Raw genomic sequence first — 55,868 nt, 5'->3', positions numbered from 1 at the left:
CCAGACGAGCGAAGCCGCGGCTTCCTTGTTGGCGCAGTTCTCGGTGACGGAGAAGCCGTGGAAGCCCGACCAGCCGGTGCGCTTGCCGGAGGAGCCCTTGGGCGCGACCTTGACGCCGACATTGCCGGCGACCTTCGAGGACTTCGGATCGTTGAAGAAACCGGCCCAGCCCGGCCAGTCGAGGTTGATCGCCACGGTGCCGGAGGCAAAGCCCTGCCCGAGATCGTCCCAGAGATAGTTGGTGGTGCCGGCCGGCACGGCCTTGGCCTTGTAGAGGTTGACGAACCAGTCGAGCGCGCGGATGCCGGCCTCGGAGTTGAACACGGGCTTGCCGTCCTTGTCGAGATATTCGCCGCCCTCGGCGACCACCATCTCGTAGAAGCGGCCGTTGATCGCCTCTTCCTTGCCGGCGAACTGCGTGCCGTAGAAATTCGGCGGGTTGGCGAAGAACTCGGCCTGGTCGGTCACTTCCTTCCAGGTGTCCGGCGGCGCAAGGTCATAGCCGTATTTGGCCTTGAACTTGGTCTTGTTGTCGGCGTTCTCGTAGAGGCTCTTCTGGTAGTAGAGCGCCGAGACGTCGAACTGCGCGCGCGGCAGCATCTCGAGCTTGCCGTCGATGGTCGCGGCCTTGATCGTCGAGGGCACGAAGGCGTCGATCTCTTCCTTCGGCAAGAGCTTGCCGAGGTCGGTGTAAAGGCTCGTATATTGCGGGGCGAAGGACGAATGGTTCCAGCCGACGCACCAGTTGGTGCTGCCCGAGGCGATGTCGGACTTCAGTTCCTTGTCGATGTCGAAGCCGTTCTTCTTGGTCAGGATGTTGACCTTGGCGCCGGTCGCCTTCTCCCATTCGGGGATGCGCTCGTAGAGCTTTTCATATTGCTGGCCGCCGATCAGCTTCACGTCGATCGTCACGCCCGGAAATTTGCCGGGCAGATCGGCCGAAAAAGCCGTGCCGCCGAGCAGCAGGCCAGCCAGGCCGGCGGAAATGCCTAGAACCAGTCTCGTCATGTTCTCCTCCCATGGGCTCGCGGCGACGATCCGCCGGGTGCGCGACCGATCGCTTAAGCTTCATTCATATGCAAATAGTATTTTCATTCCCGGGTCAAGGCGATTATGCTTCCAGCCGAATGAAGTTCATGCATATATGCAGATCGAAATTCACTGGAGGGGCAGGTGGCAGAGGAAGAAGACGGGGACCGCTACCGCGCGCCGGCGCTGGACAAGGGGCTGGACATTCTCGAATTGCTGTCCAGCGTGGATGGCGGGCTGACGCAGGCGGAGATCGCCAAGCGGCTCGACCGCAGCCCGAACGAATTCTACCGCATGCTCGACCGCCTGGTGCGGCGCGGCTATGTCACCAAGATCGACGGCGACCGCTATTCGCTGACGCTCAAGCTATTCGGGCTGGCGCAATTGCATGCGCCGGTGCGGCGGCTGGTGTCCTACGCGACGCCGATCATGCGCGAGCTCGCCGAGACCTCATGGCAAGCCAATCAATTGGTCGTGTTCGATCGCGGCGCCGCCGTGGTCATCGCCCAGCAGGAAGCGCCGCGCTACTGGGGCATCTCCATCCGTGTCGGCTCGCATATCAGCCTGTTCGACACCGGCTCCGGCCATGTGCTGCTCGCCTTCCGCTCCCCGGAAGAGCGCAAGATGATGATCGCCGAGCACCTGCAGAGCACCGAACAGTTCAATTTGACGCCGGAGTTCTTCGCCCGCCTCGACCAGGTGCGCGACCGTGGCTACGAGATGATGGCGTCGCTGCAGACCGCCGGCGTCTACAATCTTTCGACGCCGGTGCTCGGGCCGGACGGCAGGGCCATCGCAGCGCTGACCATCCCCTATATCACGCTGGTCAACGCCCCAAAGGCACCGGACATCACGCTGACGATCCGGCATCTGCAAGGAGCCGCCGCCAGGCTGTCGCAGCTCGCCGGATCCGATGTGCCGCAATCGTCGTAATTTCTTATTTGAATAATGGATTTCTCGGCGAGATAGCTGCCGAACCCAGGGAGGATACGCCGCATGATCATCGACACACATCTGCATCTCGTCGACCAGAGCACGCTTCGCTATCCGTGGCTGGCCGGCGCGCCGGCGCTGAACCGCGATTTCCCCTATGAGGAATACGCCGCCGACGCGCGGCGCTCAGGCATCGAAGGCGTCCTGCATATGGAGGTGGACGTCGACCCGGCCGATATCGCCGCCGAGACCGCTTACGTGAAGTCGGTTGCCGGCCGAGCCGGGAGCCTGCTCCGCGGAGCGATCGCCGCCTGCCGGCCGGAACAGGCCGGCTTCGAGGCCTATCTGGAAACGGTCAAGGCAGACCCGTTCGTCAAGGGTTTCCGCCGCGTGCTGCATGTCGTGCCCGACGATGTCTCGGAAGGGGCGCTGTTTCGTCAGAACATCAAGCGGCTGGCCGGCACCGGCCTGACCTTCGACCTGGTGGTGCTGCCGCATCAGATCCCGAAGGCGATGGCGCTTGCCGACCTCGCGCCCGATGTACAGTTCGTCCTCGACCATTGCGGCGTGCCCGACATCAAGGGCAATGCCGAGCATCCGTGGCGCGAGCATATGGAGGCCATCGCCAAACGGCCGAATGTCGTCGGCAAGATTTCCGGCGTTGTCGCCTATGCAGACCCGGCGACCTGGACGGTCGACACGCTGCGGCCCTATGTCGAGCACACGATCGGCAGCTTCGGCTGGGACCGCGTGATCTGGGGCAGCGATTGGCCGGTCTGCACGTTGGGCGGCGGACTGACGACCTGGATCGCAGCAACGCACGCGCTGCTGGCTGGCACGAGCGACTCGGAGCGGACGCGGCTCCTTTCGGGCAATGCGCGCAGGCTGTGGCGACTTGGCTAATCGCTTGAGTCAGATCGTCGTACGGACGTGGCGCTCGCGGCCGTAGAGCGAAACCAGGAGCAGGATGACCACGCCGAGCGCGGCCTGCACCGTCGACGGGCGGAAGCCGAGGCCGATCAGCAGCGTGTTGATTTCGGTGAGCACCAGGACGCCGGCGATGGTGCCGAGATAGCTGCCGCGCCCCCCGACCAGCGCCGCGCCGCCCACCACGACGGCGGCGATCGTCTGGAAGAGATAGGGCTGGCCGACATCGCCATAGGCCGAGCCGGTGAAGCCAAGCAAAAGCACGCCGGCAACCGCCGCGAAGAAGGCGCTCGCCGCATAGGTGACGATCCACATGCGTAGCGGATCGATCAGCGCCAGCGGTGCCGCCTCCGGGTTGCTGCCGACCGCATAGAGGCGACGCCCATAGGGCGTGCGGGCCAGCACCAGCACGATCAGCGTCGTCAGTGCCACGAGGCATGGCACCAGCAAGGGCACGGGCAAGGGGCCGACCGAGCCGCCGATCGAGACGAAGCTGGACACGGCTTGCGGCGCCGAGCCGGAGGGGAAGCCCCCGGTCCACAACAGCACGGCGCCCTGGACGACCATGCCGATGCCGAGCGTGACGATCAGCGGATGGATGTTCAGCCCGCGCGAGATCAGCCCGTTGAGCGCGCCGATCGCGACGGCAAGGACGCCGACGAGGCCGCAGACCAGCGCGAAGTTCCAACCCTGGCCATAAAGCTGCGCCGCCACGACATTGGCGAAGCCGATGACGAAGGGAATGGAAAGATCGATGCCGCCGAGGATGACGACCAGCGTCTGGCCGATCGAAGCCACCGCCAGCAGCGAGGCGATGACCAGAAGCGCGCGGATGGCGAAGGGCGCCGAATAGCCGGGAATGAGCAGCGTGCCGACGATCTGCAACAGCAGCGCCATCAGGAAGGCGCCGGCGATGCGGGCGTTGGTGGACTGGAACCAGTTGCTTGTCATCCGGTCAGCCTTTCCGCTTCGACAGCCGTTCCTGCACTGCCGTCAGCACCACGGCGATAACGAGGATCAGGCCATAGGCGATCTGCAGCACATAGGTTGAAACGTTGAAGGTGGTGAGCAGGCTCTGCAGCAGGAAGATGTCGATGGCGCCGATCGCTGCACCGCCAGGCCCGCCGCGCCCGCCGGCGAGGCTGACGCCGCCGAGGGCCACTGCGGCAATCGCAATCAGCGTGTAGGTCGGGCCGATATTGGGGTCGGCCGAGCCGATCAGCGAGGTGAGCATCAGCCCGGCGGCGGCGGCGAAGATCCCGGTGAGCACATAGGCGATGAGCCGCACCCTGGTCACCGGCACGCCGGCCGTGTAGGCGGCGCGGTCGTCACTGCCGACGGCCATCAGCAGGTCGTAATAGGGGGTGCGGCGCACCAAGAACCAGCACAGGCCGATGAGCGCCAGCGGCACGATCGAGAGCGGCCCGGCCATGGCCTTCAGCCAGTCCGGCGCCGGACCGATCGGCGCCGGCAGGATGGTGAGCGTGATGCCGGTGAGGATCAGATAGGTGCCGAGCGTCGCCACGATCGGCTGGATGCGCACGATGGTGGCAAGCACGCCGTTCGCCATGCCTACCGCGGCGCCGACCAGCAGCGCGGCCGGAACGATGACCAGCGGCGACGAGATGCCGAGGTTGAGAAACAGAAGCTGGATGACCAGGGCGTTGACGAAGCCCATAAGCGGACCGACCGAGATATCGATGCCGCCGCGTCCCGCCAGGATGACGGGTGCCGAGGCGACGGCCGCGCCGATCAGGGGTGCGGCGAGCCCCAGCAACGTGCCCCAGGACGATGGCTGGAAGCGCGCCGGATTGAGCGCGACGTTGAGCACAAGCAGCACGACGAGCATCACCACGGCAAAGCCGACACCACGCAGCTTGCGGAGGACCGGGCTCATGCGGCACGTCCGAACATGGCGGCGATCACCGCGTCGGTGGTCATTTCCGCGCCCGAGAACTCGGCCGACACGCGCTGCTCGCGAAACACCAGCACGCGGTGACAAAGAAGCAATATCTCCTCGATCTCGCTGGACAGGATCACCAGCGCCATGCCCTCGACGGCAAGGCCGCGGAAGACGTCGTAGAGCACGTGCCGGGTCGCCACATCGACGCCGCGCGTCGGATCGTTGAGCAGAAGGAAGTTCGGCTCCAGCGCAAGGGCGCGGGCGAGCAGCACCTTCTGCTGGTTGCCGCCGGACAGCGTGGTGATCGCAGCGTCGGGACGTGGGGCGACGATGCTGAGCCTTTGCCTGTAAGCCTCGTAGCGCAGGCGCCGTGCCGCGAAGGAGAGAAGGCCGAAGCGACGGTCGTTCGACACGGTGGAGATGGCGAAATTGTCGAGCACCGACTGGGTCGGGAAAATGCCGGTCGAGCGCCGGTCGCGCGGCAGATAGGCGATGCCCCCGGCGACAGCCTTGCGGAAGCTGGTGATCGATCCTGATTGGCCGTCGACGGCGATCTCGCCGGCGACCGGCCGATCGAGCCCGGCAAGCGCGCGCAAAAAACGTTCCTGGCCGTGGCCGTCGAGGCCGGCAAGACCGACGATCTCGCCCGGCGCGATGGTCTGGCTGATCGGATCGACGCCAGGCGCGATGACAAGCCCGCGCACATGAAGAGCCTTCGTCTCAGCCATGTGCCAGCTCTGCTGCGGTTTGCGGCGCCATCGCCGCCAGAAGCTCGGCCGGTGTGGAGGCACCGCGTTCCTCGGTCTTCACCACGCGGCCGGCGCGCAGGATGGATATACGGTCGGACAAAGCCATCACCTCGTCCATGCGGTGGGTGATGAACAGGATCAGCGTGCCGGCGCCGGCCATTGCGCGCATCAGCGCGAAGACCGACTCGCGGTCGGCGAAATCGAGCGCCGCCGTCACCTCGTCGAGGATCAGGACACGCGGGTTGCGGACGACCGCGCGGGCGAGCACGACAAGCTGGCGGGCGGCAAGCGGCAGCTCGCCGCATGGCCGGTCGAGATCGATCGGCGTCACCGCGAAGCGGCCGAGCGCGGCCTGCGCCCAGGCGCGGCGCTCGCCGCGCGGCACGCCTCGTCGCCACAGGCCGTCGAGGCCGAGAAGGATGTTGTCGGTCACCGAACGATCCGGCGCGACCAGCACTTCCTGGAAGACGGTGGCTAAGCCGGCTGCCTGGAAGGCAGCGGGCTGCGTGCCGGAAAACGCCTTGCCGTCGAGCAGGATCGCCCCGTTATCCGGCAGCACGATGCCGGACAGCAGCTTCACCAGCGTGCTCTTGCCCGAGCCGTTCTCGCCCAGGATCGTATGGATCGTGCCGGGACGGAAGGCGATCGACGCATCGGCCAGCGCGACGGTTTCGCCATAGCGTTTGGAGACGCCTTGGACTTCGAGCATTTTTCTTCCCGGAATGGAGAAGCCGGCCCCTCAGTGGGAACCGGCTTCGCAAAACATCACTTGGCGCAGGCGTCCGGCACCTTAGAGTAGTCCCAGCCCTTCGTGGGCGCGGGATTGCTGAAATAGGCGTCGAGCACGTCCTCGGGCATCGGGTCCGTCGGCGGCACCGGGAAGACCGAGACGGCGTCCGGCGTCATGCAGTCCTTGTACCATTTGTCGAGCTCGGCGGCATGCACCGGCGGAATCGGGATCAGCAGCGTGTTGAGCTTCGGCTTCTGGCCGTCGAGCATGCGCTCGCCGACGCGGAACAGCGTCTGCGCCGTCCAACCCGGCAGAACGGCATGGCCCTCGAAGCGGTATTTGTCGGGGTTGGCCTTCCAATAACCCAGCGCATCGCCGGTGATCGAGCCGGTGATCAGCGGCGCCGGGCGGCCGGCTTCGGCGAAGGCCTCGGCGACGACACGGCTTTCGCTGCCGGTCGTCCACACCGCATCGATCGGCGCCGGATTGGTGGCGATCGCCTGCAGCACCACCGTCTTGGTGACATTGGCCGTCCAATTGCCGTTGACGGTGCGCGCGACTTTGAGGCCCTTGTTCTCGGCCAGCGCCTTGTCGGCGCCCTGCTTTTCCTGGACCACGATCGGATGTCCTGCGATGCCTTCGACCACCAGCACGCTGGCGTCGGGCTTCGCCTTGCCGATCGCCGTCATCATGTCATAGCCCCAGCGGGCATAGTTGGAATCGACATTGATGGCGTTGGGGCTGGTGACCGAGCCGGCCGCGGTGACGAAGGGAATGCCCGCCTTGGCCGCAGCGTCCACGGCGTCGTCGAGCGCTGTCGCCGAGCCCGGGATCGAGGTGATGATCGAGCATTTCTTGTCGATGAAGGCGCGGATCTGGTTGATCTGCTGGCTCGGGTCGTTGTTCGAATCCGACACCTCGAAGCTCGACACCGTGCCGTCGGCGATGAGCCCGTCGACCAGCCGCTTCAGCTCCTTGGTGACCGAGACGCGCCACGGATTGCCCTGGTAGCTCTCCGAATGGCACCACTTCCAGGGCTTCGCCGGCGGCGTGAAATTGTCCCAGGCCGAGGGCAGCACCTTCTGCGGCGCGCCGTCATATTGCGCCTTGAGATCGGCAGGCAGGCCGTCGATCACCGACTTCACGTCGGCGGCATGGGCGGCGAAGGGCATCGAGACTAAGGTGGTTGCGGCGAGCAGGCCGCGTATCAGGCTGGTCATTTTTTCCTCCCTTGGTGCAGTGGAACTAGCCGGCGGCGGCCGGCGCGAAACTCTCCCGGAACAGGCGATTGATATCGGCGACGACATGGGCGGCGTCCTGCCTGCCGGCGAGGCCTTCGTTGATGCGGTCGGAGGCCCGCTGCTGGAAGGCCATGTAGCCGTCATGGCGCGGACGGACCCAGGCGCCTTCAAGCGTCGCGCGCGTGGCGCGATAGAAGTCTCCGGTCGCGACGTTGACGGCATCATCCTCCCAGGCCGCGGCATGGCCAGGCTGGCCGCCGGCGGCGGCGTAGGGTCCGCGCTGCACGTCGCCGCTGGCGACCCAGTAGGCGAAGTCGATCGCCGCCTCGCGCGCGGCGGAAAAGGCTGAGACGGCAATGCCGGTGCCGCCAAGCGCCGAGCCCATCGGGCCGTTGCCGCCAACGACCGGCATGTCGGCAAAAGCGAGGCGATGCGGCCTGAAGCCCGCCACCGCATAGGGAACGTAGCCATAGATCAGCGGCGCGCAGGCGATGCGCGAGCCGGATTCAGCCATCTTCTCGACCACCGCGATCGGATCCATCGTCAGGCATGCGGGATCGACGAGCGCCGCGATCTCGCGCAGCATCTCGAAAGCGGTTTCGCCGGTCTCGGCGTCAACAAGGTCGGCCGAACCATCGACGACGCATGGCCGGCCGAGATCGGCGGCCAAAGTGTAGAAGCACATCAGCGAATGCGGCGGCCTGAGCGGCAAGAGCACCCGGCCCTGCTCGGCAAGCGCCAGCACTTCGGTCCAGATAGAAGGCGCGGCGCCGATCAGATCCGGCCGCCAGGCCTGCACCTGGGTCGCGGCGTCGATCGGGAACGCCCATTGCCGCCCCTGCCAGGTGTAGCTCGGATAGGACTTGCCGACGCTTCCCCTGGCCAGCGCCTCGCGCTCCGCCTCGCGGCCGGGGACATCGAGCGGCGCCAGGCACTTCTCGGCGGTGATCTGGCCGACATGCGGATGATCGATGACGATCAGATCATAGGCGCGGGCGAGCTCTTCCACCGGGAAGGACTCGAAATCCTGCAGCGAGCGCTTTTCCCATTCGATCGAGACGCCGGTCTTTTCCCGCCAAATCGCCGAGCACGCCACCATCGGATCGTAGCCGCGCGGATGGCTCCAGGTCATGCCTTTCAAGGAAACACCGCTCACAGGCCGAACTCCGCGCGGATCTTCTCACTGTGCTCGCCGATGCGCGGGGCGGCGCGGTCGACTTTGGCGCGCGCGCCGTCGACGCGCAGCGGCGAACGCGTGGTGAGGATCGATACGTTGTCCTCGCGCGTCACGGTCTGCAGCATGTCGAGCGTCTTGAAGCCGTCATTTTCCATCAGCTCCGGCCAGGTCAGCACCTTGGCGCACCAGATGTCGGCGGGCTCGAGGATGGCCAGCCACTCGTCAATGGTCTTTTCGGCAATGCGCCTGGCGATGATCGCCTTGATCTCGTCGCGGGCAGTGAACCAGGTCGTCGGCTTGTCGCGGAACGGGCCGAGCTCGGGCAATTCGAGCAGATCGGCAATCTTTGGGATCGGAGTCATGGCGATCGCCAGGTAGCCGTCCTTGGCCGGATAGACGCCGTAAGGCGCCGAGAGATAGGCATGGGCGCTGCGGAAGGATGAGCGCTTAGGCAGGCGGCGACCGTCATTGAGATGCGTGGTCAGCACTTCGAACTGGAAATCGACCAGCGCCTCGAGCAGGCTGGTCTCGACATGGCCGCCCTCGCCCGTGATGCCGCGCCGCACCAGCTTGGCGAGGATGCCTTGCGCGCAGGCAGCGCCCGCCAGCATGTCGGCGATCGCCAGGCCGAACGGCACCGGCCCCTGCTCCTCGTCGCCGTTGAGCCACATCACGCCGGAACGCGCCTGGGCGAGCAGATCCTGCCCCGGGCGCTTGACCCAGGGGCCGTCCTCGCCATAGCCGCTGATCGAGGCGTAGACGAGCCGCGGGTTGATCGTCCTCACATGCTCATAGTCAAGGCCGAGCCGTTCGATGACGCCTGGCCGGAAGTTCTGGATCAGCACGTCGGCCTTGGCGATCAGGCCGCGCAGCGCGGCGAGGTCGGCGTCGTTCTTGAGGTCGATGGCCAGGCTCTCCTTGCCGCGATTGATGGCGTGGAAAATGGTGGAATCGCCCCCGATCTCGGTGTCGCTGAGATAGAGCCGGCGCGAGAGATCCCCGCCGTCCGGCCGCTCGATCTTGATGACGCGCGCGCCGAGGTCGAGCAGGCGCAGAGAACAATAGGGCCCCGACAAGAACTGGCTCATATCGACGACGACGAGGCCGGTCAGCGGAAGTTCGTTTTCAGCGGCCACGGTTCACTTCTCTGTCTTGCCGACGAAATCGGCCGGGTTCTTGTATTTCACCGTCTGCAGATGCTCGCAGTAGAGCACCAGCTCTCCTTCACCCTTGAAGACTTCATAGCTGGCGCGGATCAGGCCCATATCCTGGTAGCGCGGCTTTTTGTCGAGGTTGGTGCGGATCGAATAGATGGTGTCGCCGATGAAGACCGGCTTGATGAAGCGGAGCTTGTCATAACCATAGGAAAAGGCGTTGAGGCAGTTGGTGGCGACGAGGCCGAGCCCGGCCGAGAAGACGAATGCGCCGGCCACCAACCGCTTGCCGAAGATGCCTTCCTTCTCGGCGAACATCCGGTCCTGGACATAAGGGTGGATATCCAGCACCAGCGTATTGAACATATGGCTTTCGCCCTCGGAGATGGTGCGACGGAGCGAACGGATTTTGTGGCCGACCTGCCAGTCCTCGTAGAACCAGTTTTCCGAATTCCAGACAGGGATCTCCGCATGTACCTCAGGCATGTCGGCAGGATGCGTCGAGGCGACGCCGACGGTCGGCGAGAACGCGCTCATGATCCTCTCCGGGAGGTTCCGTCGCGGCCTGCAAGGCAGTTCCGGGCACGATGCCGGATGGCGAGACGCATGATCGCTTTCCTCCCGTCAATTTTCTTTTGTGAATAATATTTTCACATATGGGATTGCCTTGCAAGCGATGATCGGCGAAATTTTTGGAAGGCCGGCACAGGCGGAGGAGCCGCCGGTCCGGAGCAGGCATTCGCGGGCAAGCCCACGAATACCTGCTTAGGGATTGTTGTTTTCGCAGGTTCTCTTCGCAAACCGCGGGAACACTTTGCGGAACCTGCTTAGGAGGAAGATCGATGCAAAGCGCCTGTCTTGTCTTTGTCGGCAGCCTCAACCGCGAAGCGCCCTATTTCCAGGGCGCGCGCGGCGTCGGCCTTGGCGTGTATGCCTTCGACGAGGCGACGCTTGCCGTGCAGAAGCTGGCCGAGACCAATGAGGTCGACAATCCGACCTTCCTGTCGGTGACGCCGGATGGCTCCCGCATCTATGCCAATTCGGAAGTCTTCGCCTGGCGCGAGGGAACGGTCACCGCCTATCGCTTCGAGCGCGCCACGAATTCACTCGCCTACATCAACAAGCAGCCATCGCTCGGCAGCATCACCGCGCACAACACGATCACCCGCGACGGCAGCAAGCTGCTGGTGGCGAACTACGGCATGGGCAGCGGCGGCCCCGACAAGGCGGTCGCCGTGTTCGGTTTTGCGGCCGACGGGGGCCTGACGGCGCCGCTGGCGAGCGTGGCGCATTCGGGTACCGGCCCCAACGCCGAGCGGCAGGAGCGGTCGCATGCGCACAGCGTCACCGAAACCATCCAGGGCGGCGTCGCCATCGTCGCCGATCTCGGCATCGACCAATTGGTCTCCTACCGGATCGGGCCCGACGGCGCGCTGGTGAAGCTCGCTTCCTCTGCGCTCACGCCCGGCGCCGGGCCGCGTCACGTCGCGCTGCATCCGAACGGCCGCTTTGTCTTCGTCATGAACGAGCTGGACTCGACGGTGGTGTCGCTGGCGCTCGACCAATCCTCGGGTCGGCTCGAGATAATCGACGCCAAGCCGGCAGTGCCCGGAGAGGCACGCGCGCATAATCACTGCGCCGACATCCAGATTTCGCCCGACGGCCGCTTCCTCTACGGCTCCAACAGAGGCCATGACAGCGTCGCCATCTTCGCTGTCGATCAGCAATCGGGAAAGCTCGATCCAGTCGGCTTCGCACCCTGCGGCGGCGCGACGCCGCGCAACCTGGCGCTGACGCCGTCCGGCAAGCATCTGTTTTCAGCCAACCAGAATGCCGACCGTATCTCGATCTTCGCCCGCGACGAGCAGAGCGGCCGGCTGACCGATACCGGCCAAGCCATCGAGATCGGAACGCCGATGTGCGTGCGGATCATCGAGGACCCGCTCCAATTCTAGCAGCTCGCGTTGCTTACTGGCCGACCCGCGCAAACGAGCCGGTATAGGTCTGGCCGGCAAGCGCGTAGGTGACGTTGAGCGTTCCAGGCGACGGCATCGTGGCGGTGATGTCCGCGCCGTTCGGCAGGCGCCCGAGCTTCAACGTGTTGCCGGAAATCCTGCCGGAGCCGTCGGCAACGCCCGGCTTGTTGTCGGCCAGATCGCCCCATGCGTAGCTGGCCGTCACCTGTCCGCCCGAGGACACTGTCAGCACCGCGAGCTTGCCATCATACATGCCGTTGAGCTGCCCCGCCCAGATGCCGGAGAAGGCGGCGTATCTCGCCGGGACGCCCTTGCCGGGCGGGACGACCGCGACCGTCTGATCGAGCACAGCCGAATTCGGCGAGGCCGGAGCGGGAGCGGCGACCGGAGCAGGTTGCGGGTCGGCAACAGGCTGCGTCTCCGGGGTCGATTGGCAAGCGGCAAGCGCGAGCGCAATGCCAAGCATCGCAAGGAGATTGTCTGGTCGCGCAAGCAATCCGGATTGAACCCGTACCTGCGCCAGTTTCCCACCCAAAACCGAAATCCTCATAAGCATCGCTCTGACAGAAGCCCTTAGCCTAGTTGCCGCCGCCGGCATAGGGATTTCCTTGGGCGCTTTCCCTTGTGCTCAGGGCGAACAAACGAGCGAGCAAATCGTCGCCGCCAAATCCGCCGGATTTCGAGACGATCGCGGTTCCGTTCCACGCGCCCGCGACCATCCGGCTCATCGCAACACCCGGCTCGTACAAACCCTGGCAGAGAAGACGGGAGGCAGCGCAAACGCGGACCAGCAACCGCAAGGTCCATCCGCCCGTCACGAGCACGGCCCGCGGGCGCGGCGCGGTGGCGACGAGCCGCTCGAGCGACCGCTCGATCATGGCGCGCGCCTCCGGAACCGAGACGGCATTCGAGGGAGCCACCAACGCCACCGGCGGCGTGGGCTGCATGGCGCTGCCGCCGTCCATCGCCAAGGTCCGCAGTCCGGGAACCGCCGCGATCTGGCGCAGCGTCGCCGGATGGTTGGTCCCGCAGATCGCCAGATCGATCGCCGGCGGCTGCAAGTGGGGAGACGCCCGCCCGGCGAGCACCGAGGCCAGTCCGCCGGTGCCGATATAGAGATCGTCTTCGCCCGCCCCGAACGCAGCGACCGCATCCGCAAGCTCGGCGTCGCTGGAGGCATCGGCGACAACAAATCCGCCCGGCGCAGCGCCTTTGCCCAGCATCGCGGCAGGGATGCCTTGGCTCGACAATGCATCGGCCAGGGCCGGCCCAACCTGCTGCGCCTTGCCTTCCGGCGAGAGCACAAGCTGGCGTCCGTCGACCGTGACCCTGCCCATTGCCGGGAATGCAGGAGCAAGAAGGGCCCGTCGGAACCGCCCGGCGCGGAAGGCGGCGGCGGCCTCCGCGATCGGATGGCCGCGCATGACGCTATCGATCTTCTTGAACGAGAGCAGACCTCGTTGGCGGCCGGCAAAAATTTCCGCCACGCGCCTAGAAGCCGTTGCCTCGTCGAGATCGCGTGTGTCGAGGTCGATCGCATCGCCGCCGGAGATGGCAGGCGGTCGATCGAGCCAGACTTGGATCGGGTTTTCGGGCGTGGCGAAATAGCCGGCGGTGTCGAGCGCGCCGGTAATGTCGTCGGCTACGATCAGGACATCCTGCTTGCCAACGCCGCGCCCGGTCGGGCCATTGTTCACGCGGCCTTCTCCGCGGTGAGCGACAAGGCGTAGTCGATCGCCTCGATGAGGCTGCTTTCGCGGGCGATGCCGCGGCCGGCGATGTCGAAGGCGGTGCCGTGGTCGACGGAGGTGCGCACGATCGGCAGGCCGAGCGTGATATTGACCCCGCTCAGGCCGAGCCATTCCCCGGTTCGCGGGTCGATCTGGAAGCCGAGCAGCTTCACCGGAATATGGCCCTGGTCGTGATACATGGCCACGACCGCGTCATAGGCGCCGCCGCGCATCTTCACGAAGACGGTGTCGCCCGGGACAGGACCATGGACATCATGGCCGCGCGCCCGGTAGTCGGCGACGATCGGCTCCGTGACGCGGATATCGTGGGTGCCGAAAATGCCGCCCTCGCCGGCATGCGGATTGAGCGCGGCGATCGCGACGCGAGGGGCGGCGATCCCCAGATGCTTCAAGGCTTCGATCGTCAGGTCGAGCACTCGGCGCATGCGCGGCTCCGTCGCCCGCTTCGGCACATCTTCGAGCGCGATATGCGTCGTGACATGGCTGACGCGGAAGGATCCGTGCGCGAGCATCATCGCGCTGTCGCGCGCCCCGGTCAGCGCCGCCAGCAGTTCGGTATGGCCCGGGAAGCGATGACCCGCCAGATGCAGCGATTCCTTATTGAGCGGCGCGGTGACGATGGCCGACGCCTCGCCCGCCATCGTGCGGCGCACGCCCTCGGCCACAGCCTCGTAGGCCTGCCTGCCGCCTTCCGCGGAGACTTGACCGATCGTGGCGGCGGAACCCGCGATCGGCCAGATGCCGAGCGGCTCGTCCGCTTGCGCGACGGCGGGCAACGGCAGGTCGAGCGACCGGGCGGCCTCGCCTAACGCCGCCAGCGACCCGATTATGCGCAGCCGAAAGCCCCCGGCCCCGAGTTGCGGCTCGAAATGCCGGCCGGCCTTGAGCGCGATCTCGGGCCCGACGCCCGCCGGATCCCCGACGGTGATGGCAATGGTTGCGGTCATTCAGCTCTCCACCAGGGCCGTGCGAACGTTAGGGACACAATCACGCCAAAGGTCGCCCGCCGTCGACCGGAATGATAACTCCTGTCGCGAAGCGAAGCTGCGCCGTGGCCGCCAGAACTGCCTCGGCGACGTCGTCAGGCGTGCCCAATCGGCCAAGCGGCGTCCGGCTCGCCTGTTCATCGCGCCAGGATTCGTCGCGGCCCTTGATGAAATCGGTGTCGACGACGCCGGGCGAAACCGACACCACCCTGATCTTCGGCGCGAGCGCGCGCGCCAGCGATTTGGTCAGATTGTCGACCGCGGCCTTGGACGCGCAATAGGCGATGTTGCTGCCCATGGCGGTCACACCCGCGATCGACGAGATGTTGACGACGACGCCGTCGCCGGTGCGGTCGAGCAGCGGCCGCACCGCCCGCGTCGTGGCGATGACGCCGCGCACGTTCACGCTGAGGATGCGGTCGATCAGCGCGTCGTCCAGGCTGTCGAGGTCCGGATGCGGCACGAAGCGGGTTATGCCGGCGCAATTGACCAATATATCCAGCCGGCCGAACCTCTTTTCGATCTGGTTGGACAGCCGCGCCAGGCAACCGCTGTCGGTGACGGCCGCCTCGGCGACCATGTGGTCGCCAGGCGCCAGCGTCGAGACCAGCGCTTCGGCCGCCTGGCGCGAGCTGTTGTAACCGATGACGACCGAGGCCCCTTGCTGCGCCAGCCTGGACACGATCCGGGCCCCGATACCGCCGGTCCCTCCGGTCACCAGGGCGACCTTGTCTTGCAGCATTGCCGGCATGCCCGTCTCCGTTTCAGACGCCGGTGCGTCGCTTGTGCGCGACCAGCGCCATGAGATTGCGGTCGCGCCAGGCGCTGCGTTCACCAAGCTGGGATGCCGAAAGCTTTTCGCGGCGCTCGGCCTCGGCTTTGGCGATGAGCGCTTCGGACCAGGGCGCCGGGTCGCGCCTTGCCAGCGCGATCGCATGATAGAGCGGCCCCAGGCGCCGTGCATAATCGGCGATCCCGCCCGGCGCGTTGAGGTCGATCGTCTCGAACGGTCCCATGAAGGACCAGCGGTAGCCAAGCCCGTGCGACACGGTCAGGTCGATGTCGCCGGCACTTGCGACGCCCTCCTCCAACAAGGCCCAGGCCTCATTGAGCAAGGCTCCCTGCAGCCGGTTGAGGACGAAACCGTCGACCTCCTTGCGCACGACGATGGCTGCCTGACCCGCCTGTTCCATTTGCTCCCGCAGCCACGGCACGACCTCGGCATCGGTCCATGGCGCCGGAACAAGTTCGACCAGCGGGATCAGATGCGGAGGGTTGACGGGATGCGCGACGAGGAAGCGGGCCCGGTTGAGGCATTCCTCCGTGAAGGCAGAGGCGGGAATGCCCGAGCTTGAACTGCCCACGACAGCGTCCGGCCGCATCGCCCGGTCGATCTCGAGGCAGACGGCCTGCTTGACGTCACGCCGTTCGAGCACCGACTCCTGGATATAGTCGGCGCCCGCAACCGCGGCCTCCAGCGTGTCGACCACGCGCAACCGCCGCAGGACGGGATCGATGGCGTCGACCAGCCCGGCTTCCTGCATGTCGGCGAGACTGGCTTGTATCCTGTCGATCACCGCCGCCCGGATCCCGGCGCTGCCGTCATAGATGGCCACGTCATGCCCCGCCCGGGCGAAGACGATCGCCCAGCCGCGGCCGACGAGCCCTGCCCCGACGATGGCGACCTTGCGCATTGCCCCCATTACTGCACCCGCGATTTCTCGCCGTCCGCGAGGCAGATTTCGGTGATGCGCAGGCCGTCCTTGGTGATGCGCGACGGGAAGCGGTCCTTCAGCCGTTCTTCGTGAATGGGAATAACGCGGCGCGCCTCGTAATTCACCTGCTTCATCATCTCCTCAGTCGCCAGCACGAGATTGGTTTGGCTGCCGACCGCAAGCCCCACCGGGACGTAGAGCGTCTCGACATCGACGGCAGCACCCGAGCCCTCGATATTGTCGAAGACATAGACCAGGTCGCCCGCCAGCACCCAGCTGTCTTCCTTGCCGTTGCGAACGGTGACCCACATCGAACCATAGGTGTGGCTGTCGAAGGCGGGATTGAGATCGACATTCGGCAGCACGTCCTGCTTGGCGCCATCGAGCGTCACCAGCCGCTTCTGCCGGGCAAGGTCGACGCCGCGCACGATATCGCCCGGGTCGACGGCGACGTTCATCCAGCGCATGCGGTCCGGCAGCGACATCGCCCAGACCCATTTCGCGATCTCCTTCTCCTGGATGTAGAAGGTCGCCTTCGGAAAATCCTCGACATTGCCGAAATGGTCGAAATGGGCGTGGGTGATGAAGACCGTGTCGACGTCCTTCGGCGTCAGGCCGATCTCGCCGAGGACGATCTCGGGCGAATGCCAGTTCTCGACGCCGAACTTGTCGCCGAGATGCTTGCCGTAATCCTTGTTGTTGTAGCCGACATCGACCATGGCGACATGGCCGTTGCCCTTGATCAGCGCATAGCAATAGGGAAGCTTGACGTAGCCTTGATTGTGGGCGCCGTAGAGCACACCGCTCTTGTGGTAGTTGGTGACGTAGCTGTACTCAAGCACCCAGATCGAATATTGGCCCATCGTTTCCTCCCTGATGTCGCCATCGCTGCGCACAACTGCAGCAGGCATGATTGAAATCGACCGGCGCCATGCCGGCCCGCGGTTCCGACGCCGCCTGCAGCCAGGCATAGGCGTGCTTGATCCTGTCTCCCGCCCGGTCGAGATGCTGCTGCCAGTCGCGCCGCAAGCGCGCCTGGCCGAAATCGTCGAGCACTTCGCCGAGGGTCGCGTGCGCGGTCTCCAGACGGGCGCGATGGCTCTCCAGGCCGCGCGGCGCCTGCAAGGCGCCCAGGCGCTGCTCGACCTCGGCCCAGCGCTCGCGCGCCGCCGGTATATCCGGCAGGTCGAGCACATCCCGGCGGCCGCCGGCTTCGGCCAGGACCAGCAGGCCGGCGACTTGGCCGATCAGCCGGCGCAGAGCGTCATAGATGGGACGAGTGGCGACCACGTAGCGGACGACGGCCCCGTCGGCGGCGGCATCCATCTCGACGGCCGACCGGGATTGCCCGGCTTCGGCATCGGATGGCGGCGGCGCGATCAGCTCGCAGTCGTAGCGGTGGACGGTGATCGCGCGCTCGAAGAATCGCCTTGCCGACATGTCAGCCATGATGCCTCCGGCGCGTCGTCGCGCGCTCGATCACGGCGCCCGGCGGGATCATCTGGACGACCGGCTCTCGCCCGGCATTCGTGCCGAGCTCCCTGGCCAGCGAGACCGTCGCCTCCAGCATCTTCTCGATGGGCTGCTGGACCGTCGTCAGTCCATGCGAAGGCCAGTGGGCCATCTCGATGTCGTCGAAGCCGACGATCGAGATGTCGTCCGGCACGCCGAGGCCGAGCTCACGCCGGACACCGTCGAGGAAGCCGATGGCAAGGATGTCGTTGGCGCAGAATACGCCGTCGGGCATCTCCTTGAGATCGCGCAGCTTGCGCGCGGCCTCGTAGCCTGCGTGGTAGCTGAACTGTCCCGCCTCGATGACGACGGGCGCGGCAAGGCCGCGTTCGACCGCGCGCTCGCTGAAGCCGCGGTGACGGGCGACATTGGTCGAGGCATCCGCAAGTGCTGCGATGTAGGCCAGGCGCCGGTGGCCGGTGTCGACCAGATAGTCGGCAATGCTGCGGCCGCCGAGGATGTTGTCGCAGGAGATGCCAAAGGCGTGTTCGTCAGCCGACAGCCGGTTGAAGAAGATCACGGGCGTGCCGGCCTTGCGGCATTCCTGCGCGGCTTCGGAAGACAAGGTCGCCGCGAGGATGATGGCGAGGTCGGGCTGGTAGTTGAGGAGGAGGCGCAGCGCCTGATCGACCTCGCCCGACTGGTCGGCCGCAACCAGCATCACATTCATGTCGATGGCGCGCAGCTCGGTGGTGAGCCGGGTGAGCACTTCCGGATAGAACGGGTTCGTGATGTCGGCCACGACCACGCCGACGATGCGCGTCTTCTTGGTGATGAGGCTGCGCGCGAAAGGGTTCGGCGAATAGCCGATCTCGCGCGCGCGGTTCAGCACCACGTCCCGCGTTTCCTTGGCGATCACGGCATCGGCGTGAAACGCCCTGGAGACGGTCGAAACAGACATGCCCAGGTCGCGCGCCAGATCCTTGACGGTCACGCGGGGCTTGCTGTTCTTGTTGCGGGCGACGATCGACATGAAAACTCCGTTGGCGCGCTGTCTTAGGCCTCGTTGCGACCTCCGTAGCGGCGGACCCGGATGTTGGCCTGCTCGGCATGCCCGTAGAAACCCTCCAGGACACACAGGCGCGAACAGTATTCGCCGATCATGGCGCTCGCTTCGTCGGTCAAGACGCGCTGATAGGTGCAGGTCTTGATGAACTTGCCAACCCACAAACCGCCGGTGTAGCGGGCCGCCTTCCTGGTCGGCAGCGTGTGGTTGGTGCCGATGACCTTGTCGCCATAGGCGACGTTGGTGCGCGGGCCGAGGAACAGCGCGCCGTAGTTGCGCATGTTGTTCAGGAAATAGTCGGGATCGCGCGTCATCACCTGCACGTGCTCGGAGGCGATCCGGTCGGCTTCCGCGACCATCTCCTCGTAGGAATCGCACACGATCACCTCGCCATAGTCGGCCCAGGCCTTGGCGGCGATCTCGGCCGTCGGCAGCACCTTCAGCTGGCGCTCGATCTCCGCCATGGTATCGCGGGCGAGCTTTTCCGAATTGGTCAGAAGCACCGCCGGGCTCGTCGGGCCGTGCTCGGCCTGGCCGAGCAGGTCGGTCGCGCAGATCTCACCGTCGACGCTGTCGTCGGCGATCACCAGCGTCTCGGTCGGGCCGGCGAACAGATCGATGCCGATGCGGCCGTAGAGCTGGCGCTTGGCCTCGGCGACGAAGGCGTTGCCGGGACCGACCAGCATGTCGACGCGGCCGATGGTCTCGGTTCCGAGCGCCATGGCGCCGACGGCCTGCACGCCGCCCAGGACGTAGATCTCGTCGGCGCCGCCCATATGCATGGCGGCGACGATCGCCGGATGCGGCCCGCCCTGGAACGGCGGCGCGCAGGCGATGATCTTCTTCACGCCGGCGACCCTTGCGGTGACCACGCTCATATGCGCGGAGGCGACCATCGGATATTTGCCGCCCGGCACGTAGCAGCCGACCGTCTCGACGGGAATGTTCTTGTGGCCAAGCACGACACCCGGCAGCGTTTCCACCTCGAGGTCCTGCAGACAGGCGCGCTGCTTCTCGGCGAAATTGCGGACCTGCGCCTGGGCGAAGCGGATGTCCTCCAGGTCCCTCGCCGAGACCTTGGCGATGGCCTGTTCTATGTCGCTTTCGGTCAGCCGGAAGTTCTGCGGCGACCACTTGTCGAAACGCTCCGACAGTTCCCGGACGGCGGCGTCGCCCCGTTTCTCGATATCGGCGAGGATCGTCTCGACGGTCGTGCGGACAACCGCGTCGCCCTGGGCGACAGCCTCGGGATCCCTGCCCCGCTTCAGAAAGGTCGGCATTTTCTCATCCTTGTCTTGGGTGGGATGGACGGCAGGATGCCGTCCATCGGTCGCATTGCTGATCGTCAGGGCTTAACCGTCGGCTCGATCTTGGTGAGCTTGTATTCGTCGGCTGGGGCCTTGCAGGACGAGCAGTTGATGCCGGGCGCGTCGGGCGCCTGCTTCACATCGGCCGGCAGTGGCTGGATGGTCGCTCCGGGCGTCGGCTTGCCTTCCAGCGCCGACTGCAGCGACAGCTCCGGCAGAAGCTCGGGATTGAACACCTCGGTGACGAAGGAAGACGGCACCTTGTCGGTAGGGAAGACGTTGCAGCCGTCGGCGAAGGTGTCGCCCTTGCAGGGCTTGACCTGATCGGCCGGTACCCACGGCAGCGGGTATTCGATGTTCATCGGCTTCAGCTCGCGCTTCTTGGTCAGGATCTCCATCATCAGCTTGAAGGCGTAGCCGGAGGTGGCGGGCGGCGAGCCGGCCGAGACGCCCTTGAGGCCCATTGCCTGCATCTTCGGATCGGCCAGGCCGAGGCGGAAGCCGTCGGAGTTCTCGCCGGTCATCGGCACCAGCTTGTTGCCCTTGTCGAGCTGCGCCTGGATGGCGCCGTATTCGCCGGCCTGGGCCCAGATGCCGTCGACGTCCGGATGCGCGGCAAGCGCCTTGGCCGTCTCCTGCTGCGTGGTGCGGTCATCCCAGTAGGAATAGTATTCAGCGACCACCTTGATGCCGGGATACTGATTGAAGATGTGCATGGCGCCGTCGGTATGACGCTTGTCGACCGAGTTGCCCGGAACGCCGCGGCTGAGAAAGATGTTGCCCTTGCCGCCTAGGATGTTGACCAGCGCCTGGGCGGTGTTCTCGCCGAAGCCGGCGGTGATGTAGCTGACATTGTAGGCGCAGGGCTCGGTGACCGTCGCGTCATACATGAAGAAGAGCACGCCCTTCTGGCAGCCCCGATGGATGGTGCGGTTCAGCGCGGTCGACGAGATCGGGAAGCTGATGATGCCGTCGGCGCCATCCTGGATCATGCTTTCATAGGCGGAGATCTGCGCCTGCGGATCGGTGCCGGAGATGACCTCCTTCAGCTCCACGGTCTTGTCGTAGGGCGGCGTCTGCGCCAACGCCTTGACGATGTTCGCGGCCTCCGACTGCCATGAGTTGCCGCTATAGCTCAGCGACAGATAGACCTTGAGCTTCTTGTCCTGCGCTTCGGCATGATCGACGACCGTCGCGACACCCGCGGTCGTGGCAAGCGTCAGCGACGCGGCCAGTCCCAGTCTTTTCAATAGCTTCATTTCCATCTACCTCCCTTTGGAATTTGGCCCTTTAAGGTGCCGGACCAGAGCCTGTGAGAACGTTCTCACAATTGGACAAAAAGCAGTGGCATGCAGGCGCATGGTTATTTTCCCCGCGTCAGCATGCGGTTTCCGATGTGGGTCAGGAACTCGCCCCGCAGCACCAGCAGCGCCCCGACGATGATCGCGCCCTCGATGATGGTGCGCCATCCTTCACTCAGCCCGATGGCCGAGATCATGGTGCCGAGCGTCGTCAGAAGGATCGCGCCGCCGACCGTGCCGATGAAGGTTCCGCTGCCGCCGAGGATCGAGGAGCCGCCGATCACGACGGCGGCGATCGAGGGGAGCATGTAGCTGTCGCCCATCCTGAGCGTCGCCCCGTTCGAATAGCCGACCAGCATCATGCCGACGAAGCCGGCGCAGGCGGCGCTGATCGCATAGGGCACGAGCTCGAGCCGGGTGACGCCGACGCCGGCGATGAGCGCGGCGCTCCTGTTGGTGCCGAGCGCGCGGAGCCGGCGCCCGAGCGCGGTGAAGTTCTGCAGCAGCCAGCCGAACAGGATGAAGGCGATGGTGAAGTAGATGACCACCGGCACGCCGAGGAACCATGACTTCATCAGCCACAGCAGGGACGATGGCGAACCGCCGCGCGGCGTGCCGCTGGTATAGCCGAGCGCCACCGAGGCGACCACGATCGAGGTCGCCATCGTCATGATGAAAGGCGGCACCTTCAGCCAAACGATGCCGATGCCGCTGATCGCGCCGACCATGGCGCAAATGAGCAGGATGGCAGGCAGCATGTACCAGACACCGGCATCGCCCGTGCCGATCCAGGTCGTGGTCAGCACGCCGCCAAGCGTGATGAGGGCCGGGATCGAGAGGTCCAGTCCGCCGATCAGGATGACGAGGCCCTGCCCGAAGGACAGGATGATCAGGAACGAGGCGAGGATCAGCACCGTCAGCACCTGGCTCCAGGAGCCGAGCGCCGGGCTGATGAAGCGCGAACACACGATGAGCACGATGCTCAGGCCGAACACGACAAGCGTGTTCACCGTTTCCCGGTCGAGCTTCTGCCTGCCGCGCCGGTCGGAGGAGGCCTCGAATGGCATCGCTATGTCCTTATGCGCGTTCACCGGACTTCGTCCTTCTTGAGCAGGCGCGCCACGGTGTTGCCGAAGACGATCGCCAGCACCAGCACGAAGCCCTGGAAGATGCCGGTGTAGAAAGACGACACGCCGCCCGAGAACAGCACCTTCTGCAAAAGCATGAGCGTTCCGGCGCCGAGGATGGAGCCGACGAGACTGCCGCGGCCGCCGCTGAGCGGGGTGCCGCCGAGCGCCACGGCGGCGAAGGTGAGCATCAGGAACGGCGTGCCCGCCGTCGGGTTGCCGGTCGCGGTCTGGGCGCTCAGCATGAAGCCGGCGACGCCATAGAGGATGCCGGCGCCGACGAAGGCGGTGATGCGAACGCCCGAGACGGCCACGCCTGAGAAACGGGCCGACTGTTCGTCGGCGCCGATCGCATAGAGGCCGATGCCGGTGTTGGTTCGCCGGAAGGCCAGCCACAGCAGTACGGCGGCGACCAGGAACAGGCCGGCGATCGGAACGACGCCGAACAGCGTGTCGGTCAGCGTGTAGGTAACGAAGTCGGCGACCATGCCGCCGGGCGCGTCGAGAATGACCAGCGCCAGTCCCTGGCAGATGATCATGGTGCCCAGCGTCGCGGCGATGGTCTGAAGCCCAAGCCTGGCGACCAGAATGCCGTTGATCACGCCGACGAAGGCGCCGATGGCGCAGCACATCAAGAGGCTGGCCAGCGCTCCGCCCGGGCCGTCGAGCGGATAGACGGCCATCAGCACGTTGGTCAGCGAGACGACGCCGGCGACGGACAGGTCGAAGCCGCGGCTGATGACGACCAGCGTTTCGCCCGCCGCCGCGAGCGCCAGCGGTGTCGAATTGTTGACGAGATCGGTGAATGTGTAGAGCGAGAGCGCATCGGGCTGCCAGAACGCATAGAGCGCGTAGAGCAGCACATAGATCAGCGCGACGATGCCGGTGCCGCTGATGACGGCGCGCCAGAAGGGCGAGCGGCGGGATACGGGACTTGCCGTGACCGCGCTCATGCCGCCACCTCCGTCTTCGCGCCGCGCGCATGGCCGATCAGCGCGCCGACGATCGTCTGCTCGTCGATGGCGTCGCCCTGGTATTCGGCGAAGATACGGCCGCCATAGAGCACGATACAGCGATGTGCGAGATGGACGAGTTCCGGCAGCTCGGACGAGTAGAAGAGCACGGAGCCGCCATCGGCGGCGAATTTGCGGATCGCCTCGTAGATCGACTGCTTGGTTCCGACGTCGACGCCACGAGTCGGATCGAAGAGCAGCAGTGTGCGCGCGCCAGTCATGATGACGCGTGCCAGCAGCGCCTTCTGCTGGTTGCCACCGGACAATTCGTCGATCTTGAAATGCAGATAGCGCTCCTGCAGATCGACCACCGCGGCTGTTTCGCGCGCGGCGCGGCGCTCGCCGGCCGGCCAGACGATGCCGCCCCGCGCGATGCGGGAGATGATCGGCAGCACCATGTTGCTGGCCGTGGTGAGGCCGGCGAGGATGCCTTCCGACTTGCGGTCCTCGGGCAGGTAGGCGAGGCCGTTGCCGAAATGGAGCGCGGCGCCCGGGCTGGCGATCTGGGCGCGCACGCCGTCGATCTCGACGGTTCCGCCCTTGGCCTTGGCAAGTCCGATCAGCGTCCTGAAGAGGTCGCGCTGGCCCTGGCCTTCGAGCGCGGCGATGCCGACGATCTCGCCCTGCCTGACATTGAACGACACGTCTCTGAGGATGCCGCCCGACAAGGCCTTGACGCCGAGCGCGACGGGCGCGGCCCCACCGGCCGACGGCGGCGTCGTGATGGTCTCACGCGCGCTGCGGCCGACCATCATCTCGAAGATGTTCTCATCCGAAGCGCCGGAAAGCTCGACCGTGCCGATGCTGCGGCCGTTGCGCAGGATGGTGGCGCGCGAGCACAAGGTGCGCACTTCGCCGAGACGATGGGAAATATAGAGGATGGCGGTCTGCCGGGACTTTTGCCGGCGCACGAGCTCGAACAGCCATTCGACGTCGGCCAGCGCCGCCGTCGGCTCGTCGAGGATCAGCAGTTTCGCGGCATGGGTGAAGGCGCGGACGATTTCGAGCCGCTGACGGTCCGAAAGCGAGAGCACGCCGACCGGCGTGTCGGGATCGAAATGCGCGAGACCATAATCCTTAAGGATCCTGCCGGCGGAGGCCGTGGCCGTGCGATGCGACGCCAGGCCGAGCATACCCCTCGGCATTTTCGGCAGCATCAGATTCTCGGCGATGGTGAGATTGGGCAGCAGGCTGAGCTCCTGGAAAGCCGTCGCCACGCCTTGCGCGCGCGCATCGACGATGTCGTGCGGCGTGTAGGGCGAGCCTAAGATCGACATCGATCCGCTGTCCGGCTTCACCACGCCGCTGAGGATCTTCACCAGCGTCGACTTGCCGGCGCCGTTCTCGCCCAGCAGCGCATGGACCTCGCCCGGACGCAGGTCGATGGAAACGGAATCGAGCGCAACGGTCGCCCCGTAGGACTTCGCGATCTTGGCGATGCGGACGGCCAGCCGGGTCTCGTCGGTGCTCATACCTCCTCCCAAGGTAAGGTCGCAGCTGCGGTGAGAACGTTCTCTGAGAACGTTCTCACCGTTTCACAAAGCGATGTTCGTTGTCAACGGGAAATCCATCACAGGAATGTTAGAGCCGTTTCAGGCGAACGCGATCGCGAGACCCTGTCATCGATCCGTCGTGCCGCGAGGATCAGCAATCCAAGATACAGCACTGCAAGAACATCGCCGCAATCGCCGCGATCGGGACCAGAACGCGCATGACGGGTTACCCATTGTCCCGGCAGCTTCTGGATTCAATATCCCAAAATCCTGCCGGCAAACCTTCGATATCTCCAGCTCCGCGTCGCTGCTTCCGCTCTGACCTGCCAGTTCTTTCGCCGGACACGACCTGCGTCGCATCCGTCCGCGCAACTTTTCCGGAGATAGCTGCGCTTGCGAACATCCATCGGGGCTGGAACCCCCGCCGATGCCCGGCGTTCCCAAGAAACCAGCAGCGATTGCGCTCCATCGATCCGAGCAAGGATCGTCCGTGAATTTCCTTCGGGAAGAACGCGATAAGAGCACGGAGTTCCCGCCATGGCTTTCACGCTTGAGAGTCCAGCCTTTGAAAACGGGCAGACCATCCCCGAACCCTATGTCCGCAACGGAGGCAACTTGTCTCCGCCCCTGCGGTGGAAGGACGCGCCGTCCGGCACCAGAAGCTTCCTGCTTGTCGTCGAGGATCCCGACGCGCCACGCGGCATGTTTCGCCATTGGGCGGTCTATGACATCGCCGCCGGGCGGGACCGCCTGCCGGAAGGCACCGCCGGGCCGGAACGTTTCCGCCAAGGCGTGAACGACTTCGGCAATGCCCATTACGACGGCCCCCAGCCGCCGAAGGGCCATGGCGTTCACCACTATCACTTCCGCCTTTCAGCCCTCGATGTGGAGACGCTGGAATCCGGCGGAGAAACGGGAATAGCCGATCTTCTGGCCCATGCGGGGCCGCACACGATCGCCACCACCGACCTCGTCGGCACATATGAAAGCCGCTGATGAAGCGGACTTCGGCGTTCGATTGTGCCTCCCGCACGAACAAGGAGAAAAACGATGCCGGACAAGAAAACCATCGAAAAGGCACGCAAGGACAAGCGCGAGGGCAAGTCGGCAAGCACGCAGGCCGGCGAGTTCGTTCACGCGGAAATCGATAAAGTCCGCCGCGGCAAGCATGGCGCCCGCTCCACGAAGCAGGCGATCGCCATCGGCCTTTCGGAAGCGCGCCGGGCGGGCGTCGACCTGCCGCCTCCCAAGAAAGGCGACGTGAAGGAGGCCACGCGCAAGAGCGCCAAATACGCTTACGAGGCAGGCCAGGGCGAACGGAAGCCGAAGCGCCAGCCGAAGGTCTCGAAGGCGGTGTCGAAGGTGCTTGAGGGCGAGCCGAAGGACACCGCCTCGCGCAAGGCCCTGTCGCGGCAGGCCAAGAGCGCCGCATCCAGCCGAACGGTCGCGGAACGCTCGGCCGCAGCCAGGAAAGCCGCGCAGACCAAAGGCGCCGCCGGACGGTCAGCGGCGGCGCGCAAGGCAGCCAGAACCCGCGCCGAGCGCGGTTAGCCGCAGCCGCAGGACAACGAACGAAAACCCTTGACTGGGCGTCAGGCTACCCGTCATGCGGGCTCATGCGTCGCGCAGCCGAGCGGCAACGACGCCGGTTCGAAAAACCTTGCCTGGAGAAGACTGATTTGGTGGAGCCAATCGGAAAATAACGGCCATCACCAAAACCTGCGCAAAATCAGTGCCTTACCAATCCCTGTGTGGTTATTGTTGTAGCACCTAAATGTATCATGATCCAGAGTAAATCGGGAATGGCCTCGCGACACGAGAAATGGAGACACGGCAATGGCAGGTGCACCGGATGACTGTGCGAGCCCAGCGGATGCAGCCGGGCTCGCTGTTTCGGCTTCACTGCCCGAACGCGAACGCCTCGATGTTTTCGAGCGTGTCGGAATATATTGCTGCGGGTAGCAGCCCGAGACCACAATATTGCAATCGGTTTGGACGATCATATAGCCGACGCTGTAGTACTCCCTCCTTGACGAGCGAGAAGGCGTGTTTAGAAGGCGATAACCCTGCTTCCCAAGCAAGCGGCGGACGCGATCTTCCCGCATTTTGTTTGTGGGCATGGTAAGGTTCTCCTACTGTTTAGGATGTTCACCCTTACCGCAAACCGGGTGGGCCAGCCTGTGAATATCGGCTGGGACCGGGGACATTGAATGTCCAGCAATTGAAACATTATTACGCTCCGGAGCGCGCGGCAAGGGTGGTAGGAAAGCTTGTTCCGCAACGCAGTCGGCGAACCGGAGGCAGTGGAATGATTTCCCTCCAAAATTCCCCACCAATTTTCAGGCGATAGGGCACCTTTGTCCTCCGCCGATTTCGTCATGTTCCCGAAATTCAGCCAAGAGCTTTGAAGCCACTTTGGCGGCCAAACAGCCTCATTCGATTTGCCGGAGAAAGTTGGGAGAGGGCCCGGGTGAAGGCGCTGTGCGCCCCTTTAACTCGGAAAGGTTGGGGTTTCGGGGACTGTCGAGAGGGCTAAAGCTTTTGAGCTGATTTGTCGGCGGCAGCCCGAATGTAATTAACTTCACTCGCTACCTGCTTCAGCCAATACAAGGTCGTAAAGTGGTCGAGGGAACCATCATATTTGGTGAGGCGGATCACTGAAGAGTTGTTATCGAACGTCATAATCACGTTGTGGAATACGGCGCCAAATCCATTCTGGAGGTCGTTGACCTCGACGTTTGTAGGTTGACCTAATTTCTTTACGAAGGCGTTGGAAATTGTGTCGAATTTTTCGACTTCGGTTGTCGAAACCTCGATTAGGAAAAGTACGTACTGGCCGCCGCCACCGAACTTGTAAAAGTAAAAATAGTTATTCCAGGTGGACGTATTACCGAACTCCATAAATTTCGGAAGGATCTGACCATTGTACCCCTGGTGGGCAAACATACAGGTAATGCCCCCAACATCGCGAAATGGCTGCTTCAGCTCGGCTCGCATCGCCTTGTAATCGTCTCCGAGGGTAACCGCATCGCCAGAGCAGACCGGGTAGGCGTCACCTTGGCCAAGAAGGTGGCTGTGTCTGAACTGGTCGAGGGTCATGCCGAGTTTGAAATCAAGGCGAGAATAAGCGTCAGACCAATCAGACGCCGACGGACGGAGAGTTGTTCCACTTGCGCCTTTGCTCGCTGCATCGGCATCGTCGAGACTGGGTTCGTCCCGCGTGGGATGACCTTCGCTTGGCTTGCTCATCCAGGCTATGGCAAAGTTGGTCGCTGCGAATGAAAGCGAACCGATTGCAGCCAACAGCACTACGAGAAAGAGAAGTTTAACTCGACCACTCGACCACGATCTTTGCCACGTGGTTCGCATTATGTCCCCCTAGCGACTAAAGCGCGATCCGCTCAGTTGGTGAATTACCGAAACGCCATAAAATTGTAGCTGACTTCCCGTTTTCTGCAAATAGATTGCAGACCGGAGAAAACTCCTGATCTTCAATCCCTAATGCCAGCGCTAGTCCGCCTCTACACCTCGTGGTGTGGAGAAGCGTATGGAAGACCTGCGGAAGCGGTTCGGGCGACTGGTGATGACCCACCGCAAGCGTGCCGGCTACACCCAAGAGCAACTTGCCGAGCGGGCAGGCGTCAGCATCGATACGGTTTCAAAAATCGAGATCGGTGCGACCGGAGCACGCTTCCCTATGATCGAAAAGATCGCGGCCGCTCTTGAGGTTGATCCCGCCGAGTTGTTCAGCCCAGAGATCCCCTCTGGGGCACTGCGGCGTGGTCCGTTGCTCGAAGTGACTACCCGGTTGGCTGGGCTGTCTGAAGATGAGCTTCGGTGGATAAGCGGCGTGCTAGAGGCGGCGCTAAGAAACAAAAGCTGACTGCTGTGCTTGCCGGTCAATCAGATCTGACAGCGTGGTCAAAAAAGTAGGTTCGTGTGCCTCAGACACGTGCCGTTGGTTCCACAAGCCAGATGTTGCGACCAATGGACGATCAGACGAACGGCCAAGCCAATTCGCAGTCGATGGATCGAGCGCTGAGCGACCGAAGTTACTTAGAAGGGCGATTAAATGGCGTTCGATGAGGCCCCGCAGCGAATTGGGACCGGGCTCATCATCTACCGCCAAAAAAGCGAACGAGAGCCGCGACAAGTACTTCGATATTGCGGCCTTGACGGGGGCTTCCAAAGCAGCGAGATCGGGGAGCGCTGCCCCCAAAGGAAGTGCTGCTTTAGGAAGGTCACCTTTGATCCCCCATGATGCGCACGATGGTCCGCCACCGCTGGCCCATTAGGGCCTGACCGACTAAAAGCCGAAAGATCGAGCCTCGGTGATTTCCTCCGCCACTGAGCTTACCGCGATGTTGCGCAAGGCGTTGGCGCAAGGTCGACGCGGAGCCTGCTGTGAGGGCGTGAGTGCCGATCCTAACTAGACGAGGACCATCGCCGCTATCGGTCCTGGGCTCGGTTTCGTCGAAGAAGAAATAGACACCGCGTCTCGGCATCGAAGGGCCGAGGTTTGCCAACCGTCGGGGTCCGCTTTGCAGCCGGAACGGACGGTCCATAAGACCGTAGAACTGCCGAATATCAGCCAGCCGCGCCATGATTTCCCGCGAGCCAAGCGAGTTGCTCCCCTTGACGAAGGTGAGCCATTGGAATGTCTACCTTGATACCATGGTTGAGCAGTTTCGGGACAAGGAACTCACGATAACGCTGACCGGCGAGAATGATGACACTGGAAATGCCCGGCTCCGCTTGCATCAACGCGCTGAACGTTTTTTGTGCCCATACACGACGTTGTTCCATCGGCAGCGTTTTCAAAGTCCGATCATAAGGGTCGATAATCGTTTCGGGTTCGACCAAACCATACAGCGCGGAGAGCACGTACCACCGCCCACCCATTGCCTCAGCTGAAGCCTTGGCACATACAACCTCGTGGAGGGGCCATGACAGAGCATTACCGTTTTCCAGAAGAAGTTTGTCAGAAAATCGGCAACTACGTTTATAGGCTTATCGATCCCCGAAACGGCGAAACCTTTTATGTCGGCAAAGGTCGAAACAACCGCGTGTTCGACCATGCAGAGGGTCTTCTTGACTTAGCCGGCGAGACTGACCAGACGCTTGGTGCAAAAATGGATCGCATTCGGGCTATCAAAAATGCCGGCCTCTCGGTGGTTCACGTGATCCATAGGCATGAGATCCCCGACCACGCAGTCTTTGAAGTCGAGGCCGCTATCATTGACGCTTATCCCGGCCTAACGAACATCCAAGGCGGTCATGCGAGCAGTGATCGCGGCCCTATGAACCATATGGAGCTCATCGACAAATACGCGCTGCCCGAATTTCCTGCCCACCCCACTCATAAGCTCATGCTAATCAACATCAACAAGATCGATGACCGATCAGACCGAAAGGCCATCTACAATCAAGTCCGCTATTGCTGGCGGATATCGGAAATTCGGGCGAGGAAGGCGGACTACGTTCTTGCCGTTATTCGGGGCGTCGTCGTTGGCGCATTTCGACCGCACGAATGGATGCATGCGACCCCGGAAAACTTTCCCGATATTCCATATGCCGATGGCTCAGAGAGCCACCGTATCGGCTTCGTCGGGGACGAAGCGCCTAACGATGTCTGGACGCTCTATGTTGGAGAACGTGGGAAGCGGGTGACCAATCCTAACCTCAAACACGTTCAGAACCCCGTCCGGTTTTGGAACTGCTGACGCCTGCGCCACCGCCAGGCTGAGTGGCCAGGTTCGGCGGGAAAAGCGCACGTCATCAAATTAGAAATGAAATTAACTTCACATCGGTCTTGTCGACCTCGCAGGTTTCGCGCACCGAGAGCCATCGGAAGCCGGTCGGGTGGGATCCCTTTCTGGCATCACACCTACCGCTAGATAGTCACCTTGATCGCTGGAAGCCAGGCGCGCCGGAATGTCGGCCGTCAAACGATCCAATCGCCCAAAATTCGCAGACAGGCGAGGCGATTTCGCTCTGGGCGGCCTTGGTCAAGGTCGGCTGATGGATTGGATGCTGGCCAAATGTAGCCGTTGGCGAGCCTTTGCCGGCCTTTGGCGGGATTGGCTCAACGTGCCAGCGGGCGATAAGTTGGGCCCGCGAGAGGCCGCGTTCCGGTATTTGCGAACCTACACCTTCGCCCAGTTCAGGAAGTCGGCGTTTAGACTACTTTCATTGATTTCGAGCCAAGCCTTAGATTGGTCGAAGCCTGGTAAGATAGACGCCAAATAGGACCAAAACTCTGAACGGTGCGAGCGGTACCGGAGATGAGCGAGTTCGTGGACGATGACGTACTCCAGCACCTTCTTCGGAGCGAAAACGAGATGCCAGTTGATGAGGATGTTGCCCTCAGCGCCGCATGATCCCCAGCCATTTGCGAAATCAGCGACGCGGATCGAGCGAGGTGCAAATCCGAACCGGCTGCTGTACTCTGCGGCAATCTCCTTCACATCTCGCCGAACGCGCCGTTTGAACCACAGCTTCAGTTCACTGGCGACGAGTTTGTCGGCGTCGCCACCTACCCAAGACGGAAGATCGACTATGAAGCCGTTGCGGAATGTAAGTTCGATCCGTTCGCCATCGGTCCGCCGAACCGTCAAGGGCATGCGTCGGCCACGAAAGAGTATCTTCGAACCCGTCATGAACCGAGGCACGGCATGCCGGCCAGAAGTGATCCGCTCCATCTCGCGAACCGTGTTGAACACCCACTGCCGCTTGCGCAGCAAGAAGTTTGCGATGTCGTGGTCGCCGTCACTGGTGAGGGCCAGCACCTCGACATGGCCTGGCGTGACAGTGATGCGGCGTTCCGATGCCGCAGCAGAGCGACGAAGCTCGTACGGGATTTGCTTCCTTCCTATTTGCAGCGTTGGCATCAGGAAGAGGCTCCGTAGGCTTGGATGGCAAACTCTTCGACCTTTTCGCGGATCACCTTAGTGTCGCCGATACCTTGCTCGGTCAGGATGCGCCGGACCTGTTGGCGCAACGAACGCAAATAGGCTTCCATGTGAGCAAATGCGGGTTGCATTGCGGCCGCCCCCGCGTAGACCGCACCAATGGCGATTGCGGCATCCTGCAAGGTGGCATGCTCGACATCTGGCGCGACGGCTTCGATGATGCGAAGGATCGAGAAGGCGTTCTCATCCATGCCAAGCTCAGCATGCGCGCCTTGCTCTGCCTCAATGTCGCCGGTCAGCCCCTCGAACTCATGCAGTCCGTCGGCGGCCGCAAGTTGGCCCTCCTCGAACCTTCGGATGATCTCCATCACCCGTTCCGAGAACCGGCCATATTGTGCGGGGTTCTTATCCACTAGTTCACGCGTGACGCGGCGAAGCTCGGCTGATTTGCGCACGAAGGCTTCCTGCAATTCAGGTTCAGCCTTGCCGTCGGTGGTGAAGTCGTCTGCAAAGCTCGGATCGGTAATGCTCCGAAGCCGTATTGTCGTGGAAAGACCCGTGACATGGACATGCTGCTCCAGCATATCCCTTATCTTGCCCGAGTAGCTCCGATGGTCGAGGCTCTCGTCCTTGCTGATTACCTGTGTCGCCAACCGTAGGAATGCCGCGGCCCATTTGACTTCCGCAGTGAACTCAAGAATGGCGGGGTCGGGCGACAGGTCGCCATAGACCTTTATGAAGTTCCGAGTGAGACGTTGAAGCTCGAACCAGTCGTCCTCGTGCTCGCCAGCGGCTAGCTTGCCAGCAGCATAGGCGGCGGCCTTCTCATCCACGCCGTCCAGCCCCATGACGCGTTTCTGCGCGCGGTATCGAGCGTGCGCTTCCTTGAGATCATTCCGCAAAATGGCGATGTCGCGCATCGCGTTCGCGACATCCTCGGAACGATAGGACTTCAGCGCCTCGTCGAGGTTGGCGGTGACGCCGATATAATCAACAATGCGTCCATTAGGCTTTTCGATTTCACCACCGTTAGGCAACCTGATCGAGCAGGTCCGGTTGGTCCGAGCAATAGCCTGAAGCAGGTTGTGCTCCTTCAGCGGCTTGTCCAGGTACATCACATGCTCGATGGGCGCATCGAAACCCGTCAGCAGCTTGTCGCAGACGATCAGGAAGCTCGGCTGCTGCCCCAGCGCCTTGAAGCGCTTTTTCACCTCCTTCTCGGCGGTATCATCGAGATACTGCGCTTCTAGCTCTGACCGAAGCGCGGTGACGCTTTGGTGCTCACTCGGCTTGTTGTCTTCCTGGCTCTTGGAATAGACGCAGGCGATCATGGCGTCCGCCTTTATCCGCGCCAGCCCCCCCTCCATGCCACCACGCGTGAGATCGGCCGTAATCACTGCAGACAATGCTGAGCGGTAGAGGATCACCGCCTCGCGATCCACGGCGACGATCTGGGCTTTGAAGCCGTCTGGCTGGCAGACAGTCTTGAAGTGCTCCCAGATGTCCATCGCGATCAGCCGGATGCGCTCCGGATGCTTAGCTATTGTAGCTACGGTCAGCCCTTTGCGCTTCAGTTCCTCTCGCTTTTCGTCGGGCAAGTCCACGAACCAGCGGTCGAATAGAATATCGATTTCGGCCTCATTGATCGCCCAATCAGCTTTGCGGCCTTCGTAGAGGATTGGCACAGTTGCGCCGTCGCGCACCGCGTCATCAATGCCGTATTTGTCGAGATAGCCCTCGCCCGCCACCGAGAACCGAGCGTAGGTATCCTTGTCGGTCGATTTGATCGGCGTGCCGGTGAAGCCGTAGAAATGCGCTTCGGGCAACGTCGCCTGCAGGAACGCGCCCAAGTCCTTTTCTTGCGTGCGGTGACACTCGTCCACCAGCACGATCCAGTTGGCCGAGTTGGGGATTGGGTCCTTCGAACCTGCAAACTTGAATATGGTAGATAGCAGGATTTGCCCGCTGCCAGCCCGATTTACCGCCTCGCGTAGTGCCGCGACCGATCCGCACTGCGTCGGGTTGGGCAAATCGCAGGCAACGAACGTCTTGCTGATCTGGTCGTCGAGGTCGATCCGGTCGGTCAGCACGAGTATGTTAGGGTTGGCGAGCGTCGGCGCCTCGAGCGTCAAATGGGTCTTGAGCTTTAGCGCCTGGAATACCATCGTTAGGCTCTTGCCCGACCCCTGGGTGTGCCAGATCAGGCCCTTGCGGTGCCGCCCTTCCGCAACCCGTTCCACCGCCTTGTTGACCGCGCGGAACTGCTGATAGCGGCAGATTTTTTTGATCTTGTGACCCGTCTCGGGGTCGATCTCGAACACGATGAAATGGGCCACGAGGTCGAGCAGGCGCAACGGTTCGCACAGGCACCACAGGTCCTTCGCGAGGTCATCCGGAAATTCTTCGCGCTTTCGCGGCCATGCGTCGGGCCACGGAGCATAAAACTGCGAGGGGGCTCCGGTCGCGCCATAGAACGTCACCATGCCGTCGGTGACTAGATTGAAGGCGTTGGGATAGAACAGCCGGGGGATGTCCCGCTCATATTGCTTGACCTGCTCGAAGGCTTCCTCAGCCTTGGCCGTGGTCTTAAGAGGCGACTTGGCTTCGATCACCACCAGGGGAATGCCGTTCACGAACAGCACGATGTCGGGCACACGTGGGCGCTGGGCTGCGACACGAAACTGTCGGACGACATGGAAGCGGTTACGACGTGGCTGCTTGAAGTCGATCAGCGAGAGAGTGCTGTCGCGGTTCTCACCCGTCAGGCGGCGCGAATAGCCCCCGCGCAGCTTTCGCTGCCATTCCTCGTTGTCGGACAGCGTGGCAAGCTCGTTGTAGATTGCCTCGGCATCTGCCGCGCCGATGCCGTTCAATTCGCGCAGCGCGTCCACTAGGATGGGCTTAAGGATGACGCGATTTTCTTCCAGCCGCATCGCCAACGCTGTGGCCGGGGACAATGGCTGCCAACCCATCCCAGCCAGCGTATCAAGAGTGGCTTTCTCGGCTAGGCGATATTCGCTCATGTCAGAGCCACCCGTGTTTTTTCCCCGATGCCTTTGGGAACTAGCCCTTTCTGGCGCATCCACGGCAACGCTGCGAGCCAGCGATCCTCCGATATCTCTTGCTTCCGAGGGTGCCACTGAAGCACTGAGGCGACTATCTCCTTGTCACTGGGCTGTTGCTTGTCGATAAGTAAATCGTTCCAGGCGGAATAGAGTGTCGCCACTATCTCGCATTGTTCAGTATTGAGGGGACGTAGGAGGTCTATGATCCACTGGACCGCATTTCGCTTATTTCCAAAATAGCGCGCAAAATAGTCCGTGTGGCCGCCCATTTTTTCCAGCGGCACATATACGACACGGTTTCCCTCGACGTTGGTCACGTTAAACCATTTCTGCTGCTGGAAAATCCTCTCCACTGACCGTCTTGCCTTAGGATCGTAGGGTCCAGCAGCCTCTTTGTAGGCGTGACGATTGATATCTGCCTGTAGCCCGAGGTGCAGTTCGCAAATATGCACGATTTTCTCGTGCTTGACGGAGCCGAAGCGAGTGTCGTTATGCAGTTGCTGGACAATCTCGGCAGCGAAAACAGCGCGCTTGAAAGCCGGTGGAACCGGCTTGGCCGTGGTAGCAATGGACGCAGCCACCCGCACTTTTCCCGACAGTAAGTCAGCCATGAGGGCGGATTTTTGAGCTCGGATTAACGCGACAGCATCCACTGTTTGGTCGATAGCACGGTCCACGTCAGCCATAGCTTCGGCGATGGCGACCTGGGTTTGCAGGTCCGGCAAAGGAATAGGCAGTTGGCGAATGTCACCGACCCGGACATGTCCAACGGTCGATCCGCCAGCTAATCGAAGCAAGTGCTCCTGCACTCCCGCGCTCTGCAGGGCGTACAGCAGATAAGCGGAATGGAGTTCATGTGATCTTGGACGAAAAAGCATCATTCTTTGGCCCAAGCACACCGGTTCGTCCGCCGGGACAGCACAGACTTCCCCGATTGGAGCCTCGCGAGTAATGAGAATATCCCCGACCTGCGGCCTCCCTCGCTTTGTCCATTCCTCAAACGACTGAGCGTCGGTGCGAACGAGATTGGCCCTCACGAAACGACCACGCCGAACATTCATGGTTCGGACCACCGCCGCTCCATCGACAGTGATTGGAGGAGTTCTGTTCTTACAGTCGATCACCGCTTCGCAGACGTCGACAGCGGCGGTTACTCGCCAACCAGGGCGAAGTCGCCCTATTAGGGTCTCTTCCGCATCTTCGTCATCCGAAGCGACGAAAAACTCGGCAAGAGCCAAACTTCGCAAGGCCCACAAATGTTGCGCGGTTTCCACGTTTCGGGCGAGGGCATCGTCCACCGACCGCAACACCTCAGCAATCCGGCGTTGCTCATCGAGAGGTGGCACAAAGGTGGACTTCGATGAAAGCGTGCTCTTGCGAATGTGCTTCATGGTGGTCCCATGCGCTTCCTCCGCAAGTTCGGGGATTGACGCTTCCAACCTGTACTGGAGCCAATCGCGGTCAATGCCCTTCGCAGGCGTTACCTTGAAGAGATGCTGGTTGAGAACCGCAGGTCCCTTGGCCCAGCGCATGACCGCCAAGGTGGCCGACCACGAGAAAATCAGGTCGCCGGTGTCGATGAGGTTGCGACGGTCGACCTCCCCATCGAAGAAGTTGGTTTCTGCGTCAGAGTTAGTGATCTGCGCGATCCTGATGATTGGAAGCCCCTTCGTGCCCCAATCCTCAGGCTTGAAAGCGCGTCCGTTCACATAGTCCGCAAGCTCGATAAAGGGCGCGGTTCGCCAGTCATCCGGCACCTCATTCGACATAGCCAAGCCTCTTGAGGTGAAGGAACATCACTGCCTCGGCCTCATTTCTCTTGGCAATCAGGTCTTGCAGTTTGGCGACCTCCTTCACAACATCGACGGCTTCGACCTCCGCGCCGGTTTGCACATAGCGGCTGATGTTGAGGGTGTGACCGTTGGCTGCGATCTCTTCGACTGGTACGATGCGAGCCAGCTTTTCGGCGTCGATAAAGCCATGAACAGCTTCAGCCAAAGTGTGGATATGCCGGTCCGTCAGGAAGTTCTGCGCTTTGCCGGGCTGGAAGGTGGCATCGCCATTGACGATCAGCACCTTGCCGCGGCGCTCAGCAGGCTTGTTTTTGCGGCAGACCAGAACGGCCGCGGGGATGCCTGCTCCGTAGAACAGATTGGGAGCAAGACCTACGACCGCCTCGATTAGGTCCGCCGCGAGCATGGCTTCCCTGATCCGCCCCTCGGCTCCGCCACGGAACAGCACGCCGTGCGGCACCACCACCGCCAGCATTCCGCTATCCTTCACGCTGGCGAGCATGTGCTGGACGAAGGCCAGATCGCCGTAGCCTTTTGGCGGACAACCATAGACATCGCGCCCGAATGGGTCGCCGTTCTGCCAGACCTCGTAGCCCCACACCTTCTCCGAAAAAGGCGGATTGGCCAGCACCCGGTCATAAGCCCCGATGCCCTCCACGAATTCCCGGGTTTTTGGATCATACCGCTTAGGGGAAAGGATAGTGTCGCCTTTCGCGATGAAGGCGTCGTCCACGTTATGCAGGAACAAGTTGATCTGAGCGATACCCCACGTCGCGAAGTTCTTCTCCTGACCGTAGAGCGACAGACTACGGGCATCCTCGCCCCGATCCTTTAGGTACTGAACCGTTTCCAGCAGCATGCCCCCCGAGCCGCAGGTCGGATCATAGATTGACATGCCTGGGCGAGGTTCAACGATCTCGACCATGAGCCGGACGATCTGGCGAGGCGTATAGAACTCGCCACCCTTCTTGCCGGCGCCTTCAGCGAACATCTTGATGAGATACAGATAGGCGTCGCCCAGCATGTCTGCAGGGACATCTACGTTGCGCAACCGGTGCTTTTCGAAATGCGCGAGCAGCTTCTCCAAAAGGGCATCCGAGAAACGATCCTGATTGGCGAAGTCCACGTCGCCGAAGACACCGCGCAGCCGCAGGTTGGCATCTTCGATGGCAGCCAGCGCATTGTTCAGCCGCTGGCCGATCTGTGTCGATTGCTGCCGCACGGCGTCCCAGCGGTGTTCCTTAGGAATATGGAAGCGATGCTCGTCGGGATCGGCAGCCTCCTCGCGGTCACCGGTCTCGGCTAACAGGGTCTCGAACTCTTCGTCCCATACGTCGCAGAGCCGCTTAAAAAACAGCAGGCCGAAAATGTACTGCTTGTAGTCTGCGGCATCGACGGTGCCGCGAAGGATGTCCGCCGCACCCCATAGGTGCCGCTCCAGTTCCTGCTGAGAAAGTTTCGCCATAGCCCCCCACGGATGCAAACCTTGCGCCAGGATGACAGCGCGCTAGCAGTTGAAATACCTAGACTGACATCAGCAGTCCAGCACGGCGGCACCGTTGCCAACAAGGCACGAGATTATCGCGCGTGTGACGCTGATCGGTTTCCGGCTTCGAACTTTGAAGCTATAGACGTGGACCTCGTAGAGCCGACCAAAGGGAGCAGGTAATGGCGTGGCCGAGGAAGGATAAAACGATCCCAGAGGACGCATTCACGGATGCAGCAGCCTATTACTCGTCCATGCGAAGGGGAATGCGCGAGAAGGCAGACCACAACAAGAGCGAGGCACAATTGTGCTTTGCGGCCATTATCGCCTGCACGCTCGTAGCACCGTTGTTTGTGACCCTGTCGGAGAGCTTCTTTTTGGCCAAGGTGCTGCCTTCATTGCTATCAGTTACGGCAGCAGGACTTACAAGCTGGGTACAATTGCGTAGACCTCAGAAGCTCTGGGTCATCTATAGGCGTGCGCAGAGGGAGCTTGAACAGCTAAAAGCTGCTTACGACTTCAAAGACGGTGAATTCGCGAGTGATCCGGCACCCGAGAAGCTTCTGGCCAGAAAGGTTACCGCTGTTGGTCGCTGGGTGCATGACCAGTGGGAAGGACTGGTGCCCGAACCGGAAGCCATTCTGTCCAAGAAGTCGGAGGCTCAACCCGAGAAGCTAGGTCACGATGGAACAGCCTGAGATCGCGAAATCGCCGCTGAATACGAGATACGGCACGTTCGACCTATATGTCTTTTCGTGGTCACCGAACGAGCAAGACAACGTGTTGGTTATGGTGTCGCCCTTCGACGGCAGAGTGCCGCTCGTACGAGTTCAAAGCGCCTGTTACACGGGAGAGATTTTCGAGAGCACCGATTGCGATTGCCATTGGCAGTTGGAGAACGCGCTGTCTCAAATCCAGCGGGACGGAGGGATTTTTATCTATATGCTTTGTGACGGACGTGGGGCCGGCCTGCTGACCAAGATACGAGGGATGAACCTCACTGCAACGAAAGGACTTGATACCGCAGCAGCCTATCATGCGCTCGGATCGCCATTGGATCCGAGGGAATATGAGCGAGCGGCATACGTTTTGCGGTACTTTGGTGTCATAAAGTGCAGACTATTGACGAACAACCCAAGGAAAGTTTCGGGGCTTGAATTGCAAGGCATCGAAGTCGAACGCGTCCGTCACGAAAGTGAGCCGACACCTGAAAATGAGCCCTATTTGCGTTCGAAGGCAGAAAAGCTCGGGCATATGATGAAGCGCTTCGGAACAGATGCGTAGCTCGACGGGCACCAAAGAAGCTCAGAGTTCGTCGGTGCTGCTGCCAAATCCGGGATCGAATAGCCTACGGTGATATTTCTCCGCATAGGGATTGGTCATCCCCGCGATGAAATCTGAGATTGCTCTTGCAAATGTGTCGCGCTCATTGGGCGGAAGTTCGCGCCATCGCTTCTTTCGGTCAACCACATCGCTGGCGAAGCCGTCGCCGTAAGGATCAATTGCTTTCAGACCCATTAGCTCGACAGGCCGTTCCTCAAAAGCTGCAAACAGGTCGGCAATTATCTTCTCGCCCTTGAACTCCAACGTTTGCACCTCCCGCCGACCCACCAAAGATTTGAACGTAATGTCTTTCGACAGGTAGTTCAGCAGGTATCGGATGTTTGGTTCAACCTGGGCATTGAGGTCGAGGAACTGGCTCTGAAAGACATCCTTCCCAGCAACATCTATGGCAACGACAAAGAAACCAACGAGAAGCGAAATAGCATGCTTTCGCTCACAAGCGTCGGGTGAAAAAAGCTTGTCCAGGAGAACCGGTATCGTCACTTCGCGAATTTTGCTGACGCCAGCCTCCCGGAAACCATACTCCAGTGGTCCGCCTATCTCCTCCCGGCGAAGAATTCCTCGGCCGACACCGTCTTCTAAGTCGTGAACCCCGTATGCAATATCATCGGCCAACTCCATAATGGAACAGTCCAGCGACTTATGCATGGGCTTGTTGCCAGAGCCCAAACGCCGAAATTCCAGACGGTCCGTGAGGGAGAAAACGTTCAACACGTTTTCGACCAGATCCAGATCGCTATCATAGAAGCACTTGGGTGGCTTCCTGAGGTCGTAGACTGGATATTCCCCGAACGCCACTGGATATTTGAGAACGCCCAGCAGGAGCCGCCTTGTAGGCGCAATGCCGTTTCCTCGATAGTATTTCTCCAACCTTGAGAGGATACGGATGGTCTGTGCATTACCTTCAAACCCTCCAAAATTGAACATTGCCTTATAGAGCGCACGCTCACCGCCGTGGCCGAACGGCGGATGTCCTAAGTCATGGGCGTAGCAAATCGCTTCGATAAGTTCTGACGACGGTAGGGCGTCGGCGTGGCCAAAGCCCCGTCTCGCCAACAAATTCCAAACGATGCCGCGACCAATTTGCCCCACCTCTAGCGAATGCGTCAGGCGGGTTCGGTGAAAATCACCTTCACCAGTACCCATCACTTGGGTCTTCGTTTGAAGGCGGCGAAATGATGCTGAATGGACGATGCGCCCTAGATCGTGCTGGTAAGGCTCCCGAGTGTCGGTCCCGAATGCTTCTTTACCAAAACCAGCGTCGCTTTTTGGCTCTTCGAACGAGGGGGCTCGAAGAGTAAGCTCAGGCAGTATTTTCTTATCGTCCTCAGATAACATTTTGGGCACCTGGCGTGAAGGATTTCCAACCTGTGTAACGCCGGAACATTACCAAACAACTGATCTACGACACGGTCACGAAAGATGCATCGGACAGTCCGAGTTGGATCAACCCGCGACAGTTCTTATTATTCTGTAGCAGACCGCCTAGCGCTTGCCGATCAGCTCTACGCTAGTCTAGTCAAAGGGATGCGTCACAAAATTGTGCCTGCCGCATTGCCAGTGAACATTTCCCCGCTCCTAATGTACCTCGCCAGCATCGCGTCACTGGCATGTCCCGTCTGTGCTCTGATCTTCCAGGTTGATGCTCCTGCCGCTGCCGCGCTGGTCGCGAACCCAGCGCGGAGGCTATGTCCGGAATAGCCGAGCGGTTCGATTTCAGCGTTCGTTATGCACTCCTTAATCACCAGGGATACGGCTTCACCCGACAGGCGCTGTCTGCTGACATGGCCGTGGCGGTTCACACCCAGGAATATTGGCCCGGCATCGATAGCCGCTCTCGACAGCCATTGATCGAGAGCAGTGACGGGACACCAGCGCGTTCGTCCGAATGGGATCGCGATCTTGCGCCCGTTGCCTTCCTGATCCGTCTTGGATCGGCGCAACGAGACGACGATGCCCTGTCTGACATGCTCGATGTCTTCGACGTCGAGGCCAACCAATTCTGATCGCCGGAACCCACCTGCGAAACCGATTAGAAGCAATGCCCGATTTCTGATGCTTCTTACGTCGTTGCCGGTATGCTCCAGTACCGCGAATAGGTCGTCGCGAAGGAGGGGCTTGGCTTCAGCTTGTGCGGTGCCCAGGCTCCGCCTAACGCCGCGAATGGTCGACCTCACCAGCTCGGACCGTGTCGGACTGATCAAACCCATTGCGGTGTGCGCCTTGGAGATCGTTGCCAGACGTCGACAAAGCGTGGCGACACTTAAGGTCTCCGCATGTTCCGCAAGATAGTTTGCAACCGTTACATCGTTTGCCGGGATGCTGCCGCCCCAGGCCTCGAAGTGAGCGAGATCGGCTGCGTAAGCGCGCCTTGTATTCTCCGCCAATCCCTGCTCGACGTATTCCGCGACCTTTTCTGACAACTCGTTTGTGAAGTTAATTTCACAACCATGCGCGTCCCCTTGCGCCGCCGGCTGTCGGCCTGCCGTGAGATCACGTTGGTTAATTTTAGATTGCGATAAGAGTGGATTATCACGAGTTAGATCGCTTTTAGACATGTTGGCGCTCCTCGTTCAGGAGTTGAATGTCGATACGCAGCATTGACATGATTTCGCCCGCGTCTGGGCAGAATGGGCCCTGGCATTCAATCGCCCATGACCGTCGCAATTCATCCGCCAGAGGCCATCGGTAGTGGTTCCGCAACAGCCCGCCCTCGACTGCGAATAGTATGTCGCCTAGGAATTTGATCCGCTGCACGGGCGGAACATGGCTGCGGACCCAACGGGCCGTGTCGCAGTTGCGCCCGAGGAACCGTCGCAGCGCCTGCTGCCCCTCGCGGGAATAAACATCGAGCGCCCAACTCGGTAGCGATCCGCACATGGTTTCGGGAGGAAAATCGTCGTCCTCGATGAATGCCGGCTGCTCGGATTTCTGCGATGCAAGCAGAACGACGAACGGGCACAGGACCTGCCCGCTTCTTCGAAAACCTTCCCGCGCCACCTCCACCAGGGTGTGGGGATGACCTGCTTCGCAAAGATCATCGAAGACGGTTTGAGGCGCGCCCTTTCTCGTCCGCAGTTGTGGCGACGGACAACGATCTGAGCCAACGGCATACCACAGGGCCAGCGCACGTTTCGGCAATGGAGCATTGCTTCTCACCAGCGCGAGCAGTTCTGGGATCGTCCCGTATGTAAGACCTAGCCGAAGATGCTCATACGCGGGGTGCCGTTCAGAGAGCATGAGCAGATCGTCAGCGCTCCGGCATTTCGGTGCAAGGCACATACGCTCGACGAGGTAGCTCGCGACCAGCCATTCGCCGCCGATCTTTGCCCGGAACGCCTTCCCCGCGAGTGACGCTGTCACAAGGCTGACAATTTCGAGGTCCGCGATCCCGATATCCTCGAACGCTATCGAAACGGCCCGTCGCCACAACTTGTCCGGGGACAGCTGAAGCAGTGTGGCGGCAGCCTGCAATGCGAATGGGTGATGCCCTCGACGGATCGCTTTCTGCAGCAAGGCCATCGCTAGCCAGGGTGAGACATCCAGGGGGGCGGGAATAGGGGAAATGTAGTGTTGTACCTGTTGCGCCAGATTAGCGCGTAGGCTGGCGAGAATATCGGGACCGTTCATTGCCTTCCTCTTTGGGTTCAAAGGGAGGCAGGTGACAACTGACCCACTATTAACGTATTGATATTGTTAGGCAATTTCAAGTTTTTTGCGTGAATTTTTCCTTTTTTTACTGGACTATCGCTCGTACAATTCAGTCTTCTGTTGTCATGGGGGAGGAAATCTATGTCGAAGAGACTGAGCATCCCCAAGAGGATACGCGAACTGGAGCCGCCATCAGGGTTCGAAAATCCGTTCGCGATGGGAATTAGAGGTCCCCATCTTTTCGCAACTGAAACCCTTTGCGGGGATTGGAGTGGTGATTTGCTACTTCTAGCCCAAGATTTCGCCCCTGCGTCAGCTGTTAAGGCCGTGCTTGAGGACTACGGCCCGGAAGCAGCGTGGCGTCATAACGACGGTGACGGCCGCTATAACATTGGGTTGCAAACTAACTCCAATCTATGCGGTTTGCTCACCATGATTGGGCGCGCTGTTGAATTGAAAGGGGAGGCTTCGAAGGAATGCGGGGTCCTCTACGGCAACGCCTGCTTCTTCCTTAAGGATAGAAACCGAAAGTTGGGCAAGGGTGTATCAGCATCAAAGCCAGTGTTCGAATTCGTGCTGTCCAAAATGCCCAGACTAAAAGTGATAGGGTGCCTCGGCGACTGCGCGTTTGAGGGGGTTATGGGTTGGCTCGGCCTACACAATAGCTGGCGAACTCAGATCGATATGCGAAAGCCGGTGCGACACAACCACCTGCAGATTTTCGCCCTTGCGCACCCCGGACAGCTGGGAATTAATAACCGTCTGTTGAGCGCCACAAATAGCGAGCGGGTGGCAGCTATAACAGCCGACTGGCGAGCGATTGGACGCGCGCTGCGGGCCAGATGAGCACCGGAGGGTTAAGGGGTGTCATGATGTCCGACCACACCACCTTGAGAGACTTGTGGGAAAGTGGGCGACTGAAACAGCCCGAGGAATTTCTCCGTCAAGTCTGGGTCCGTCTGCGCGACTGCGAAAAACTGTTTGGCCCATCCTGCGTATGTGTTGGGCTGACAGGTAGCGGAGCTTCACCCAATTACCGCGTCCAGCCAATTAAGAAAGTCGATTTTCCCGAGCCCAAGGATGGGCGATGGCTGGCTGAAAACCAGTACGAATATCTTGCCTTGAGGAACTGCGCCTACAGTGGCGTATCTCACACGCGAAAGCTTTCTGGGCTCGGAAGGGAAAACTGGAGCAAAATCGCCAACACGTTCGGCGAGATCGAGCAACTACGCAGAGAAATCAGGGCGAAGAAGCGACCTTCGAAGGCAGGGGCGGCGTGAAGTGTCATGCCTCTCCGCTGTCTCAGCGCTGAAGGCGAAAGCATTCACGCATTCGCCCTAGATAGCCGGGAATGGGCAACTCTACGGAGCGTGCACGCACGATTGCGTAATCTTCGAATGCCGTGTTGCACCGCTCATGTGGTAATGAAGGTGTCGTCTCGCGGGCAGCAATTTTTTGCACATCAGCCGCATGGAATTTGCACCACTGCGCCCGAGACGGAAGAGCATCTTCGCCTCAAGGGACTTGCGGTCGAGGCTGCTCGAAACGCCGGATGGTCAGTATCAACCGAAGTTCGAGGACGGTCGCCAACCGGTGAAGAGTGGAGCGCAGACGTTCTCGCCGAAAACGGCAATCATCGTGTCGCGGTCGAAATCCAATGGTCGTCACAGAGCGTCGAAGAAACAATGCGGCGACAGGAACGCTACAGGCGATCCGGCGTTCGCGGTCTGTGGCTTTTTCGGAGAGTGGGCTTTCCGATCTCTAAGGCGCTCCCTGCTGTCTTTATAGCGGGCGACAAGCAGCATGGCTTTGAAGCCAGGATCCCTGACGGAACTCGTCAGAACAAGCGAGACCTTGATGACCCGAAGAACTGGCGACAGCAGATGCCGATTGCATCCTTCCTGCAGGCCGCATTCGAACGCCGCTTTCGCTACGGGATCGAGGCTGACATGCCGGCAACCGTGACCGTTCAGTCACGGAAACTTTGGTGCCGGTGGTGCCGTGCGCCTACCTGGGCCATTAAGACAATCGAGATAACCGTAGGACCGTACTCGTCTCAACGAACGCTTCTCGACTTACAAGATGAGATTGTCATGAAAGTCGTTCAGAAGCTTCCTCCGAATGAACCCCTGGGAGCCGTCAAGCCTCGGTTTGTACGTCCTCTTGGACGAAACCGATTGAGCAACGGTTGCGCCAGCTGCGATGCCCTGGTCGATGATTTTTTCGAAAATCAGGCGTGGTGCTCAGAGCCGAAAACCATCGCCGTTTTCCCGGTGCAGCTGTCTGACGGTTGGCAGGAGGTCATAGGATCGCGTGACGGCTGGGGTGTTCACCCGCAAGGACCGTAAGGGACAAAAATGTCTCCGTCAAAAGTCTCAGCTACAAGCACCCTAAGCCGATGCGGTTATCCGTAAAATCACGCAATCCTACCAGCCTTGGATGAATATCCGCTGGTTCGACCTCCTCACAGCTAAGTGCTTGATTGTCGCAAGCTATTACCCGGAAACAGGGTCTGTTGATCCGGGTGGTTGAGCATCAAGGGTCATGTCCCCGAATTTGTCGCTGGAGCTCTTTCAATGACTAGTGCAACCTGGGGTGCATATAGTCGGAAGCTCGGCAGCGAGATTTGCTAGTCCATAATACCCTTTGCGTCAGTTGTGCATTCCCAACATCATCACCCGTTCCCGCAAGGAATGTAGGCGTTGTTCCGTTTCCCGAAGCTGGGAGAAGGTTATGCTGCGGAAGGTCCCATCGCGTGCTCGGCATACCACCTCAGCCTCTTTTCCGCTCCAGGGGTTTGCTGAGGCTGACCAGAGCCCGTGTGCAAGGTGGTTCCGAACCGAAGCCACCTCCTGGACGTCGGCTAATAGCGAGGCTCGGGGATCAGTTTCGTTCGCGACTGACAATGTAACAGCATCCCGCCACAACTTGACGATTGGGGCACGCTCGCTCGACGAAGTCCGTTGGAAGGCCCTGACGCGGGTAAGCCATTTCTCCATGTCGTGTTCGAGAAAACCCCACTTCAACAGCACTTCGCCGACTGCGGCGAGCAGATCGCGCATGTCCGGGTGGAATTCTTTCTCAAGGGCCATTTTATGCGACTTCAATTGACCGCGAGTTCATCCCGGCCGGGCAATAACGAAGACGGGACAAGCGCAGAGTAGGCGAAATGCAATTAACTTCACAAGCCATGTCCCGGTCCTGCTGGACCTTACCCAATCCAATTTAAATATCCTCCTTCACCGCATAGCAGAAACTCTCCCTGGCCCTCACTTTCGCCACGTAGTCAGGATCGATCTTTTCTATCAGTTGTTGCTGTACGATAGGCAATTTATCGAAAATCACGTGCGGTCGATGTTGCGGCCACAGCTTGGCGAATTTGCGCTCGTATTGCTGCCGCGTCACACACGAAAAGTGCTCGGGAATTTCCTCCATCAAACACTCGTATGTTGCAATCACTTCTTCTGGCTCGCCATTTTCCCGCATGCTCGCATACCTCTCGGCCATTCGCTGAAAGGCGATATCCCGAGCCCAGCGCGAAGATGCAGTCCGGGGAGATGGCATGAGTGCTTGCTGAGGTGCCAGGGCAGCACGCCTGCCCTCAATGATCTCGTCATCGGACCAACCGCGTTCCTTCCGCTTTCGGATCGTGGTGGGGGCGACGCCTTGCAATTTAGCAAGCCGGAAAACCGTGTAGGTGTCGTTGGTGCGTGAATAATAGAAAACCAGGGTGTCCGACTTGTTGTTGCTCTGGGTGCGCTTGTCCGCCCACCGCACTTTCCCAGGGGCATATTCGGGGTCCGCATTGTCGATCCGGTCTAGGGTTGCGCCGAGCGCTGGGACAGGCCCGACCCGTAGTAGGAAACTGGAAAACTCGCGGAAATCGGGATGGATCACCGCCCCATGTCTTTTTTCCCGGGTGAGCATATTTCGATGCGTGTTCGCCTCATGCCTGTAGCGTTTCCGCAACTGCATCTTGGAAAGCGTTTCGCAGTCAATTATCACCCTGGGGTCAATAGTTTTTCCGATTTTCTCGGGGGCGCGACACGACGTTTTCTTTTTACTCATGACCGCGACATCCAGGTTTGTTTTATCGGCTTAAATGCCGCGATTTAGCGGCTTTGCCCGGCATCTGTGCCTGTCGCGCTCGTCAAGAAAATCAACGAAATTTCGTCGACGAAACGACACGGCTATTCCGAGGTGGTGGAGATGCGCCTGCTCTTTGCTAGCCAATCATCGATGTCGCAGGATCGATAGACGATTAGGCGCTGGCTCAATTTCGAGTACGCAGGGCCTGCGCCACGCATCCGCAACTTGGCCAAGGTCGATTGAGTGACGCCAAGGTATCGAGCGGCTTCGACAGTTCGCAGGGTTTTCGGTGAGGAATGCTCATCCATCTTCAGGCCTCCTTATGATCTTAGAGGAAACCATCGAACAACCAGGGCGCAGTGGGCAAGGTTCATCTGCGGCCTTGGTCGCAAGGTTGTACCGTCACCGCCAATTCAGTTGGCTTGCACACTCGGGGTTGGAGCTCTCCGGCGATACTACTCAGGTGGCTGCCGGAGGCGGCCTCAGGAATGCTAAATCTAATCCGGGATAGGACACCTTCGCCATCGCCGCCACGTGTAGATCAGGATCGGCGTTGTTGCCGTAACTATCGCTTGCCAAGCTTCCTTGGGCCCACCCTCCGAGAGCCCTCAGAGTATCGGGGCCAGCCTCGCTACGGCGCAGTGCGTCGCGAAAACTGTGCCTGAGCGAATAGAACGACTGTCTTGGCCCGACGACGATTGCTTCCTTCAAGAAGGTTTCACGGAAGCGTTTCAATGAATACGACGCCCAGTTCCCGTACATATCTTTCTTAAGGCCGCCGAACAGACGCTCGGCTTTGGCTTTCTGCTTGCCCTGGGCAAACTCGACAAACCCGAGTGCAATCAGTTCTGGATGAACAGGTAATTTCCTTTTGCTCGTAGAGGTTTTCAGGGTTTTTGCGGGCTGGTCCGTTCCGTCATCGTCGTCGTCATAAGAGGCGACCACATCGACAAACCAGGTCCCCTTGGCTGAACGTTTCAAATCGGAGGGCAACATTTGGCAAATCTCATTCGGACGCATGCCCATGAACAGGCTGAGCAAGGGCAGCCAGTAGCGCCATTCGCGGTCCGGCTTAGCATACGGAACCGCCGCGTTCGGTGCGCAGCTTTGGTAGAAGGCCCCGGTGAAGAATGCCTTGATTTGATCGAGCGCAAATGGCTCGCGCTTATCTTCTGCCTTGTCGGCATCCCGTTTAAGTGGTCGCATGGTTGCGGCAGGGTTATGAGGTAGGAGGCGCTTGAGTTCAGCCAACTGAAGGATGCCGCGAAGCGTATCCAAATACGTTGCCTGAGTGACCGGGGACAGGAGGGGCTTGCCGTCTTTCGCGCCCTTCTTGATAGCTTCCTCTAAGGCCAGTCCAGGGTAGTGCTTCGTTCGATTGCTAGGCGTCTTTGCCAAAAGGCTGCGAGCCCTTAGGCAAACATCGTAGTCGATAGACGAGACGGGCGTATCGTCCCCTATCAACTCACGCACCAGAGCGACCTGGGCTTTTATCTTGTCCTGCCATTTGGCCGACATACCATTGGCTTCAGCCTCTTCGATCTGCATCGTCTGGTACTGATTGGCCAATTGCTCGAACCGAAGCGCCTTGGGACGGGCGGGGTCAAACGCTACATCGAAAAAGTTCTTGCCGAGATCATCCTGGTAATGTGCCAGCTTACGTCGGCCCAATTCGAGCAGTCCACGCCGAACCACTTCGGCAAACCGGCCGTTGATCGTGCTCGACACCGACTTGGGATCTTGCCCCGCTCCGACTAGCAATTTGTCGCCTATCGCGCCGATCCATTCATCGGCTCGGAAGTCGTCCGGGTCCCGCAAAATCGAGATATCGCGTTCGATATTTTCGACCGCATCTTTCCGTTCTGCAGTGGTGGCTGGGGTCGCCGTCTCTCGCTCTTCGAAATGTCGCGAATTGCTCGCAACATAGGCTCGAACGAGTTCAAGTAATTCCTGGTCGCTGAGTGGCGCCTTCGGAGACTGAGGTGGAGATTGTGATTTCTCCGCTTGGAGCAACGCGAACTTCGCGCTCCACTTTACGTTCTCGATTTCGACGAGCTTCTTGGCTTGTTTTTTATCCTTCGTGTGCAGCGAATGGACGATGATGGGCCGGCCCATCGCGGCCACGAGGTGCTTCGGCACCGCGCGCCGATAGTACCAAACCCCTTTGCGGTTCAGGAGGCGAGCGTCGGACACGTCTTTCATGCTCCAAAATGTATCACTAAAGTGATGCAGACGGGAGATGTAAGACGTTGAATTCGCTATTTTCTAAGCGTTACAGCTGCTTAGAGGACTGTTTGGTGGAGCCAATCGGAATCGAACCGACGACCTCTTGAATGCCATTCAAGCGCTCTCCCAACTGAGCTATGGCCCCACTCCCGGCAGTCAGCCGGCGCCGTTTCCGGCGAAGAGATCCGGCGCGGTTGGGACCGCGCCGTCGTTTAGTGCTGGCGGCTTCTAGCGCCGCCTTCGGTCAAGATCAAGCCTTCAAAGACCGCTTTTTCGTCACAGGCGAAAATGGCCGGCAAACGATCGGAATCAGACCTCGTCCTCGTCGTCGCCGACGCCGATCATGTCGGAGACGTCGTCATCCTCTTCCTCTTCGTCGGCGAGGAAGGTGTCGTCGTCATCGTCGCCGAGATCCACATCCTCATCGTCGCCGAGATCGGGAAGATCATCGGCGCCGCCCTTGGTCTCCTCGTCGGCATCTTCCAGCGAAACGAGTTCGGCGCCTTCTTCGTCCTCGGCGTCGACTTCCTTGTCGGCGACTTCCTCATCCTCCTCGAGGGCGGAAATCTTACCTTCCTCGAAATAGGAGCGCGGATAGCTCTTGCCGGTATAAGGCGAGACGATCGGGTCCTTGTTCAGGTCGTAGAATTTCCGTCCCGTCTCAGGGTCGATACGTTTGGTGCCAAGTTCAGCTTTTGCCACGTCAGGCCTCGTCAATAAAAGAATGGTCCCCTTAACCGCAGTTTTGGGCGCTGTCAAAGCCAAAAGACATGTGCCCGAAACCAGCTTTTCAAAGGCTTGCGCCAAGGGGATGACCATTGCCGCGCGCCGTGATACGAGACCGCCGCATCATGACGAACTAGGCCGGCCAGCCGGCATTTCATTTGGACGACAAAATGTCTCATTCCGCCGCCGCTAAACCAGCCACGGCCCGCAAATCCCCAGCGCTGGCCGGCACCGCGCGGGTGCCGGGCGACAAATCGATCTCGCACCGCTCCTTCATGTTCGGCGGCCTCGCCTCCGGCGAGACGCGCATCACCGGCCTGCTCGAGGGCGAGGACGTGATGCGCACGGGCGCCGCCATGAAGGCGATGGGCGCGCATATCGAGAAGAGGGGCGCCGAATGGGTGATCCGCGGCACCGGCAACGGCGCGCTGCTCGAGCCGGAAGGCCCCCTCGATTTCGGCAATGCCGGCACCGGCTCGCGCCTCACCATGGGCCTCGTCGGCACCTATGACATGGAGACGACCTTCATCGGCGACGCGTCGCTCTCGGGCCGGCCGATGGGCCGGGTGCTCGACCCGCTGCGCCAGATGGGCGTGCAGGTGCTGAAGGCAGCACCCGGCGACCGCATGCCGATCACGTTGCGCGGCCCGAAGCATGCCGCGCCGATCACCTATCGCGTGCCGATGGCGTCGGCCCAGGTGAAGTCGGCGGTGCTGCTTGCCGGCCTCAATACGCCCGGCATCACCACCGTGATCGAGCCGGTGATGACGCGCGACCATACCGAAAAGATGCTGAAGGGTTTTGGCGCCAACCTGACCGTCGAGACCGACGAGCGCGGCGTCCGACACATCTTCATCGAGGGTCAGGGCAAGCTGACGGGGCAGACGATCGCCGTGCCGGGCGATCCTTCGTCGGCCGGCTTCCCCCTGGTGGCGGCGCTCATCGTGCCGGGTTCCGACATCGTCATCGAGAACGTGCTGATGAACCCGACGCGCACCGGCCTGCTGCTGACGCTGCAGGAAATGGGCGGGCGCATCGACATCCTCAATCCGCGCAGTGCCGGCGGCGAGGATGTCGCCGACCTGCGCGTGCGCTCCTCGGAGCTCAAAGGCGTCGTCGTGCCGCCCGAACGCGCGCCGTCGATGATCGATGAATATCCGGTGCTGGCGGTTGCGGCGAGCTTCGCCGAGGGCGAGACGCTGATGCAGGGCCTCGAGGAATTGCGCGTCAAGGAATCCGACCGGCTGTCGGCGGTGGCCAACGGGCTCAAGCTCAACGGCGTCGACTGCACCGAGGGCGAGGCATCGCTTGCGGTGCGCGGCAAGCCGGGCGGCAAGGGGTTGGGCGCGCATCCTAACGGTCACGATACGGTGGTGAAGACGCATCTCGACCACCGCATCGCCATGAGCTTCCTCGTCATGGGCCTGGCCACCGAGAAGCCGGTGACGATCGACGACGCAAACATGATCGCGACGAGCTTTCCGGAATTCATGGGGCTGATGAAGGGGCTGGGCGCGGAGATCGAGTGAGATACGTCCACGTCCATTGGAAGCATGACACACCGGAGGAGCCGTCCCATCTCTGGTACGAAATTGCCGGCGATAACTTTCAGAATCGGACCATAGAGTTCTATGCTGATGGTGCTGCGGGCTATGCAATTCGCGGCAACGCCATCGACGGCTCGGACGATATTAAGGTCGGGGGGACCGAGAATTCCAGCGAAGCCTTCCCTGACCTAGGTGAGATCAATTCGGACAGCCAGTTCGAGGCATCGGAGGTTACAGCTGCCGAGTTCGAGCATCAGTGGAAGAAAGCGCTTGCATCGAGGGTTCGAATGACGAAAGGCCTCACGATCGCCATCGACGGTCCCGCCGGGGCAGGCAAGGGCACGCTCGCCCGCCGGCTCTCCGATCACTATCGGTTGAACCTGCTCGACACCGGCCTCACCTATCGCGCCGTCGCCCACAAGCTCCTGGAGCTCGGCCTGCCGCTCGACAACGTCTCGGCCGCCGAAACCGCGGCGCGGCAGGTCGATCTTTCGAACCTCGACCGGACGGTGCTGTCTGCGCATGCGGTGGGCGAGGCGGCCTCGAAGGTCGCGGTCATTCCCACCGTCCGGCGCATCCTGGTCGAAAAGCAGCGCGAGTTCGCCAAGGCGCCGCCTGGCGCGGTGCTCGACGGCCGCGACATCGGCACCGTGGTGTGCCCCGACGCCGACATCAAGCTCTATGTCACGGCAAGCGCCGAGGTGCGGGCGAAGCGCCGGCTGGCCGAGATCGAGAGCATGGGCGGCAGCGCCGATTTCGCCACGATCCTCGCCGACATCGAGCGCCGCGACGAGCGCGACATGGGCCGCGCCGACTCGCCCTTGAAGCCGGCGGCGGACGCGCACTTGCTTGATACCAGCGAAATGGCTATAGAGGCCGCGTTTCTGGCGGCGATGGCGATCGTTGACGAGGTCCTTGCCAAGAGAAACGAGGCCTGATCGGGCTTTTCGGTTGCCTCGGGCGGCGAAAATACCCATATCGGGCACGAACCAGCCTGCCAGCATTCTTCATGCGCCGGACTTGCCACTCAAATATGTGGCCAAGGGCTCTTCAGCCCGGAACGCCGGCAGGCTCACGCAACGCTAACCCACGGCGCCCGCTCCGCGAAAAGCCGGAGCATTCCAGGAGAAACAATGTCAGCTGCTAATCCGTCTCGCGACGATTTCGCGAGCATGCTCGAAGAATCATTCACCGCCGGCCATTCCGGCGAGGGCCAGGTTGTCCGGGGCACGATCACCGCGATCGAAAAGGACATGGCCATCATCGATGTCGGCCTCAAGGTCGAAGGCCGCGTGCCGCTGAAGGAATTCGGCGCCAAGGGCAAGGACTCCTCCCTCAAGGTCGGCGACACCGTCGAGGTCTATGTCGAGCGCATCGAGAACGCGCTTGGCGAAGCCATGCTGTCGCGCGAGAAGGCACGCCGCGAGGAGAGCTGGGTGCGCCTCGAGGAGAAGTTCACCAAGGGCGAGCGCGTCGAAGGCGTCATCTTCAACCAGGTCAAGGGCGGCTTCACCGTCGACCTCGACGGCGCCGTGGCGTTCCTGCCGCGCAGCCAGGTCGATATCCGTCCGATCCGCGACGTCACCCCGCTGATGCACAACCCGCAGCCCTTCGAGATCCTCAAGATGGATCGCCGCCGCGGCAACATCGTGGTGTCGCGCCGCACCGTGCTCGAGGAGAGCCGCGCCGAACAGCGTTCGGAAATCGTGCAGAACCTCGAGGAAGGCCAGGTGGTGGAAGGCGTGGTCAAGAACATCACCGATTACGGTGCGTTCGTCGACCTCGGCGGCATCGACGGCCTGCTGCATGTCACCGACATGGCATGGCGCCGCGTCAACCATCCGACCGAGATCCTCAACATCGGCCAGACGGTCAAGGTGCAGATCATCCGCATCAACCAGGAAACCCACCGCATCTCGCTCGGCATGAAGCAGCTCGAGTCGGATCCGTGGTCGGATATCGGCACCAAGTTCCCGATCGGCAAGAAGATCAAGGGCACAGTCACCAACATCACCGACTACGGCGCGTTCGTCGAGTTGGAGCCGGGCATCGAGGGCCTCATCCACGTTTCGGAAATGTCGTGGACGAAGAAGAACGTGCACCCCGGCAAGATCCTGTCGACGACCCAGGAAGTCGACGTGGTGGTGCTCGAGGTCGATCCGGCCAAGCGCCGCATCTCGCTCGGCCTCAAGCAGACGCTGGAGAACCCGTGGGAAGCCTTCGCTCGCAACCATCCGGTCGGCAGCCAGGTCGAGGGCGAGGTCAAGAACAAGACCGAGTTCGGCCTGTTCATCGGCCTGGAAGGCGACGTGGACGGCATGGTGCACCTGTCCGACCTCGACTGGACCCGTCCGGGCGAGCAGGTCATCGAAGAGTACAATCGCGGCGACATGGTCAAGGCGCAGGTGCTCGACGTCGACATCGAGAAGGAGCGTATCTCGCTCGGCATCAAGCAGCTGGCCCGTGACACGGTCGGCGAGGCGGCGAGCAGCGGCGAGCTGCGCAAGAACGCCGTCGTGACCTGCGAGGTCATCGGCGTGAAGGATGGCGGTCTGGACGTGCGGCTGGTCGACAGCGGCCTCGAGACCTTCATCAAGCGCTCCGACCTTTCGCGCGACCGCGACGAGCAGCGCCCCGAGCGCTTCACCGTCGGCCAGAAGGTCGATGCCCGCGTCATCGCCTTCGACAAGAAGACCCGTAAGCTGCAGGTCTCGATCAAGGCGCTGGAAATCGCCGAGGAGAAGGAAGCGGTCGCCCAGTACGGCTCGACCGACTCCGGCGCGTCGCTCGGCGACATCCTGGGCGCGGCGCTGAAGAAGCAGGGCAACTAAGCCAAGGCCTTCGACCCGAACAACAAAAACCCCGCCGGAGCGATCCGGCGGGGTTTTTCTTTTGGTTGGGCTACCGGCAATCCAGGAAAAATGTCAGCGGTTTTCCGTCCGGAATTGCGTAAACAAAAGAGATAGCCGTCAGGCCCGACCGTAAAGCGGAACCAGCGTGCCGCTCATGGCCTGGTTGGCGGGCGAGGCGAGATAGGCGATCGCTTCGGCGGCGGCCTCGAGGCTGACCCATTTGCTGAAATCGGCGTCCGGCATGCTGTCGCGGTTGGCCTGCGTGTCGAGCGTCGAGGGGGCCACAGCATTGACCAGGATGCCCTTGTGCTTCAACTCTTCGGCCATCGCCACCGTCATTGCCGCCACCGCCGCCTTGCTCGCCGTATACGCGACCATGCCCGAACCTTTGCGCGGTTCCAGCGCCGCCCGCGCGGTGACGTTGACGATGCGGCCGGCCGTGCTGGAGGCCAGCATCGAGCGCACCGCGGCGCGGCTGCACAGGAAGGCCGTACGGGCGTTGGTGTCCATCATCTCGGCGAAGGAGGCCGACTCGATCTTCTCGACCGGCGCCATGGTGAAGCCGCCGGCAAGGTGGATCGAGGCCCAGAGCGCAGGCACCTGATGGTAGAAGGCCTCGACCTTGGCCGAATCCGACAGGTCTACATTATGCGCCAGATGCACGCTGGCATGGGCCGCGTAAGGAAAATGCGGCGGGGCCGCCGCGTGGGCGTTGGGCACGTGGCAGATCGCGCCTTGCTCCAGCAACCTGCCGACAACCGCGCCGCCGAGCGCCCCAGTGCCGCCCGTCACGACGACATGCCTGCCATTCAGCGTTTCCGTCATACTTAGACCGCTCCTGTCATTTTTTTATGATTATATCTTGGGTTATGCCGCCCCAGGCTCGAACGTCGCGCCTTTCGCGCTGTCACTCAATTGAAATATCGACATGGCTGGCGCAGCGTCTTTGCATGCGTCGGACCGTCGCGGGCGACGCCAATCGCCAGCACGCCGGCAGGGCCGAGCAGCGGTCGCGCCAGCTTCAGTCGACGGTGATCTCGATCACGCGCGGCCTGGCCGCCGCCCGCGCGCGCTTCAGCGCTTCGGCAAGACCGCCGGCCCCGGTCAGGCGCTCGGCCTCGATGCCATAGGCCTCGGCGAGCTTGCAG

General features: G+C 61.6%; 53 protein-coding genes, 1 tRNA gene and 1 pseudogene (2 of these 55 cut by a window edge). 16 read left to right on the top strand and 39 right to left on the bottom strand.

The genetic code is table 11. The annotated features are described in order from the left end of the window. Window positions 1-1,008, bottom strand: the 5' portion of a protein-coding gene (locus tag MJ8_RS02700) for an ABC transporter substrate-binding protein (RefSeq protein ID WP_201412967.1). The gene continues 309 nt to the left of window position 1, outside the view; only the first 1,008 of its 1,317 coding nucleotides appear in the window; it begins with the start codon at window positions 1,006-1,008; its stop codon lies beyond the left edge, outside the window. Between the two features lie 165 nt (window positions 1,009-1,173). Here MJ8_RS02700 and MJ8_RS02695 point away from each other — a divergent pair, with 165 nt between their 5' ends. Further along, a complete protein-coding gene (locus MJ8_RS02695; RefSeq protein ID WP_201412966.1) occupies window positions 1,174-1,962 on the top strand; it encodes an IclR family transcriptional regulator in 789 nt (262 codons plus the stop codon). A 63-nt stretch (window positions 1,963-2,025) separates the two neighbouring features. Then, entirely contained in the window at window positions 2,026-2,865 is an 840-nt protein-coding gene (locus MJ8_RS02690; protein WP_201412965.1) for an amidohydrolase family protein, read from the top strand. 9 nt (window positions 2,866-2,874) lie between these two features. Here the strand turns inward: MJ8_RS02690 and MJ8_RS02685 are convergent, their stop codons facing one another. The 8 genes from MJ8_RS02685 to MJ8_RS02650 are packed head-to-tail and all read right to left on the bottom strand — an operon-like array spanning window position 2,875 to window position 10,380. After that, window positions 2,875-3,840 carry an ABC transporter permease gene (locus MJ8_RS02685; RefSeq protein WP_201412964.1) on the bottom strand — a complete coding sequence of 322 codons (966 nt, stop codon included), beginning with the start codon at window positions 3,838-3,840 and terminating at the stop codon, window positions 2,875-2,877. Between the two features lie 4 nt (window positions 3,841-3,844). Beyond that, window positions 3,845-4,786, bottom strand: coding sequence for an ABC transporter permease (locus MJ8_RS02680; RefSeq protein WP_201412963.1), 942 nt, complete (start codon window positions 4,784-4,786; stop codon window positions 3,845-3,847). Beyond that, entirely contained in the window at window positions 4,783-5,520 is a 738-nt protein-coding gene (locus tag MJ8_RS02675; RefSeq protein ID WP_201412962.1) for an ATP-binding cassette domain-containing protein, read from the bottom strand. The genes MJ8_RS02680 and MJ8_RS02675 overlap by 4 nt, the downstream gene beginning before the upstream one ends. After that, window positions 5,513-6,250, bottom strand: a complete 738-nt coding sequence (locus MJ8_RS02670) for an ATP-binding cassette domain-containing protein (protein ID WP_201412961.1) — start codon at window positions 6,248-6,250, stop codon at window positions 5,513-5,515. The genes MJ8_RS02675 and MJ8_RS02670 overlap by 8 nt, the downstream gene beginning before the upstream one ends. A 56-nt stretch (window positions 6,251-6,306) precedes the next feature. Further along, window positions 6,307-7,491: a substrate-binding domain-containing protein gene (locus tag MJ8_RS02665; protein WP_201412960.1), complete on the bottom strand. Its 1,185-nt coding sequence runs from the start codon at window positions 7,489-7,491 to the stop codon at window positions 6,307-6,309. A 25-nt stretch (window positions 7,492-7,516) separates the two neighbouring features. Beyond that, a complete protein-coding gene (locus MJ8_RS02660; protein ID WP_201415279.1) occupies window positions 7,517-8,644 on the bottom strand; it encodes an ABC transporter substrate-binding protein in 1,128 nt (375 codons plus the stop codon). 20 nt (window positions 8,645-8,664) lie between these two features. Next, the gene (locus tag MJ8_RS02655) at window positions 8,665-9,825 is read right to left on the bottom strand and encodes a CaiB/BaiF CoA transferase family protein (protein ID WP_201412959.1); all 1,161 of its coding nucleotides are present in this window, start codon (window positions 9,823-9,825) and stop codon (window positions 8,665-8,667) included. A 3-nt stretch (window positions 9,826-9,828) separates the two neighbouring features. Then, window positions 9,829-10,380, bottom strand: a complete 552-nt coding sequence (locus MJ8_RS02650) for a MaoC family dehydratase (protein WP_201412958.1) — start codon at window positions 10,378-10,380, stop codon at window positions 9,829-9,831. A 305-nt stretch (window positions 10,381-10,685) separates the two neighbouring features. Between MJ8_RS02650 and MJ8_RS02645 the strand changes: the two genes are divergently transcribed. Further along, window positions 10,686-11,798, top strand: coding sequence for a lactonase family protein (locus MJ8_RS02645; RefSeq protein ID WP_201412957.1), 1,113 nt, complete (start codon window positions 10,686-10,688; stop codon window positions 11,796-11,798). A gap of 13 nt (window positions 11,799-11,811) precedes the next feature. On the opposite strand, the gene MJ8_RS32115 is transcribed toward MJ8_RS02645, so the two are convergent. The 13 genes from MJ8_RS32115 to MJ8_RS02580 form a co-directional block, all read right to left on the bottom strand. Next, window positions 11,812-12,285 (bottom strand): hypothetical protein, encoded by a 474-nt coding sequence (locus MJ8_RS32115; protein WP_225248110.1) that lies wholly within the window; start codon window positions 12,283-12,285, stop codon window positions 11,812-11,814. A gap of 112 nt (window positions 12,286-12,397) precedes the next feature. Continuing rightward, window positions 12,398-13,516 (bottom strand): four-carbon acid sugar kinase family protein, encoded by a 1,119-nt coding sequence (locus MJ8_RS02635; RefSeq protein ID WP_201412956.1) that lies wholly within the window; start codon window positions 13,514-13,516, stop codon window positions 12,398-12,400. Beyond that, window positions 13,513-14,517, bottom strand: a complete 1,005-nt coding sequence (gene pdxA, locus MJ8_RS02630) for a 4-hydroxythreonine-4-phosphate dehydrogenase PdxA (RefSeq protein ID WP_201412955.1) — start codon at window positions 14,515-14,517, stop codon at window positions 13,513-13,515. Before pdxA ends, MJ8_RS02635 begins: the two co-directional genes overlap by 4 nt. Window positions 14,518-14,557: 40 nt before the next feature. Further along, the gene (locus MJ8_RS02625; protein WP_201412954.1) at window positions 14,558-15,307 is read right to left on the bottom strand and encodes an SDR family NAD(P)-dependent oxidoreductase; all 750 of its coding nucleotides are present in this window, start codon (window positions 15,305-15,307) and stop codon (window positions 14,558-14,560) included. A 13-nt stretch (window positions 15,308-15,320) separates the two neighbouring features. Further along, entirely contained in the window at window positions 15,321-16,259 is a 939-nt protein-coding gene (locus MJ8_RS02620) for a 3-hydroxyacyl-CoA dehydrogenase (RefSeq protein ID WP_225248109.1), read from the bottom strand. After that, window positions 16,259-17,182 (bottom strand): N-acyl homoserine lactonase family protein, encoded by a 924-nt coding sequence (locus MJ8_RS02615; RefSeq protein ID WP_201412953.1) that lies wholly within the window; start codon window positions 17,180-17,182, stop codon window positions 16,259-16,261. Before MJ8_RS02615 ends, MJ8_RS02620 begins: the two co-directional genes overlap by 1 nt. Beyond that, window positions 17,106-17,720, bottom strand: a complete 615-nt coding sequence (locus MJ8_RS02610) for a hypothetical protein (protein WP_201412952.1) — start codon at window positions 17,718-17,720, stop codon at window positions 17,106-17,108. The genes MJ8_RS02615 and MJ8_RS02610 overlap by 77 nt, the downstream gene beginning before the upstream one ends. Then, the gene (locus MJ8_RS02605) at window positions 17,713-18,756 is read right to left on the bottom strand and encodes a LacI family DNA-binding transcriptional regulator (RefSeq protein WP_201412951.1); all 1,044 of its coding nucleotides are present in this window, start codon (window positions 18,754-18,756) and stop codon (window positions 17,713-17,715) included. Before MJ8_RS02605 ends, MJ8_RS02610 begins: the two co-directional genes overlap by 8 nt. Before the next feature lie 23 nt (window positions 18,757-18,779). Then, on the bottom strand, window positions 18,780-20,069 hold the full coding sequence (gene hisD, locus MJ8_RS02600) for a histidinol dehydrogenase (RefSeq protein ID WP_201412950.1): 1,290 nt from the start codon (window positions 20,067-20,069) through the stop codon (window positions 18,780-18,782). A 65-nt stretch (window positions 20,070-20,134) separates the two neighbouring features. Beyond that, the gene (locus MJ8_RS02595; protein ID WP_201412949.1) at window positions 20,135-21,355 is read right to left on the bottom strand and encodes a sugar ABC transporter substrate-binding protein; all 1,221 of its coding nucleotides are present in this window, start codon (window positions 21,353-21,355) and stop codon (window positions 20,135-20,137) included. Between the two features lie 104 nt (window positions 21,356-21,459). Continuing rightward, window positions 21,460-22,464, bottom strand: coding sequence for an ABC transporter permease (locus MJ8_RS02590; protein ID WP_201412948.1), 1,005 nt, complete (start codon window positions 22,462-22,464; stop codon window positions 21,460-21,462). 20 nt (window positions 22,465-22,484) lie between these two features. After that, window positions 22,485-23,477: an ABC transporter permease gene (locus tag MJ8_RS02585; RefSeq protein ID WP_201412947.1), complete on the bottom strand. Its 993-nt coding sequence runs from the start codon at window positions 23,475-23,477 to the stop codon at window positions 22,485-22,487. Beyond that, window positions 23,474-25,009 (bottom strand): sugar ABC transporter ATP-binding protein, encoded by a 1,536-nt coding sequence (locus MJ8_RS02580; protein ID WP_201412946.1) that lies wholly within the window; start codon window positions 25,007-25,009, stop codon window positions 23,474-23,476. Before MJ8_RS02580 ends, MJ8_RS02585 begins: the two co-directional genes overlap by 4 nt. A gap of 558 nt (window positions 25,010-25,567) precedes the next feature. Between MJ8_RS02580 and MJ8_RS02575 the strand changes: the two genes are divergently transcribed. Beyond that, window positions 25,568-26,026, top strand: a complete 459-nt coding sequence (locus tag MJ8_RS02575; RefSeq protein WP_201412945.1) for a YbhB/YbcL family Raf kinase inhibitor-like protein — start codon at window positions 25,568-25,570, stop codon at window positions 26,024-26,026. 54 nt (window positions 26,027-26,080) lie between these two features. Next, complete coding sequence (locus MJ8_RS02570; protein WP_201412944.1) at window positions 26,081-26,581, top strand: DUF6496 domain-containing protein; 501 nt, start codon at window positions 26,081-26,083, stop codon at window positions 26,579-26,581. Window positions 26,582-27,562: 981 nt separating this feature from the next. Here the strand turns inward: MJ8_RS02570 and MJ8_RS02565 are convergent. Beyond that, window positions 27,563-28,399 (bottom strand): hypothetical protein, encoded by an 837-nt coding sequence (locus MJ8_RS02565; protein ID WP_201412943.1) that lies wholly within the window; start codon window positions 28,397-28,399, stop codon window positions 27,563-27,565. Window positions 28,400-28,577: 178 nt separating this feature from the next. Here MJ8_RS02565 and MJ8_RS02560 point away from each other — a divergent pair, with 178 nt between their 5' ends. After that, window positions 28,578-28,913 carry a helix-turn-helix domain-containing protein gene (locus tag MJ8_RS02560; RefSeq protein WP_201412942.1) on the top strand — a complete coding sequence of 112 codons (336 nt, stop codon included), beginning with the start codon at window positions 28,578-28,580 and terminating at the stop codon, window positions 28,911-28,913. 704 nt (window positions 28,914-29,617) lie between these two features. On the opposite strand, the gene MJ8_RS02555 is transcribed toward MJ8_RS02560, so the two are convergent. Next, on the bottom strand, window positions 29,618-29,914 hold the full coding sequence (locus tag MJ8_RS02555) for a DUF6884 domain-containing protein (protein ID WP_201412941.1): 297 nt from the start codon (window positions 29,912-29,914) through the stop codon (window positions 29,618-29,620). A 62-nt stretch (window positions 29,915-29,976) separates the two neighbouring features. Here MJ8_RS02555 and MJ8_RS02550 point away from each other — a divergent pair, with 62 nt between their 5' ends. Continuing rightward, the gene (locus tag MJ8_RS02550) at window positions 29,977-30,753 is read left to right on the top strand and encodes an LEM-3-like GIY-YIG domain-containing protein (RefSeq protein ID WP_201412940.1); all 777 of its coding nucleotides are present in this window, start codon (window positions 29,977-29,979) and stop codon (window positions 30,751-30,753) included. A 423-nt stretch (window positions 30,754-31,176) separates the two neighbouring features. On the opposite strand, the gene MJ8_RS02545 is transcribed toward MJ8_RS02550, so the two are convergent. From MJ8_RS02545 to MJ8_RS02530, 4 genes are read right to left on the bottom strand one after another with little or no spacing between them, the layout of a single operon-like run. After that, complete coding sequence (locus MJ8_RS02545) at window positions 31,177-31,920, bottom strand: M48 family metallopeptidase (RefSeq protein ID WP_201412939.1); 744 nt, start codon at window positions 31,918-31,920, stop codon at window positions 31,177-31,179. Continuing rightward, window positions 31,920-34,964, bottom strand: coding sequence for a type I restriction endonuclease subunit R (locus MJ8_RS02540; protein ID WP_201412938.1), 3,045 nt, complete (start codon window positions 34,962-34,964; stop codon window positions 31,920-31,922). Before MJ8_RS02540 ends, MJ8_RS02545 begins: the two co-directional genes overlap by 1 nt. Beyond that, complete coding sequence (locus MJ8_RS02535; RefSeq protein WP_201412937.1) at window positions 34,961-36,775, bottom strand: restriction endonuclease subunit S; 1,815 nt, start codon at window positions 36,773-36,775, stop codon at window positions 34,961-34,963. The genes MJ8_RS02540 and MJ8_RS02535 overlap by 4 nt, the downstream gene beginning before the upstream one ends. After that, entirely contained in the window at window positions 36,765-38,264 is a 1,500-nt protein-coding gene (locus tag MJ8_RS02530) for a type I restriction-modification system subunit M (RefSeq protein WP_201412936.1), read from the bottom strand. The genes MJ8_RS02535 and MJ8_RS02530 overlap by 11 nt, the downstream gene beginning before the upstream one ends. A 203-nt stretch (window positions 38,265-38,467) precedes the next feature. Here MJ8_RS02530 and MJ8_RS02525 point away from each other — a divergent pair, with 203 nt between their 5' ends. After that, window positions 38,468-38,983, top strand: a complete 516-nt coding sequence (locus MJ8_RS02525) for a DUF4231 domain-containing protein (protein WP_201412935.1) — start codon at window positions 38,468-38,470, stop codon at window positions 38,981-38,983. Then, entirely contained in the window at window positions 38,970-39,569 is a 600-nt protein-coding gene (locus MJ8_RS02520; RefSeq protein WP_201412934.1) for a GTP cyclohydrolase II, read from the top strand. The genes MJ8_RS02525 and MJ8_RS02520 overlap by 14 nt, the downstream gene beginning before the upstream one ends. A 21-nt stretch (window positions 39,570-39,590) precedes the next feature. Here MJ8_RS02520 and MJ8_RS02515 read toward each other — a convergent pair whose 3' ends face one another. The 3 genes from MJ8_RS02515 to MJ8_RS02505 form a co-directional block, all read right to left on the bottom strand. Beyond that, a complete protein-coding gene (locus MJ8_RS02515) occupies window positions 39,591-40,967 on the bottom strand; it encodes an anti-phage deoxyguanosine triphosphatase (protein ID WP_201412933.1) in 1,377 nt (458 codons plus the stop codon). 194 nt (window positions 40,968-41,161) lie between these two features. After that, on the bottom strand, window positions 41,162-42,187 hold the full coding sequence (locus MJ8_RS02510) for a site-specific integrase (RefSeq protein WP_201412932.1): 1,026 nt from the start codon (window positions 42,185-42,187) through the stop codon (window positions 41,162-41,164). After that, on the bottom strand, window positions 42,180-43,259 hold the full coding sequence (locus MJ8_RS02505) for a hypothetical protein (protein ID WP_201412931.1): 1,080 nt from the start codon (window positions 43,257-43,259) through the stop codon (window positions 42,180-42,182). The genes MJ8_RS02510 and MJ8_RS02505 overlap by 8 nt, the downstream gene beginning before the upstream one ends. A gap of 162 nt (window positions 43,260-43,421) precedes the next feature. Here MJ8_RS02505 and MJ8_RS02500 point away from each other — a divergent pair, with 162 nt between their 5' ends. From MJ8_RS02500 to MJ8_RS02490, 3 genes are all read left to right on the top strand, one after another. Continuing rightward, window positions 43,422-44,126: a hypothetical protein gene (locus tag MJ8_RS02500; RefSeq protein WP_201412930.1), complete on the top strand. Its 705-nt coding sequence runs from the start codon at window positions 43,422-43,424 to the stop codon at window positions 44,124-44,126. 26 nt (window positions 44,127-44,152) lie between these two features. Continuing rightward, window positions 44,153-44,560 (top strand): hypothetical protein, encoded by a 408-nt coding sequence (locus tag MJ8_RS02495; RefSeq protein ID WP_201412929.1) that lies wholly within the window; start codon window positions 44,153-44,155, stop codon window positions 44,558-44,560. A 144-nt stretch (window positions 44,561-44,704) separates the two neighbouring features. Beyond that, window positions 44,705-45,628, top strand: coding sequence for a competence protein CoiA family protein (locus tag MJ8_RS02490; RefSeq protein ID WP_201412928.1), 924 nt, complete (start codon window positions 44,705-44,707; stop codon window positions 45,626-45,628). Between the two features lie 303 nt (window positions 45,629-45,931). Here MJ8_RS02490 and MJ8_RS02485 read toward each other — a convergent pair whose 3' ends face one another. The 6 genes from MJ8_RS02485 to MJ8_RS02460 form a co-directional block, all read right to left on the bottom strand. Then, a complete protein-coding gene (locus tag MJ8_RS02485) occupies window positions 45,932-46,372 on the bottom strand; it encodes a hypothetical protein (protein ID WP_201412927.1) in 441 nt (146 codons plus the stop codon). Between the two features lie 133 nt (window positions 46,373-46,505). Continuing rightward, window positions 46,506-47,348, bottom strand: a complete 843-nt coding sequence (locus tag MJ8_RS02480) for a hypothetical protein (protein WP_201412926.1) — start codon at window positions 47,346-47,348, stop codon at window positions 46,506-46,508. Window positions 47,349-47,470: 122 nt separating this feature from the next. Next, window positions 47,471-47,677, bottom strand: coding sequence for a helix-turn-helix transcriptional regulator (locus tag MJ8_RS32700; protein WP_201412925.1), 207 nt, complete (start codon window positions 47,675-47,677; stop codon window positions 47,471-47,473). Window positions 47,678-47,828: 151 nt separating this feature from the next. Next, window positions 47,829-49,571 carry a site-specific integrase gene (locus tag MJ8_RS02470; RefSeq protein WP_201412924.1) on the bottom strand — a complete coding sequence of 581 codons (1,743 nt, stop codon included), beginning with the start codon at window positions 49,569-49,571 and terminating at the stop codon, window positions 47,829-47,831. A 93-nt stretch (window positions 49,572-49,664) separates the two neighbouring features. Beyond that, window positions 49,665-49,740: transfer RNA gene (locus MJ8_RS02465), tRNA-Ala, on the bottom strand. Between the two features lie 164 nt (window positions 49,741-49,904). Next, on the bottom strand, window positions 49,905-50,297 hold the full coding sequence (locus tag MJ8_RS02460; protein ID WP_201412923.1) for a TIGR02300 family protein: 393 nt from the start codon (window positions 50,295-50,297) through the stop codon (window positions 49,905-49,907). Between the two features lie 194 nt (window positions 50,298-50,491). Here MJ8_RS02460 and aroA point away from each other — a divergent pair, with 194 nt between their 5' ends. The 4 genes and pseudogenes from aroA to rpsA all read left to right on the top strand — a co-directional run bounded on the left by aroA (window position 50,492) and on the right by rpsA (window position 54,699). Continuing rightward, window positions 50,492-51,850 (top strand): 3-phosphoshikimate 1-carboxyvinyltransferase, encoded by a 1,359-nt coding sequence (gene aroA / locus MJ8_RS02455; RefSeq protein ID WP_201412922.1) that lies wholly within the window; start codon window positions 50,492-50,494, stop codon window positions 51,848-51,850. Then, window positions 51,847-52,077 (top strand): annotated as a pseudogene (locus MJ8_RS32695) (DUF6881 domain-containing protein); the annotation flags it as partial. The gene aroA and the pseudogene MJ8_RS32695, both read left to right, overlap by 4 nt. A 78-nt stretch (window positions 52,078-52,155) precedes the next feature. Continuing rightward, window positions 52,156-52,806 carry a (d)CMP kinase gene (cmk, locus tag MJ8_RS02450; RefSeq protein ID WP_201412921.1) on the top strand — a complete coding sequence of 217 codons (651 nt, stop codon included), beginning with the start codon at window positions 52,156-52,158 and terminating at the stop codon, window positions 52,804-52,806. Between the two features lie 195 nt (window positions 52,807-53,001). After that, a complete protein-coding gene (gene rpsA / locus MJ8_RS02445) occupies window positions 53,002-54,699 on the top strand; it encodes a 30S ribosomal protein S1 (protein ID WP_040993565.1) in 1,698 nt (565 codons plus the stop codon). A gap of 138 nt (window positions 54,700-54,837) precedes the next feature. Here rpsA and MJ8_RS02440 read toward each other — a convergent pair whose 3' ends face one another. After that, window positions 54,838-55,545, bottom strand: coding sequence for an SDR family NAD(P)-dependent oxidoreductase (locus tag MJ8_RS02440; RefSeq protein ID WP_201412920.1), 708 nt, complete (start codon window positions 55,543-55,545; stop codon window positions 54,838-54,840). Window positions 55,546-55,741: 196 nt separating this feature from the next. Then, window positions 55,742-55,868: the end of a 5-guanidino-2-oxopentanoate decarboxylase gene (locus MJ8_RS02435; RefSeq protein WP_201412919.1), read on the bottom strand. Its footprint extends 1,454 nt past the window's final position; the window shows 127 of its 1,581 coding nt (coding positions 1,455-1,581); its start codon lies beyond the right edge, outside the window; the stop codon is at window positions 55,742-55,744.

Origin of the sequence: Mesorhizobium sp. J8, assembly GCF_016591715.1 — a bacterium.
GTDB lineage: Bacteria > Pseudomonadota > Alphaproteobacteria > Rhizobiales > Rhizobiaceae > Mesorhizobium.
Note: the sequence above shows the minus strand (reverse complement) of the source record. Positions and strands in the feature narration are given on the sequence as shown.

Excerpts from the sequence above, each read along its gene's own strand:
- MJ8_RS02690 (WP_201412965.1), top strand. The coding sequence starts at position 2,026 with ATGATCATCGACACACATCTGCATCTCGTCGACCAGAGCACGCTTCGC.
- MJ8_RS02685 (WP_201412964.1), bottom strand. The coding sequence starts at position 3,840 with ATGACAAGCAACTGGTTCCAGTCCACCAACGCCCGCATCGCCGGCGCC.
- MJ8_RS02680 (WP_201412963.1), bottom strand. The coding sequence starts at position 4,786 with ATGAGCCCGGTCCTCCGCAAGCTGCGTGGTGTCGGCTTTGCCGTGGTG.
- MJ8_RS02675 (WP_201412962.1), bottom strand. The coding sequence starts at position 5,520 with ATGGCTGAGACGAAGGCTCTTCATGTGCGCGGGCTTGTCATCGCGCCT.
- MJ8_RS02670 (WP_201412961.1), bottom strand. The coding sequence starts at position 6,250 with ATGCTCGAAGTCCAAGGCGTCTCCAAACGCTATGGCGAAACCGTCGCG.
- MJ8_RS02665 (WP_201412960.1), bottom strand. The coding sequence starts at position 7,491 with ATGACCAGCCTGATACGCGGCCTGCTCGCCGCAACCACCTTAGTCTCG.
- MJ8_RS02660 (WP_201415279.1), bottom strand. The coding sequence starts at position 8,644 with ATGACCTGGAGCCATCCGCGCGGCTACGATCCGATGGTGGCGTGCTCG.
- MJ8_RS02650 (WP_201412958.1), bottom strand. The coding sequence starts at position 10,380 with ATGAGCGCGTTCTCGCCGACCGTCGGCGTCGCCTCGACGCATCCTGCC.
- MJ8_RS02645 (WP_201412957.1), top strand. The coding sequence starts at position 10,686 with ATGCAAAGCGCCTGTCTTGTCTTTGTCGGCAGCCTCAACCGCGAAGCG.
- MJ8_RS32115 (WP_225248110.1), bottom strand. The coding sequence starts at position 12,285 with ATGCTTGGCATTGCGCTCGCGCTTGCCGCTTGCCAATCGACCCCGGAG.
- pdxA (WP_201412955.1), bottom strand. The coding sequence starts at position 14,517 with ATGACCGCAACCATTGCCATCACCGTCGGGGATCCGGCGGGCGTCGGG.
- MJ8_RS02625 (WP_201412954.1), bottom strand. The coding sequence starts at position 15,307 with ATGCCGGCAATGCTGCAAGACAAGGTCGCCCTGGTGACCGGAGGGACC.
- MJ8_RS02620 (WP_225248109.1), bottom strand. The coding sequence starts at position 16,259 with ATGGGGGCAATGCGCAAGGTCGCCATCGTCGGGGCAGGGCTCGTCGGC.
- MJ8_RS02615 (WP_201412953.1), bottom strand. The coding sequence starts at position 17,182 with ATGCCTGCTGCAGTTGTGCGCAGCGATGGCGACATCAGGGAGGAAACG.
- MJ8_RS02610 (WP_201412952.1), bottom strand. The coding sequence starts at position 17,720 with ATGGCTGACATGTCGGCAAGGCGATTCTTCGAGCGCGCGATCACCGTC.
- MJ8_RS02605 (WP_201412951.1), bottom strand. The coding sequence starts at position 18,756 with ATGTCGATCGTCGCCCGCAACAAGAACAGCAAGCCCCGCGTGACCGTC.
- hisD (WP_201412950.1), bottom strand. The coding sequence starts at position 20,069 with ATGCCGACCTTTCTGAAGCGGGGCAGGGATCCCGAGGCTGTCGCCCAG.
- MJ8_RS02595 (WP_201412949.1), bottom strand. The coding sequence starts at position 21,355 with ATGAAGCTATTGAAAAGACTGGGACTGGCCGCGTCGCTGACGCTTGCC.
- MJ8_RS02590 (WP_201412948.1), bottom strand. The coding sequence starts at position 22,464 with ATGCCATTCGAGGCCTCCTCCGACCGGCGCGGCAGGCAGAAGCTCGAC.
- MJ8_RS02585 (WP_201412947.1), bottom strand. The coding sequence starts at position 23,477 with ATGAGCGCGGTCACGGCAAGTCCCGTATCCCGCCGCTCGCCCTTCTGG.
- MJ8_RS02580 (WP_201412946.1), bottom strand. The coding sequence starts at position 25,009 with ATGAGCACCGACGAGACCCGGCTGGCCGTCCGCATCGCCAAGATCGCG.
- MJ8_RS02575 (WP_201412945.1), top strand. The coding sequence starts at position 25,568 with ATGGCTTTCACGCTTGAGAGTCCAGCCTTTGAAAACGGGCAGACCATC.
- MJ8_RS02570 (WP_201412944.1), top strand. The coding sequence starts at position 26,081 with ATGCCGGACAAGAAAACCATCGAAAAGGCACGCAAGGACAAGCGCGAG.
- MJ8_RS02565 (WP_201412943.1), bottom strand. The coding sequence starts at position 28,399 with ATGCGAACCACGTGGCAAAGATCGTGGTCGAGTGGTCGAGTTAAACTT.
- MJ8_RS02560 (WP_201412942.1), top strand. The coding sequence starts at position 28,578 with ATGGAAGACCTGCGGAAGCGGTTCGGGCGACTGGTGATGACCCACCGC.
- MJ8_RS02550 (WP_201412940.1), top strand. The coding sequence starts at position 29,977 with ATGACAGAGCATTACCGTTTTCCAGAAGAAGTTTGTCAGAAAATCGGC.
- MJ8_RS02545 (WP_201412939.1), bottom strand. The coding sequence starts at position 31,920 with ATGCCAACGCTGCAAATAGGAAGGAAGCAAATCCCGTACGAGCTTCGT.
- MJ8_RS02540 (WP_201412938.1), bottom strand. The coding sequence starts at position 34,964 with ATGAGCGAATATCGCCTAGCCGAGAAAGCCACTCTTGATACGCTGGCT.
- MJ8_RS02535 (WP_201412937.1), bottom strand. The coding sequence starts at position 36,775 with ATGTCGAATGAGGTGCCGGATGACTGGCGAACCGCGCCCTTTATCGAG.
- MJ8_RS02530 (WP_201412936.1), bottom strand. The coding sequence starts at position 38,264 with ATGGCGAAACTTTCTCAGCAGGAACTGGAGCGGCACCTATGGGGTGCG.
- MJ8_RS02525 (WP_201412935.1), top strand. The coding sequence starts at position 38,468 with ATGGCGTGGCCGAGGAAGGATAAAACGATCCCAGAGGACGCATTCACG.
- MJ8_RS02520 (WP_201412934.1), top strand. The coding sequence starts at position 38,970 with ATGGAACAGCCTGAGATCGCGAAATCGCCGCTGAATACGAGATACGGC.
- MJ8_RS02515 (WP_201412933.1), bottom strand. The coding sequence starts at position 40,967 with ATGTTATCTGAGGACGATAAGAAAATACTGCCTGAGCTTACTCTTCGA.
- MJ8_RS02510 (WP_201412932.1), bottom strand. The coding sequence starts at position 42,187 with ATGTCTAAAAGCGATCTAACTCGTGATAATCCACTCTTATCGCAATCT.
- MJ8_RS02505 (WP_201412931.1), bottom strand. The coding sequence starts at position 43,259 with ATGAACGGTCCCGATATTCTCGCCAGCCTACGCGCTAATCTGGCGCAA.
- MJ8_RS02500 (WP_201412930.1), top strand. The coding sequence starts at position 43,422 with ATGTCGAAGAGACTGAGCATCCCCAAGAGGATACGCGAACTGGAGCCG.
- MJ8_RS02495 (WP_201412929.1), top strand. The coding sequence starts at position 44,153 with ATGTCCGACCACACCACCTTGAGAGACTTGTGGGAAAGTGGGCGACTG.
- MJ8_RS02490 (WP_201412928.1), top strand. The coding sequence starts at position 44,705 with ATGAAGGTGTCGTCTCGCGGGCAGCAATTTTTTGCACATCAGCCGCAT.
- MJ8_RS02485 (WP_201412927.1), bottom strand. The coding sequence starts at position 46,372 with ATGGCCCTTGAGAAAGAATTCCACCCGGACATGCGCGATCTGCTCGCC.
- MJ8_RS02480 (WP_201412926.1), bottom strand. The coding sequence starts at position 47,348 with ATGAGTAAAAAGAAAACGTCGTGTCGCGCCCCCGAGAAAATCGGAAAA.
- MJ8_RS32700 (WP_201412925.1), bottom strand. The coding sequence starts at position 47,677 with ATGGATGAGCATTCCTCACCGAAAACCCTGCGAACTGTCGAAGCCGCT.
- MJ8_RS02470 (WP_201412924.1), bottom strand. The coding sequence starts at position 49,571 with ATGAAAGACGTGTCCGACGCTCGCCTCCTGAACCGCAAAGGGGTTTGG.
- aroA (WP_201412922.1), top strand. The coding sequence starts at position 50,492 with ATGTCTCATTCCGCCGCCGCTAAACCAGCCACGGCCCGCAAATCCCCA.
- cmk (WP_201412921.1), top strand. The coding sequence starts at position 52,156 with ATGACGAAAGGCCTCACGATCGCCATCGACGGTCCCGCCGGGGCAGGC.
- rpsA (WP_040993565.1), top strand. The coding sequence starts at position 53,002 with ATGTCAGCTGCTAATCCGTCTCGCGACGATTTCGCGAGCATGCTCGAA.
- MJ8_RS02440 (WP_201412920.1), bottom strand. The coding sequence starts at position 55,545 with ATGACGGAAACGCTGAATGGCAGGCATGTCGTCGTGACGGGCGGCACT.